Consider the following 55,258-nt stretch of genomic DNA (forward strand, 5'->3'; position numbering starts at 1 on the left):
AGGGCTCGGGCTTCTCGGGACTCCCGCTCACCGGCTCCCTCTCCGGCGCCATCGGCCCGACCGTCGGCATGGACCCGGCGACGCTCGCTGCCGTCGGGCAGATGGGCTCGGTGTGGGCGGGTGGCGGCGTGCTTGTCGCGTGGTCGTCCGTGCTGGTCGTCGCCGGGGTCACCCGGGTGCCCGTCATCGAGTTGGCGCGCAAGTGCTTCGTGCCCGTCGTCGCGGGGCTCGTGATCTCCACGCTCTTCGCCGCGTTGCTGCTCTGACCTGCGGATCCCCTGTTGCAGCACCCTACGCCGACCTGGTGCAGGGTGCTGCAACATTTCGGGACTTGTTGTGCATCATGACCGGATTCCGGGGGTCGATCCGTCCCTACCGTTGATGTCATCAGCCCGGTTCCCACACCTCCTGGAGAGGCCTGATGACTCTCACCGCCGACAGCTCCGCCACCACGGACGGGGCGCCGCTGCTGTCCCGCGACGACTTCCGCGCCGCGCTCGAGAACGCGATCAAGGGCCGGGAGGCGAAGAACGCCTCGTTCAGCCAGGCTTGGGCGGACGGGCTCCTGACCCGCGAGCACTTCGCCCGCTGGGCCGAGAACCACTACCACTACGTCGGCCCTTTCGCGGACTACCTCGGCTACATCTACGGCAACACCCCAGACCGCTTCACCGACGCCAAGGACTTCACCCTCCAGAACATGTACGAGGAGGAGCTGGCCGACATCCGCCACACCGACCTGCTCATCCGGTTCGGCGAGGCGTGCGGCACCACCAAGGAGCGCATCGAGGACCCGAACAACATGAACGCGGTGACCAGGGGCTTGCAGTCCTGGTGCTACGCCGTGGCGATGCGCGAGCACTTCGTCGTGGCGACTGCCGCCCTCGTCGTCGGGCTGGAGTCGCAGGTGCCGGGCATCTACAAGAAGCAGATCGTCCCGCTGCGCGAGGCCTACGGCTTCACCGAGGACGAGATCGAGTTCTTCGACCTCCACATCACGTCCGACGAGGTCCACGGCGAGCGCGGCTACCAGATCGTGCTCGACCACGCCGACACCCCGGAGCTGCAGCAGCGCTGCCTCGACTTCGTGCGGTGGGGCGCGGAGATGCGCTTCTCCTACACGCGGGCGCTCTACGACACCTACGTCGCGCCCACCGTGGCCGGCGCCTGAGCCGTGTCCCGGAGCCACCGCACCCGTCGAACGGAGGGGACATGACCCCGGAATCAGCGACCGTCGAATGGGTCGCGGTGGCTCCACTGGCGGAGCTGCAACGCCGGAAGAAGAAGCAGGTCGAGGTCGCGGGCCGCGCCATCGCGCTGTTCCTCGTCGGGGATCGGGTGTTCGCGTTCGACGACACCTGCGTCCACAAGGGGCGCTCGCTCTCCCGCGGCTCCCTCTGGAAGGGCAAGGTCGTCTGCCCCGGCCACCAGTGGACCTTCGACCCCGAGACGGGCCGGGCGGACGACCAGGACGACTGCCAGCCCGTGCACGACGTGCTCGTGGTGGACGGGGTGGTCCACGTCGACCCCCGCCCCCGCCAGATCAGCTAAACCCCCCTCGAGGAGCGAACGTTGTCCCCAACACCCGCCACCGTCGTCGCGGTAGGCGCAGGCCAGGCGACCGTGTCGGCGGTGCGGATGCTCCGCCGCCGCGGGTTCGGTGGCCGCCTCGTCGTGCTCGGCGAGGAGCGGCACGCCCCGTACCAGCGGCCACCGCTGTCGAAGGAGTACCTGCGCGGCGACGCCGACCTCGACGACGTCACCATCCTCGACGAGTCGTGGTGCGGCACGAACGACGTCGAGCTGCTGCTGGGGACGCGTGCCGAACGGATCTCCGCCGACGGGGCCGGCCACCGCGTGCACCTCGCCGGGGGCGCCGAGCTCGTTGCCGACTCGGTGCTCGTGGCCACCGGGGTGCGCTCCCGGCGGCTGCCGGGCGTCGAGGGCGACCGCATGGTGCACCTGCGCGACCTCGACGACGCCGACCGGCTCCGGACCCTCCTGCCCGGCGCCGAGCGGATCGCGGTGATCGGGGCCGGGCTGATCGGCTCCGAGGTCGCGGCCTCCGCACGGGACCTCGGTGTCGAGGTCACGTGCCTTGAGGCGGCGGACCTGCCACTGCTGCGGCAGCTCGGCCCGGAGATGGCGCAGGTCTACGCCGACCTGCACCGCGAGAACGGCGTCGACCTCCGGTTCGGCCGGCAGGTCGAGTCGGTGGACCAGACGGCGAGCGGGGTGGTCGTGCGCACCGCGAGCGGCGAGGTCGTCGAGGCCGACCTGCTCGTCGTCGCGGTCGGTGCGGTGCCGAACGACGAGTTCGCCCGCGCGTCAGGGCTGCCGATCGACCCGATGGCAGGCGGCGTGCTCGTCGACGCCGAGTGCCGCACCGCCGTCGCGGGGGTGTTCGCGGCGGGGGACATCGCGAGCCGGTTCGACACGGCCACCGGGCGGCACGTCCGCGTCGAGCACTCCGACAACGCCAGCAGGCAGGGCGCGGTGGTGGCGAGAGCGCTGCTGGGGCTCCCGCAGCCCGCCGAGGACCCGGCCTGGTTCTGGTCGGACCAGTACGAGCTCGGGCTGCAGTTCGTCGGGCACGCCGGACCCGACTCGACCGTGGTGGTGCGGGGCAGTGTTGACGACCGCGACTTCACCGCCTTCTACCTGCGTGAAGGCCGCGTGCATGCCGCGTTCGCGATGGACCGCGGCGGCGATGTCACCGCGGCCCGGGAGCTGATCTCCCGCGGCACGCCCGTGGCGGAGGCCGCGCTGGCCGACGAGGACACCGACCTGCTCGACCTGCTCGACACCGTCGACGCCTGACCGGGAGAACACGTGGAGTTCCACAACATCGCGCGCTCTGGACAGATCCCGGAGGGCGTGGTCCGCCGGATGTTCGTCGGGGAGGTGGAGATCGCGCTGTCGCGCAGCGACGGCACGGTCTATGCCACATCGAACTACTGCAGCCACCTCGACTGCCTGCTCTCCAGCGGCAAGGTCACGGACGAGGGACTGCTCTGCTCGTGCCACGGCAGCGTCTTCGACTACGAGAGCGGCGAGCCGCTCTGCCCGCCCGCGACGCGCCCGATCACGGTCTTCCCCGTGAAGGAGACCGACGGGCAGATCTGGGTCGGCGTCGACGAGGAGTTGGCGAAGGCGGCGATGCGGCGCAGGGCCTCCCGTAACCGGCGCACGCCACCGGTTGCACCGGCTGACCGGGGCAACGGGCCCGGCACCGCCTGACCCTCAGCGAAGCGGTGTGCTGCACAGTCCGCCCGGCGATGAGGCTGCGGACCTGAGCCTGTCACGAGGTTGCGCTCCCGAATTCTGGTCGGCGACTACCGACCAAGAGGTCGTTTCAGAATGATCCCGTCGTGGGGTCGACGCCGGGGACAGCATCGGAGTAGCGGTCGCGGAAGGGAGCGCTGGCGGCGGGGCCGGCGGTGAATACGAAGTCGTCGCCGTCAACCCGCCGTCCGGTCCTCCGGTCGACGAGGACGGGTTCCGCCTCTTCCCCGGTCATCGCGTCGACGAGGATCATGCTGCGCTCGGCCGGGTCGAGCCGGGCGTTTCCCCAGGCCGCGAGGGCGACGACCACGGGCCGCAGCGATCGGCCGAGCTCGGTGAGCACATACTCGTGTCGGACGGGGTTGGTCTGGTACGGCTTCTTCTCCAGCAGACCGTTCGCCACCAGGGACTTGAGCCTGCTCGTGAGCATGCTGGTGGAGATCTTCATGTTCTCCTGGAACTGGTCGAAGCGGCTGTAGCCGTCGAAGCAGTCGTGCAGGATCAGCAGCGTCCACCACTCGCCGACGTAGCCCAGGGCCGTCGACAGTGGGCATTCGCGGTCCTCGAGCCGAATCTTGCGCGCCACGCCTTGACTCCTCCTGCGTCGATGCTAATTTAGAAGTCACTCGCTTCGACTTCAGCAGTCAGGACACCGAGTATGACCGACGAGTGCCTGGACGGCAGGCGCGCCCTGGTCACGGGCGGGACGAAGGGTGCAGGCGCGGCTATCGCGGACCGGCTTCGCGCGGCGGGTGCCACGGTGACCGTGACCGCCCGGTCGATGCCCGACCACTACCCGGATCCCGAGCACTTCGTCGCCGCGGACACCTCGACCGTCGAAGGTGCCGAGGCCGTGGTGGACTCGGTGGTGCGCGACGGGGGCGTGGAGATCCTCGTGCACGTCGTCGGCGGTTCGCACGCGCCGTCGGGTGGCTTCGCGGCATTGTCGGACCTGGACTGGGCGGAGGAGCTGAACCTCAATCTGCTCGGCGCCGTACGGCTCGACCGGGGCTTGGTGCCGGGGATGATCGAGCGGGGCAGGGGTGCCGTGGTGCATGTGACCTCGATCCAGCGCACCATGCCGCTCCACGATGCCACCCTCGGCTACGCCGCGGCGAAGGCGGCCCTGGCCACCTACAGCAAGGGCCTGTCCAACGAGGTCGCCCCACGCGGCGTCCGGGTCAACACCGTCTCGCCGGGGTTCATCCGGACCAGCGCCGCCGACGCCCTGGTCGACCGGATCGCCGAGGGCAAGGGCATCGACACCGCCGCGGCCCTGAGGTCCCTGATGGATTCCCTGGGCGGCATCCCGCTGGGCCGCCCGACCGAGCCTGCGGAGGTCGCGGAACTGGTGGCCTTCCTGGTCTCGGACCGGGCCTCGGCCATCACCGGCGCCGAGCACGTCATCGACGGCGGCACCATCCCCACCGTCTGACCTGCCCGACCAGCCCGACACGAACAGGAGAACCGTCATGGCGGCCACCACTGCACCGCAGATCGTCCGGCGCTACTTCGAGCTCGCCCCGTCCCGGGACACCGAGGCCTACTTCGCGTTGTTCGCCAACGACGCGCTCGTCGAGGACGAAGGCAAGGAGTACGCCGGAATCGATGCCATCCGCGCCTGGCGCACCGAGGTTCCCCTTGTCGAGTACGCGATCACCGACATCGAGCCGGTCGGCGATGCGCTGGTCGTGACCTGCACGATCACCGGGGACTTCCCAGGAAGCCCCTTCGCCGGTCTGACGTTCCGTTTCGAGGAATTCGACGAGGACCACGTGAAGGTCCTGCGCATCCGACCCTGAGCCGTGTGGGGGCGGCCCGCGCAACAGGGCGCCGGGCGGGGCGACGGGTCGACGCCTTTGTCTGCCAATGACCTTGCCGGAGATCACTAGAGCCAGTTAGAATCGAACACATGTTCGAGACCGCTGCGCCTCCCCTCCGGGATGAGCTCGCGGATCTGGACCTGCTCACCTGGCCGGAGCCGCCGCCGGACCGGACCTGGGCCGACACCGCCCCGTCCGGGATCGCGGCGCTCGAACTGGACGTGGACACCGGCGACCCGGCGTGCCTGTCGGATGCGCAGTTGATCGATGCGATGGTCGGGTTCGAACGGCAGGCCGCGTGGGCGCAGGCCCGCCAGGCCCGGATCGTCGCGGAGTTCGCTCGGCGCCGCCCGCCGGACGCCAAGGACATGGCCGGCACCGACCGCACCTGCGCGGCCAGCCCGTACGCCCCGGACGAGGTGGGACTGGCGCTGCACCTGTCGCGGTGGTCGGCGACCGGCCGGATCGCACAGTCCCGGGAACTGGTCGAGCGGCTCCCGGAGACCCTGGCCCTGTGGCAGGCCGGGCGGTTGGACGAACGGCGGGTCGCCACGATCTGTGACGCCACCCGCAACCTCCCGGTAGACACCGCGCGGGCGGTGCAGGAGCGGGTGCTGCCCCGGGCCCCCGAACAAACCCTTGGCCAGCTGAAGGCCGCGCTGGCCCGGGCGGTGATCGCGGCCGACCCCGAAGGCGCCGCGCAGCGGCACACGGCCGCCCGCCGGGACCGCCGGGTCGCGGTCAACCCGGAACCGGACGGGATGGCCTCGTTGTGGGCGCTGCTCCCGGCCACCGACGCGGTCGCCGCGTTCGGGTGGCTGACCCGGCTGGCGCGGGGCTGCGGCGCGCAGGACCCGCGTTCCATGGACGCCCGCCGCGCCGACCTGCTCGCCGCGCTGCTGACCGGCCGGCTCACCCCCGCCACCGACCCCGGCGGCGCCGACACCGGGCCGCGGCCGGTGTCCCCCGGGAAACCCCTGGTGCAGGTGGTCATGCCGTTCACCACCCTGCTCGGCGCGGATCAGCAGCCGTGTGAGCTGGTCGGGCACGGCCCGATCACCGCCGAACACGCCCGGGAGATCGCCACCGACGCCACCCTGCACCGGCTGGTCTACGACCCCCGCTCCGGCACCCTGCTCGACTACGGGCGCGCCACCTACCGGCCCCCGGCCGGGCTGGCCGACCACGTCCGCGCCCGCGACGTCCGGTGCCGCCAACCCATCTGCCGCCGCCGCGCGACCGACAGCGAACTCGACCACCTGATCCCCTTCCCCGAGGGGCCGACGAGCGAGGCGAACCTGGCCGCCGGGTGCAGCCACGACCACCACCTGAAGCACAGCCCGGGCTGGCAGGTCCGCGCGCTCCCCGACGGCGTCATCGAGTGGATCACCCCGACCGGGCACCGATACCGCAGTCAGCCCTACGACTACCGGGCCGACCCCGAACCCACCTGGACAGCACGCCCGCCACCCAGCCCTGTGCGACCCGACCCGGCCCGCCTCCCCGAGCGGGACGACGATCCGCCGCCCTTCTGATCTCATGGCGGTCAGCTCTGCCGCTACGGGCCGGGGCAGCCGGTAGCGTGCGCCGGTTACGGGATGTCCTTCGGCGCATCGCCGCGTTCGCCAACTCCTCGTCCGCGCCGACCCAGATCTGTCCGTCGGCTTCCTTGTGCCCGGAAACCCCACGGCGTGCCGCCGAAGTCAGCGATCGACCTGATCACCAGCGAACCGGTCGACCTGCCAGACTCTGGGCAGACGCCGCGGCTCCCGTGCCGGTTGATGCCCAACGGCGGTTCAGCGACTCGTGGCGTCCGGGTCCACGTCGGGGTCGCCCCACAGCTCGTCCGGGCCCGGCGCGTACGGGCGGGCGTGCCGGGCGCAGTAGCCGAGGTGTTCGGGTCGCTGGTCGCAGGCTGGCTCCGAACAGCGAGTGAGCCACGCCCACCATTTCCGGAGTGCGGCGATCGGCTCGCCGCGGCGGCGTCCGCCGGGATCGAGCACCGGCCCGGAGCCGGCTCCCGGAGACTTCGAGATCGTCATCGGGACACGCCCCGCCACGCCCGCATGATCGCTCGACCCCCCGTGGAGCAATAGCTGTTGCCTCACGATAGTCGGCGGGTGTCGGCCCGGCGTTAGCCCGTCTCCGGCCCAGATTGGGCGGGTCGGTTCGAAACGGTCGGTGTGGACTGGAATCCTGACTCCCCGGGGCCGGCCGGGGCCGTTCGCCGGCCGCTGGAGGGAAGGACGAGCCATGACCACCACCACTGACCGCGTCGCCGTCGTGACGGGTGCGGGGCGCGGCATCGGCGCTGCCACGGCACACCGGCTGGCCGCCGACGGGCTGGCCGTCGGGGTGCTGGACCTGGACGAGCCCGCCGCGAAGAGCATCGCGGAGCAGATCACGGCCGCGGGTGGGCGGTCGCTCGCCGTGGCCGTCGACGTATCGGACGCGGGCCAGGTCGAGGCGGCCGTCGACCGCGTGGCGGCCGAGCTCGGGCCGCCGACGGTGCTGGTGAACAACGCCGGCGTCACGCGCGACAACCTGCTGTTCAAGCTCACCGAGGCCGACTGGGACACCGTGATGGGCGTGCATCTGCGCGGTGCGTTCCTCATGGCCCGTGCCGTACAGAAGCACATGGTCGAGGCGGGGTGGGGGCGCATCGTCAACCTGTCGAGCACCTCGGCGCTGGGCAACCGCGGGCAGGCCAACTACTCCACCGCGAAGGCCGGGCTGCAGGGCTTCACGAAGACACTCGCGATCGAGTTGGGCAAGTTCGGGGTCACGGCCAACGCGATCGCGCCCGGGTTCATCGCCACGGAGATGACGAGGGCAACCGCGGAGCGGCTCGGGATGTCGTTTGACGACTTCGTGGCGGCGTCCGCGCAGCAGATCCCCGTCGGGCGCGTCGGGCAGCCCGAGGACATCGCGAACCTGGTGTCGTTCCTCGTGAGCGAGGGAGCGGGCTTCGTCTCCGGCCAGGTCGTGTACGCCGCCGGCGGACCGAAGGCATGACCTACGAGCAGATCACCTACGCCGTCGCCGACGGCGTCCTCACGATCACGCTCGACCGCCCGGACCGGCTCAACGCGTTCACCCGGCAGATGGCGGACGAGTTGGTCGACGCGTTCGACCGGGCGGACGCCGACGACGACGTGCGGGCGGTTGTGGTCACCGGCGCCGGCCGCGGGTTCTGCGCCGGCGCCGACCTGGCAGGCGGTGGCGCCACGTTCGACTACGCCGACGGTCCTGCGCACCGCGACGAGGGCGGCCGGGTCGCCCTGCGCATCTTCGAGTCCGTCAAACCGGTGATCGCGGCGTTCAACGGGCCCGCCGTCGGCATCGGCGTCACGATGATGCTGCCTGCCGACGTCCGGCTGGCGTCGACGACTGCGAGGTTCGGGTTCGTGTTCGCCCGCCGCGGGATCGTGCTGGAGGCGGCATCGAGCTGGTTCCTGCCGCGGATCGTCGGGATCAGCCGCGCGATGGAGTGGGCGGCCACCGGGCGGGTGTTCGGCGCCGACGAGGCATTGGCCGCAGGGCTCGTCCGGTCCGTGCACGAGCCGGAGGAACTCCTGCCCGCCGCATACACGCTGGCCCGTGAGATCGCGGACAACACCTCGCCGGTGTCGGTGGCGCTGACCCGGCAGATGCTGTGGCGGATGCTCGGAGCCGACCATCCGATGGCCGCGCACCGGCTGGACTCACGCGCGATCCAGTCGCGGGGCGAGTCCGAGGACGCGCGGGAGGGTGTCACCGCGTTCCTGCAGAAGCGGCAGGCCCACTTCCCTGGCCGGGTCTCGGCGGACATGCCCGACTTCTACCCGTGGTGGCCCGACCGTCCCTTCAGCCCGCTCGACGGCGACTGACGACGGGTCACACGAGCATCACCGCCAGCATGACCATCACTGCGCTCGACACGAGTGCGGTTGCGAGCCGGCCGACCGGTCCGGTCAGGAACCGTCCGAGCAACGCACCGCCGAAGGCCAGCACGAGTTGCCAGCTGGCGGAGGCCACCAGCACGGCGGCCACGAACACGACCTGTTCGGCGACGGACCCGGCGGCGCCGGCTTGTGATCCGAGCACCAGCGCCGTGAAGTAGACGACGGTGGTGGGGTTGACGACGGTGATCGCCACGAGGCTCGTGTAGGCGCGGAGCACGCCGGGCGGCGCCGGTCGCTGCTGGGTGGGCGCCGGGCCGGCGCGGAAGCCGCGGACTGCGGTCACCGCCGCCCGCGCCGCCACCACGACGAGGACCGCAGCCGACAGCCACCTGAGCGGCACCGCGACCGGCTCGATCAGCTCGACGAGTGCGAGGCCGCCGAGCACCGCGACGAGGGCATAGAGGCCGTCGGCCGTCGCCACTCCCATTGCTGCCGCCGCGCCGACCCGCAGTGATGTCCGGGCGGTGAGAGCGACGAGGTAGGTGGCGACGGCGCCGACCGGCAATGCGATCCCGTACCCGGCCAGCAGGCCGGCGACGAGCGCCCCCGTCATCGGAGCACGCGGAGCGACCCTCCCCAGGACGAGAGCTGCTGCGTGACCGGCGCGGAGACGGCGTCGGTCCGGACGAGCAGCGTGGGGGTCGAGTACATGCCGGGAATCCTTCGATGCCCGCCCGTCGATGGCAACGGGTTTCGGCGGGGCCGGGAATGCCTGGATCGGATCCTCGGTCCGCGTCTCGGGCATGCCGCCGTACGGCCGATGTGGCGACCTGGAACCGGCAGTAGCGTGACGCGCCACGGTTCCGTGACGTCCAAAGTTCTCCGGGTGCAGCCCGGAGAACTGACACTCTGTGCCCACCCTCTGACAGTGGTGGGGAGGGGACCCACGATGACCGTCAACGTCGCGATGATCGACGGCTCGACGAGCCGCCTCGACGACGAGCTGCTGGAAGCGCTGCAGACGCAGTTCCGAGGATCTGTTGTCAGTCCCGCCGACCCCGGTTACGAGCCGGAGCCGCGGCCGAGCTGGAACGCGATGCACGCGGATCGCCCCGGTCTCGTCGCACGATGTTCCGGCACCGCCGACGTGGTGGACGCGGTGAACTTCGCGAGAGCCAACAACCTGCTCACGGCGGTGCGCGGCGGCGGCCACTCGGTGGCCGGCCTGTCGTCGATCAACGACGGCATGCTGATCGACCTCTCCGGGATGCGGGCGGTCCAGGTCGACCCGGAACGCCGGCTGGCGCACGTCCAGGGCGGGGCGGTGCTGGGCGACATGGACCGGGAGACACAGGCGTTCGGGCTCGCCGCGCCGAGTGGACGGGTGTCCGACACCGGCGTGGCCGGGCTGACCCTCGGTGGCGGCTTGGGCTGGCTGAACAACAAGTACGGCCTGGCATGCGACGACCTCGTCGAGGCGCAGGTCGTGGGCGCCGACGGCCAGGTGCGCACGGCGTCCGCCGACGTCAACCCCGATCTCTTCTGGGCCATCCGGGGCGGCGGCGGAAACTTCGGGATCGTCACCTCGTTCACGTTCGGCCTGCACCCGGTCGGGCCGATCGTGGCGTTCGTGGCGACCTTCTACCCGCTGGAGGACGCGGCGGATCTGCTGCGCGGCTGGCGTGACTACGCGCTGGCGGCTCCGGACGAGGTCACCGCGTTCGCCGGGATGATCACGTTCCCGGCGGCTCCCGGCATGCCGGAGGTGATCCACGACCGTCCCGTGATCATCCTCGCCGGGCTCCACTCGGGTGACGCAGAGGAGGGGATGGCCGCGATGCGGCCGCTGCGCGAGATGGGCACGTCACTGTTCGACATGTCCCAGCCCATGCCGTACACGATGGCGCAGAGCGGCCTCGACGGCCTCTTCCCCCGCAACGTTCTGCGTTCGTACTGGAAGTCGCAGTACATGGACGAGTTCAACGACGACGCGGTGTCAGCAGTCGCGCGGCTGGCGCAGGACCGGCCTGCCCCGATGACGATGGTCAACATGTTCCACATCGGCGGCGCCGTCCATGCGGTTGGCCCGGAGGAGACCGCGTTCGCCGAACGGTCCGCGCCCTTCATGGTGTCGGTCGACGGGAACTGGACCGACCCGGCGCAGGACGCGGACAACGTCGCCTGGGTGCGTTCGTCCTGGGACGGCCTGCGCAAGTACGGCAACGGCGGCGTCTACCTGAACTTCGGTGGTCGCTCCGACGAACCGATGCGCGAGGGCGTGGACACCGCGTTCGGGCGCAACCTGCGCCGTCTCGCGGAGATCAAGGCGAAGTACGACCCTAAGAACTTCTTCCAGATCAACAACAACATCGTCCCCTGAGTCGACCGGCCGCGTGGCGACGGGGCGTTCCCCCGCCGCCGTCGCCACGATCGCCGGCCCGCAGCTTGTACTTCGGTCGTGTGGGCACGGCGAGGTCCAGTGGTGGCACCGGGTAGTCCGAGGCCAGCTCGACCTGCTCGGTCGGGACCTTCCGGTCCGGCACCAGGAACGCCACCACCAACAACGCCGCCAGCGCGATCCCGATCCCGATCATCAACGACGCCGTGCTGCCCCCGCTCGACCGGAACGCCCGCACCGCGAAGATCGCCAGAATCCACACCAGACTGGCCGGGACCAGCACCTTCCAACCCAGCCGCATGAACTGGTCATACCGCATCCGGGGCAGCGTGCCGCGCAACCAGATGAACACGAACAAGAACAAGAACGTCTTGATCAGGAACGCCACGAACTGCAACCAGCCGTTGGCGTTGAGGAACGACAACGGCCACGGCCACTGCCCACCCCCCAGGAACAGCGTGGTCGCCATCGCCGAGACCGTGACCATGTTGACGTACTCGGCCAAGAAGAACAGCGCGAACTTCAACGACGAGTACTCCGTGTGGAACCCACCCACCAGCTCCGACTCCGCCTCCGGCAGGTCGAACGGCGCCCGGTTGGTCTCCCCCACCATCGCGATCACGAACACCACGAAACTGGGCAGCAACAACCCCACATACCAGCCACTGGCCTGCGCCGACACGATGTCCGCGGTCGACAGCGACCCGGAGTAAAGGATCACCCCCACGATCGAGAGCCCCAGCGCGATCTCATACGAGATCACCTGCGCCGCACTGCGCAGCGCCGCCAGCAGCGGATAGGGCGAGCCGGACGCCCAACCGCCCAACACGATCCCGTACACCCCGATCGAGGAACACGCCAGCACCACCAGCACCCCGACCGGCAGGTCCACCAACTGCAGCACCGTCGGCTCACCGAAGATCGACACCTCGCCGCCGAACGGGATCACCGAGAACGCCACGAACGCCGGAATCGTGGAGATCACCGGGGCGATGAAAAACACCTTCTTGTCGGCCATCACCGGCATGATGTCTTCCTTGAACGCCAGCTTCAGAGCGTCCGCGAGGCTCTGGAACCAGCCGCCGGGGCCGGTGCGGTTGGGGCCCGGACGCTGCTGCATCCGGCCCACCACCTTCCGCTCGGACACGATCATGAACATCGTGGCGAGCAGGGCGAGCACGAACAGCGCCAGGACCTTCAGGACCACGAGCCAGAGCGGATCGTCGGCGAGCAACTGCTGCACGTGCGTCACCGGGCGCTCCTCGTCGCGCCCTCGAAGATCGCGACGAACTCCCGGGTGCTCGCGTCGACGTCGAGCGCCGGGTCGGCCGCGATCAGCTCGGCCAGTCCGTCGAGGGCGTGCCGGAGGGTGAAGGCCATGAACCGCCGGTCGAAGTCGCGGAACTCGCCGCACGCCTGGCCGGTGCGGGGGGCGCCGCGCGGTCACTCACGCAGCGCGTCGGCCACGCGTACCCCCGCCGGAGCCGGCCGCAGCGGTCCGGTGAGGCGGTGGATCAGGACCTCTGGCTCACGGGTGGGGGTGGTCTCGACCGAGCGCCACTCCGCCCCTGCAGCCGCGAGGAAGTAGTCAGTCAGCGGGCGCCGCGGATCGGCGATCCACGCAGCGCCCTCGTCGCCGACCAGCCGGGGGAGCAGGTCGAGCAGCTCGTCGACGTTCCGCTGCCCGTACAGCACATCGGAGGCGAGTACGAGCCGCCACGGCGCCCGGGCGAGCAGCGGTCCGGGTTCCGACCATGAGCACACGGCCGTCTCGACGGCGGCGCCGTTCTGCTCGGCGTTCACGGCGGCGAACATGATTGCGTCAGCAGAACGGTCGGTGGCGAGCACCCGCGCCCCGGCGAGCCCGGCCGCGATGGCCGGGAGGCCGAGGCCGCACCCGAGTTCCAGCACCGCGGCGCCGTTCCAATCGTGTGCTGACACGGCGTAGGCGAGCTCGACGGCGCTCGGCCACACCTCCGCCCAGTAGGGCGGGTAGGCCTGGTCGGAGGCGACGTCCTCCTCGTACAGCAGCGCGGCGGGGTCGCGCGGGTGCACGAACCGGATGTGCCCGCGGTGCAGGTCGATCGAGTCGGCCACGAGGTCCAGCCGCGGATCGGTGCCCGTCGCCGGCTCCATGGGCGGCGGTGACCGATCCTCCATCGGCACAGTCTGCCGATACGTGGGCGGCGCAGGCCGGGGCGGGGCGCGCGGCGCCCTGGGGCGGATCCCCCGGTCGGCGCACGCGAGGCCAACCTCTGCTCCGCTACCGTTCCCCCGCTCAGGGGGGTCCGATGTGCCGTGCTGTTCCCGAGGCGCTCCGTGTCGTGGGCCTCGCTCTCGTCCTCGTAGTGGGGTTGGCGGGATGCGCCGGTCCGCCGCCGGGCGCCGCTCCCGGCTCGACCCCGACCCTGACCCTGACCCCGACCGCCGGTCCAGGACCGACGGACGACCTGAGCCCCACGCTTGACGGGGGACCCCGTCCTGAGGCCAGCTTCGGTCGGCCCAGCACCGAGCCGACAGTCGTCATGACGACCCGGCGCGACGACGGCGGCACGCTCACCGTCTCCGGCCCGACGCTCAACAACCGGTACCAGGAGGACTTCAACGACTTCTCGCGGATCCCCGACCACTGCGGGTTCCTGGCCAACGAGCCGGAGGACGGGCAGGCGGCGGCGCTCGACGTCCGCGTCGTCGACCTCCGGGTCGCACAGCAGACCCCGCAGGGGCAGCCGGCCTTCCGCTATTACGACCCCGAGCCTGGGGACGACGGCTGCCAGCCCGCGCTGGTCGGCACGGCCGTCGTCGTCCGGCCGTGCGGCGGGGCCGTCCTCCCGCCGGTCGCCGATGCGCCGGACGGTGGCGTCGGCTGCCCGGTCGGGATCGCGTTCAGTGGGAGCCAGGGCACCGACTACACGGCTCGGTTCGTGGTGACGCTGGAGGCGGACTGCGCCTCGCGGGAGCCCCACCCATGCGACGGCATCGAGGGCAGGGAACCGAGCGCGGCCGAGCCGGTGCGGGTGCGCTGGGCGTCGGCCACCGACCTGTACGCATGTCTCGGGCGCACCGGCGGCCCGGGGCACGCGGAGAGCCGCGGGCTCTGCACGCACGACGACATCACGACCGAGGAGACCACCGGGGAGACCACCGCCAGCGGGCCGACCTCGTGACCGGACCCGACGTGGGCGCCCAACCGAAGTCGTGGGGTGACCGGCTCAGGGGCGTCGCGGAGGTCGTCGCACCCCTCACGCTTCTCACCGCGCTTCTGTCCTACTTCGGCTACGTCACCAGCTACGCGCAGTTCGCCTACTTCGGCATCGACCTCACGACGCTCGGCATGTCCACGCAAGACCTCGTGCTGCGCAGCGTCGCCGCGCTCTACGTCCCGCTGCTCGTGCTGCTCGGGGCGGGGCTCGGCGCATACCTGCTGCACGGCGCGCTGCGCGACCTCGTGGCGGCCGGCGCGCGGCGCACGCTCCTCATCTGGGCAGGCCTGCTCACGACCGTCGCAGGCGTGCCGCTCCTCGCCCGCGCCATCTACGGCATCGTCGTGCCCGAAGTCGCCGAGCATGAGGTCACGGCGACCACCCCGCTCTGCCTCGGGCTCGGCGCGCTCTGGTGCGCGTACGGCGGGTACCTGGCGCTGGCGGCGCGGAGGGCCGGCCGGGTGCCGAGCCCGGCGGCCCGCCGCGGAGGCCGTGCGGTGGTCGTTGCGGCGTGCGGGGTCGTCGTGCTCAGCCTGTTCTGGACGACGAACTCGTTCGCCGGCGCCTACGGTCGCGGCCAGGGCGCTGCGGACAGCGCGCGGCTGACCGAGCGTCCGGAGGTCGTGCTGGACACGAAGGAACGCCTGTACCTGCGGTACCCCGGCGTCGAGGAGACCGCGCTCCCCGTCGCCGACGCGCAGGAGTTCCGGTTCCGCTACCGCGGTATGCGCCTGCTGATCGAGGCGAACGGGAAGCTGTTCCTCGTGCCCGAGCAGTGGCGCGAAGGCGGCGCCGTGCTCGTCGTGCCGCACGACGACAGCGCCCGGGCGCAGTTCCAGCCCGGCGTCCGCTGACGCCGATCGATTCGGCGAGTCCGCCCGAAATCGGCGGGAACGCGCGAAATGTTGCCCTCTGCGGGGCGTCCTCAGCGTCGTTTCAGCGACCACTGGATAACTTCTCCACGTGTTCCGACGCCCCGTTGCCGTGATCCCCGGCAGGTTCTCCTGGCCGCAAGTGCAGCGCGCGTCGATGCCCACGGGAATCCCGCACGACCAGTCCGCAGGCACGCCCGTCGACGTATTCGCCCCGGGCCCGGTGTGTGCCCCGCGAGCAATGGGCTCCGGCTCCCCGTGACCGAACACGCCGATGATTCCGCGCTACGCGCGCTCGACGAGTTGCGCCTCGAGGTCGATAACACGATCCGCGATCTCCACGGGGTCAAGGAACGACTCGAGCAGCTGACGAGTGCGCACGCGGCCGGAGCCCCGTGGTCCGAGATCGTCGCGAAGCAGGATCGGCCGCTCGTCGTGGAGATGATCACCTCCGTCCTCTCTCAGCTCGGGGAGACGGGGAGCCGGTTCCGGCGCGAGCAGGCACTCGCGCTGCGTCGGGAGGACCTGAGCATCACCCGCATCAGCGAACTTTTCGGCGTCAGCCGGCAACGGATCTCGACGATCCTGCGCGAACGCCCGCCGCCCGTCGCTGGTGCCGCCCTGGCCGACGGGGGCGCGCTGTGAGGGGAGCGTGCGCACCTCGCCCGGTCTGGGCGGCCGTTATGCGGAGGCCTGCGCGAACTCGAGGAGCGTGACCGAGAAGCGCAGGTTGCGCAGCACCGGTAGGCGCAGCGCAGCAGAGACAACGCGCTCGGGCGGTGACGGCCTGCCAACGGGCTGCTCGAGCCTGGTCGAGGAAGCGATCCCGGGGAAGCGCTCGGGCAGCTTCGCCGCGTCGTGGACGGAAAGCGCGAAGGGCAGCCCGGCCTGAAAGTTGCCCGGACGCCCGGCCTCGCGCCGCGTCTTCTTGCTGAACCACGGCGGGATGTGGTCGAAGATCATGTGCCCGCCCGGGAAGCGGCGCGAGCAGGCGTCGATGAGTCCGAGCGCCTCCTGGGGCTCGAAGTGCATCAGTAGGCCCTGCGAGCTGACGAGCACGTGACCGCTGGTGTCCACCTCGTCCATCCAGGACAGATCGAGAGCGGAGCGGGCGAGGTTGCGCAGGCGGGGATGGGCCGGCAGGTGTTTCTCGCGGAGGGCGATGACCCCGGGCAGGTCCACCGAGAGCCAGCGCACCCGGCCGTCGTCGATCCGCCACAGGCCCGTGTCGAACCCGTCGCCCAAGGACACGACCGTGCCGCCCGGGTGCTCGCCGATGATCCGCCGCATCGCCTGGTCGAAGCAGAGCGCGCGGAGCGCGTGCGACTGCTGGGGCTCGCCATACACCTCCCTCGCGGGGTAGGCGAGCGACCTGAAGAGCTCGATCGCCGTCTTGTCGCTGAGAACGCCGTCCGCACGGCCGGCTTCCGCGGCCCTGTTGTACAACGTCCACAGTGGCGCCGGCTCGACTCCGTCGAGATGCGGCGCGTGGAACTGCTGCAGGTGGGTGCTCTCCATGGGGTTCCTCCTGTCGTGCCTCAGGGTGGACCCGATCGCCGGAGACAGGCTGACGCATGCTTGCCTCGTGGCGGGTGGGGGCTGCTGCCCGAGGGGCGCGCCGCGGCATCTTTTCACCCGGCTGGGTGACCGTTGTGGGGGGGCCTGTCAGGATGCACACCGAGTGACGTTGTTACCTTCCCCGCTGCAACAGCTATTGCGGGGGGACGAACCGTGGTTCGTCAGCAGTCGACCCATGGGCTGCCAGGCCGCCGGCGCGGTCAGTGGCCCATGCCGTGTAAGGGAGCGACCCTTTGGAGGACGTTGTGGTGACTGGCCTGTTCGACCACGTCATCGTGGGCGGTGGTTCGGCCGGCTCCGTCCTGGCCAACAGACTGACCGCCGACCCGACGCGCCGCGTGCTGGTGCTGGAGAGCGGGCGTCCGGACTTCTCCTGGGACGTCTTGACGCGGATGCCGGCCGGTGTCGCGTTCGTCCTCGGTCGTAAGCAGTACGACTGGTGCTATCGCACCGAGCCGGAGCCGGGCCTGCGGGGCCGGCGGGTGGACCTGCCGTCGGGCCGGCTGCTGGGTGGCTCGAGCAACATCAACGGGATGATCTACCAGCGGGGCAACCCGATGGACTACGAGCGCTGGGCTGCGCAACCGGGCATGGAGCACTGGACCTACGCGGACGTGCTGCCCTACTTCAAGCGGATGGAGGACTCCCGCAGCGCCGGCCCGTTCCGGGCTCGCGGCGGGCCGATCACCATCAGCCGCGGACGGGGCGACAACCCGCTGTTCAAGGCATTCCTGCAGGCCGCCGTACAGGCGGGGCACGCCGCCACGGACGACGTCAACGGGTTCCGCCAGGAGGGCTTCGCCCCGCTGGACCACAACATCCGCTCGTCCCGCCGCTGGTCGGCGACCCGGGCGTACCTGGACCCGGCGCGCGAGCGGCCCAACCTCGAGGTCCGCACCGGCACCCACACCACCCGGATCATGTTCGACGGCAAGCGGGCGGTCGGCGTCGAGTACGTCGACGGGCGCGGCCAGGTTCACCACGCGATGGGCGGTGAGGTGATCGTCTCCGCCGGCACGTTCCGGACTCCACAGGTGCTGCAGCTGTCCGGCGTCGGCGACCCCGACCTGCTGCGGTCGGCCGGGATCCCCGTTGTGCACGAGCTGCCCGGGGTGGGTGCGAACCTCCACGACCACACGGCGATCCAGATTCAGCACTCCTGCACGAAGCCGGTGTCGCTGGGTCCGACCGCGCATTTGAAGAATGCGCCGTGGATCGGTGCCCAATGGCTGTTCCTGCGAAGCGGCCCGGGGGCGTCCAACCAGTTCGAGGTGGGCGGATTCGCCCGCAGCAACGAAGAGCTGGAATTCCCGAACCTGATGTACCAGTTCCTGCCCCTGGCGTCGAAGAGTTACCCGAACTCGCCGACGACCGCGCATGGGTACCAGGTCCATGTGGGCCCGATGCGCACGGATTCGCGCGGTTCCGTGCGCATCACGTCGCCGGATTGGCGGCAGGCTCCGGCGATCCGGATGAACTACCTCTCCACGGAGCGGGACCGAAAGGAGTGGATCGAGGCGATCCGGGTGACGCGGGACATCATGGCGCAGCCGGCGTTCGCGCCGTACGACGGCGGGGAGGCTGCTCCGGGTCCTGAGGTGCGCACGGACGAGCAGATCTGGGACTGGGTGGTGACCAACGTGAAGTCCGCGATGCACTACGTGGGTACCTGCCGGATGGGGGTCGGGGAAGGCGCGGTGGTCGATCCCGACTCGATGCGTGTGCACGGGCTCGAAGGGCTCCGGGTGGTGGACGGGTCGGTGATCCCTGAGGTCACGAACGCGAACACCTACGCCCCGGTGATGATGGTCGCGGAGAGGGCGGCGGACATGATCCTCGGCCGCCCGCAGCTCCCGGCCGAGAACATCGCGTTCTACCGGAGCCGGCCCGAGGCCCCGGCCCGGTTGGCTCCTGTGACCGAGCCGGCGTCGATGAACTCGAGCACGGCCGGCGCGCAGTAGGCGGAAGTCGACCGGACCCTCGCACCGCCCGTACCACCGCTACACGCGGGGTGCGGGCGGTGCGCTTTGTCGCTCGTCGACCGGCCGAGGGGTCGAGGGGTCGCGCCAGGCTTCAGTTGGCGGCGCGGCGGCGGGAGCGCAGTCGCGCGAGCAGGATGGCGGCGGCCGCCAGGGTCTGGGCGCCCAGCCACGCGACGCCCGCCCCGGTCACCCCGAGGCTCGGCATCAGGATCGCCGTGCCCACCATGACCGCCACCGCGAGCGTCGCCGGGATCGCGATCTGCAGCGCGCCGCGGCGCTGCACCCGCGCCGCCCACACCGCCGCCTGCGTGATGACGTTCGGGATCGCCGAGAGCGCCAGCAACGCCAGCAGCAACGACCCCGTGGCCGCGTACTCGCTCCCGAACAACGACAACAACAGATACGACCCCGGCGCGATCACCACGACGGCCGGGACCACCAGCGTGAACGACTTCACCACCATGCTGCGCATCGCCGCGCCCAGCCCACTGGGGTCGGCCGACAGGTGCGCCACCAGCGACTGCCCCATCCCGTTGATCACGAGATAGAGCGCGAACGCGATCTGCCACGCGATCCCGTAGGTGGCCGCCGCTTCCGGCCCGGCCAACGCCAGCACCACCAGCGGCAGCCCGAACACCACGACCTGCCAGCACACGTTGCCCGCATAGTCGTACCGGACGAAACCCGCCACATCCCGCAACGACACCGCCGACCCCGCCACCGACCCGGTCGGGGCGCCGGTCGGGGTGGGCGGATGGGCCGGGGGCATCGCCCGCGCCAGCCACAACACCCCACCTACGACGCACAGCACGGTGCCCACGACCCAGGACACCGCGATGCCGCTCTCCGTGCCCATCCCGACCGCGGCCCCGAGCAGGACGATCTTCAACACCGAGAACACCAGGTTCTTCATCGGCACCGCGGTCGCCCGCTTGATCGCGGTCATGATCGAGTCCTGCAGCACGAACAACGTCCACACCGGCGTGCTCACCACGAAGAACACCAGCAGCGCCGGAAACCCGACCGCCGCCAGCAGATCCGGCGCCCACCACCCGGCGCCCAACGCGAACACCAGCCCGATCATCACCGCGGCCAGCGAGGCGATCAGGTTGCACCGCAGGATCAACGCGCGCGCCCCCGAACCGGCCATCGGCACGAACCGCAACATCGCGTTACCCAGGTTCAGATGCGCGGCCGTGCCCAGCAACGTCATCGCCGACACCGCAGCCGAGTTCAACCCGACCGTCGCATGGTCGAACAACCGCGCCGCCACCACCCAATACAACAGCCCGACCCCCGAGGTCAGGCCCGAGCTGATGACCAGCGCCATCCCGTCCCGATGCTGTGGCGCACGCCACCCGCTTAGCAGGCCGGTGCGGCCGCGTGCCGGGGGGACCTGCTGGACCGGGACAGTCGGTGCGTCGAGCGGGACGGGGACCGTCGGCGAGTCGAACGGGTGGATGGCACTCATCCCTTCGGGGCCGCTGAGCGCACGGACCGGAGCCACCGGGACCGCGGCCCGCTCGTTGCGGGGAAGCGGGGTGAATCAGCCGGATGATATCCGGCGGCTCCCGGGGCCCGCGCCCGGCGGCTCGTCAGGTCCCCAGCCGTGCCGACGGCCGGTCCGCCGGTCCACGGTCGGTCTCGGCGGTGCCCGCGCCCCGCCGGCCGGCGAGGTAGGCGCGGGCTCCGGCCGCGAGGGCCAGCGCCTTCCCCGCGCCGGACGCGCAGGGCCCATCGGCGACGGCCTCGCGGGTGCGGATGCGCGCGAGCTGCCGCGCCGCCGCGGGGAGCCTGCGCAGCGCCGCCGCGCGAGCCGTCGGGTCCAGCATGATCTTGGTGAGGAAGCCGCCGAGGCCGAGGCTGTAGCCGTGCATCTGGTTCTCCAGCTCGGCCATCGTCGGCCGGTGGTGGTGCCAGGCGTACGCGGAGGGCTCGTAGGCGAGCGTGTGGCCGGCGAGGACGAGACGGACCATGAAGTCGCAGTCCTCACCGCCGCGGGCCCGCGTACCGGGGCCGAGCGCGATGTCGAAGCCGCCGATCTCCATTGCCGCTTCGGTCCGCACCGCAGTGTTCGCGCCGACGCCGAACAGGCCGGGGGAGAAGGGGAAGATCGCCGACTCGGGCGGGGGCTCAGCGAGGGAGAACCGGCGCCGGGCGAAGTCCTTGCGCCAGCCGAGCGCCTCGTCGGCGGCGATCTGCGCCGGGGTGGCCAGCTCCGCGGCCAGCACCGGCCCCGACACGCAGGCCACACCCGGCTTCGACAGCGCCGCTGCCATGCGGCCGGCCCACGACGGGTCCACCTCCACGTCGTCGTCGACGAAGGCGACGAACTCGGCGCCGCGGGCGGCCGCCTCGGCGAGCCCTCGGTTGCGTGCTGCGGACGTGCCGCGGCGGGCCTCGCTTACGTACGAGAGGCGCTCGTCGCCCATGCTGCGCACGACCTGGGTGGTGCGGTCGTCGTCGGGGTCGTTGTCGACGACGATGACGGTCAGCCGGATGTGCGCGGAGCGCAGGAGGCTGCGCAGGCAGCGGCCGAGGCTGTCGGCCCGCCCGCGGGTCGGCACGACCACCGTGATCGGCGTGGTCACCGCCGGCAGCGGAGCCGCAGCTCGGGCGATCTCGGCACCAAGCTCGGCCATGACGGTGGCGCGAGCGGTGTGGGCGGTGGCGCGGCCGCCGGTCAGCGGCACGACGGCCTGGCCGACGGCCACGCCGTTCACGGTGACGAGCAGCCGGGCGGCGGTGAACTCCGGGCTGACGGTGATGTCCCGGAAGCCCGCGGTGCTGTTGTCGTGGACCTCGACCCGGCCGACCAGAATCGGAGGACGCGCGTCCGCCGCTCGCTGCTCCGGTCGTCCCGCGCCTGCATCTGTGTTTGCGGGGGGAGGGAGGGCGGCGGGCCGGATGAGCGCTGGTCCGTTCATGGCCCCCACTCTGCTGTCAACCCGCTGTGACCACACTGAGTACCTGAGCTGACGCTGAGTGAGACCGCGACGACCTGGGGTTTCGGGGGCACACACCCGCGTTGTGCCCCGGCCGCCCGGGCCGGCTACGCCATGAACTCGGCGGCGAACCGGCGGATCAGCCCGACGTCCGGCGGGTCCTCGAAGCCGAGCCGATCCGATGCCGAACGTGGACTGCGGTTTCGGGCACGCGCCGCCTACCGGCGGCGAGGCGCGGTGACGCCCCCGCTCCCTCAGTGCTGCGCCGGCGTGGACGTGGGCTGCGATCCGTAGGCGGTGAGGAACCGGTCGCGGAAGGAGTCCATCGGCCACACCGGCGCCTGCGGGCTCGGACGCAGCCCGTCCTGCCAGCCCCACCCGGCGATGCGGTCGAGCACCGCCCGGTCGCGGGTGACGATCGTGATCGGCACGTCCCGGCTCGCGGCCGCGCCGGTGACCACGGGCGCCGGCTGGTGGTCGCCGAGGAACACGAACACGAGGTTGTCGTCGCCGTACTTCTCCAGGTAGGAGATGACGCTGCTCAGCGAGTACTCGATGGACTGGCCGTACTCGGAACGCACCAGCGTCGGGTCGCGGGTCCAGATGGCGCTCGGCGGGGCGCCCTCGCCGGACATGGAGGCGAAGATGGAGCCGTCGCCGAGCTCGTCCCAGCCGACGAGCTGCGGGGTGGGCGACCACGGGGCGTGGCTCGACACCAGCGGGATCTCGGCCATCACCGGCGCGCGGTTCGGCGTCGAGCGCTCCAAACGCTGGAACGCGTCCAGGGTGTACTGGTCCGGCGTCGTGGCCCAGCTGAAGCTCGGGCCATGGTAGCCGAGGCCGAAGGCGTCGTGTACGCGGTCGTACCCGAAGAAGCCGGCCTCGGGCCAGGCCCGGGTGGTGCCGGGCATGACGGCGACGGTCGACCAGTTCGCGCTGTGGAAGGCGCTGCTGAGGGTCAGGCGGTCGCCGGAGACGAGGTTGCGGTGGCGCTGCTCGTTGTCGATCGACAGGCCCGAGAAGAACGTGGCGTGCGCGAGCCAGCTGCCACCGCCCGCCACCGGCGAGGTGAGGAAGGCGCTGCGAGAAGAGAACCCGGCCGCCTGGAGCCGACGATTGCCGTCGTCGAGCACCGCGCCGACCCCCGGCGCGAGCGCGGGATCCTCCAGGGCCACGCGCCCGTAGCTCTCGACGAACGTGAACACGACGTCCTTGCCGCGCAGCGCGGTCAGCAGCTGGTCGGGCGGCGTGTCGCGGAAGGCGTCGACGGATGCCTCCGCCGCGAACGCCTGCTGGTCGTGCAGGCCCACCCCCACCAGCTGCGCACGGTTGTAGAGGATCCCGGCTGCGCTCCGCGAGGCGACCGGCACGCCGGGCACGATCTGCGCGCCGAGCACGGCGCAGGCGAGCCACACGACGGTGCCCGCGGCGACCGCGCGGCTCGCGGCGTCCTGGCGCCGGACGGCGAGGCGGGTCAGGCGCAGGGTCGCCAGCATGATGAGGACGAGGATCGCGACGACGAGCAGCACGGCCCCGATCGCCGCGCCGATCGCCGCCGTCGTGCCCGAGGACTCCGCGACGAAGTTGTAGGCGTCGTCGAGCAGGACCCAGTCGAGCACCGGGTCGAAGGGCCGCGCGAGCACCGAGAGGAAGCCCATGTCGAGGACCTTCACCACGGTCAGCAGCCCGAGCGCCACGCCGCCGAGCACCGCCGCCACCGTGCGGGCCCGCGCCGGCAGCGCGAGCAGGAACGCGATCCCGACCAGCGCCTCCAGGGGAAGGCGGACGAACGCGGCAGGGGTGAGGCCGTTGATGTCGTTCGGGGCGACCAGCGCGATGAACACGAGCAGCCCCGCCAATACGGTGGCCGTCACCGCCGCGATGGTTCGCCAGCGTCCACGGTCGCCGTCGGTCATCGGTGAACTCCTTCGGTGGGGTGCACGTCCGGCACCGACACCGGCAAAACGACGCGCGGGCCCGAGCGGTTCAATGGAGCCCGCCCGAGGCGGCCGGGGACCCGCGACGGCTGAGGCCCCCCGGCCCCAGCAGTCGCCGGCAGACGCAGCGAAACTGGAGGTACCGAAGCAGTGAGCGTGCACGTCGACCCGTCCAACGCCGATGCCGCCAAGGGCTGGGACGGGCCCACCGGCGACTTCTGGACCGACAACGCCGACATGTTCGACGCCGGAGTGGCCCGCTACCTGCAGCCGTTCCTCGACACCGCCGCGATCGAGCCGCGCGCGCACGTGCTCGACGTCGGGTGCGGAGCCGGCCAGACCACCCGCGAGGCCGCCCGGCTCGCCACCGCGGGCAGCGCCACCGGCGTCGATCTGTCGGCGCGCCTACTCGACCTGGCGCGTCGCCGCGCCGATCAGGCGGGCCTGTCGAACGTCCGGTTCGTGCAGGCCGACGCGCAGGTCGCCGACCTGGGCACGGACCGCTACGACCGGGTGATCAGCCGCACCGGCGCGATGTTCTTCGGAGACCCGGTCGCGGCGTTCGCCAACCTCGCGAAGGCGCTGAAGCCCGACGGGCGGCTGGTGCTGCTGGTCTGGCAGCCCTTCACGGAGAACGAGTGGCTCGGCGCGTTCCTCGGCGCGGTCGCCGCGGGGCGAGACCTCCCGCCCCCACCGCCCGACCGCCCCGGCCCGTTCTCGATGGGCGACCCCGACCGGGTGCGAACCGTGCTGACGGCGGCCGGCTTCGGCGAACCGCGCCTCGCCGGGCTGCGGGAACCGATGTTCTACGGACCCGACATCTCGACGGCCGAGCGGATGGTCCTCGGCATCGTCGGCGGAAGGCTCGACGACCTCGACGCTGCGGCCCGCGCGAGCGCGGAGGCCGCCTTGCGGGCGACGCTGGAGGAGCACCTCGGCTCCGACGGCGTGACGTACCGCTCGGCAATGTGGCTGGTCACGGCCGCCCTGGGCTGACGGTCGGGATCTGCGCGCCCGCCTCCATCGCCCCGTCGATCATCCGGCCTTGTGGTCGACGCGGCGCAATGTAGAGACCGCGCCGCGAGCTCCGTCCTCTGCTGCGAGGCGCCACCCGGGTGCCGCAGAGGGGACCGAGCATGGGACAGCCCGTCGTGCACTTCGAGATCGTCGGCACCGACCCGGCGAAGCTTCGCGACTACTACGGTGAGCTCTTCGGATGGCAGTACCAGGTGGGCCACGCCTCCGCCGAGGCGGTCTCCCGGCCGGGGCAGTACGGCTTCGTGGACGCCGGCGCGTCCGGCAGCGGCATCAACGGGGGCGTGGCGGGCGGCGCCGGCTTCGACCCCCGCGTCCTGTTCTACGTCGGCGTGCCCGACGTCGGGGCCGCGCTCCGGCAGGCCGAGAGCCTCGGCGGGACCCGCGTGATGGGTCCCGAGCCTGCGAACGCCGCGCCGGGTGACCTCGTGGTCGGGCACTTCACCGACCCGGAGGGCAACCTGATCGGCGTGGCCGGCACCGCCTGAACTGGAGGGATGAGCGAATGAAGTACCTGCTGCTGATCTACAGCAACAGCCCGGAGCGGTGGGAGCACCCGATCTTCCTGCGCACCCCGGAGTTCCAGGCGATGCCGGAGGACGAGCGGGCGGAGCTGGTCGAGCGGGCCGAGGCGCTGCACCGGGAGATCGTCGAGTCGGGCGAGTTCGTCGTCGGGACGGCGCTCGCCGACCCGGCGCTGACAAGGACCGCGCGGCCGCGTGACGGCGTTCCGGCGATCACGGACGGGCCCTACGTCGAGGCGAAGGAGCAGCTGGCCGGGTACTTTGTGATCGACTGCGACAGCCCGGAACGGGCGGCGGAGATCGCGGCGGGGTTCCCCGACGCACGGCTCGGCGCGGTGGAGATCCGGCCGGTCATGGATGTGTCCGGCCAGGAGATGTGAACCCCGGCCCCGAGATCGAAGACCTGCTGCGCCGGGTGGCGCCGCAGGTCCTCGCCGCGCTCGTGCGCCAGCGTGGGGACTTCGAGGCCGCCGAGGATGCCGTGCAGGAGGCGCTGCTCGCCGCCGCGACGCTGTGGCCGGAGCACGGGGTGCCCGACCGCCCGGAGGGCTGGCTGATCACGGTGGCCTCCCGGCGGATGACCGACCGGTTCCGCAGCGACCATGCGAGCAGGCAGCGGGAGGAGCGGCTCGCCGCCCGGACACCGCCGGACGAGCTCGCCGCGCCCGCCGCCGACGCCGCCGCGGTGCGCCCGGACGACACCCTCACCCTGCTGCTCCTCTGCTGCCACCCGAGCCTCACCCCGCCGTCGCAGATCGCGCTGACGCTGCGCGCCGTCGGCGGGCTGACCACGGCGGAGATCGCCAGGTCGTTCCTCGTGCCCGAGGCGACCATGGCCCAGCGGATCAGCCGCGCCAAGCAGCGCATCAGGATGGCGGGCGCCCGGTTCCACCTGCCCCCGGAGGACGAGCGCGCCGATCGGCTCCGGTCCGTGCTGCACGTGCTCTACCTCGTCTTCAACGAGGGCTACACCGCGACCTCCGGCCCGGACCTGCACCGCAGCGACCTCACGCGCGAGGCCATCCGGCTCACCCGCATCGTCCGGGCGCTGCTGCCCGACGACGGCGAGGTCGCCGGGCTCCTTGCGCTGATGCTGCTCACCGACGCGCGCCGCCCGGCCCGCACCCGTCCCGACGGCAGCCTGGTCCCGCTGGCCGAGCAGGACCGCAGCCTGTGGCGCAGGGAGCCAGTCGAGGAGGGCATCGAGCTGCTCACCCGCTCCCTGGCCACCTCGCCGCTCGGCCCCTACCAGGTGCAGGCGGCCATCGCCGCCGTGCACGCCGAGGCCGACCGGGCCGATGACACCGACTGGGCGCAGATCGTCGGGCTCTACCGGCTGCTCGAGGACCTGGACCCCAGTCCCGTCGTCACGCTCAACCACGCCGTCGCGGTCGCGATGGTGCACGGGCCACGGGCCGGGCTCGCCGTCATCGAGCCGCTCGACGGCGACGACCGCATGAGCGGCCACCACCGGCTCCATGCCGTGCGGGCACATCTGCTGGAGATGGCGGGTGACCACGAGGGCGCCCGGTCCGGCTACCTGCGCGCCGCGCGGCTCACCACCAGCATCCCGGAGCGGCGGTACCTGCAGGGCCGCGCGGCCCGGCTCGACGACCACCGGTAGCCCGGCGGGCGAGTCTCGAGCTGCTGCTGCCGATCGCTCTCGCCCACCAGGTGCCGCTGGACGATCTGATCGGCGCCCTGCGCGTTGCGGACCCCCGGGTACAGACCGATCCGCGCCGGGTCGCCGGCCGCACCGTGCCGCTGACCCGCCAGCCCGGACCGCTGCAGGCCTTCAAGATCACGATCCCGGCGACGAAGATCCGGCCGGAGCCGCGCACAAATGGCGGCTACGGCGGGTGCTCGGCGACCGCCGCCACGGCCTCGCGACCCTCAGTCCTGGCGACTAGGGCGTGTCCGCCGGAGACGCCCTAGCTCCCGAGTGGACCCGGAGGTGGGCGCGTTCGCCCTGCGTGCCGAACAGGATGAGCAGCTCGACGGGGCCAGGCCCGGCGCTGCCCATCCAGTGCGGCACGTGGGTGTCGAACTCGGCGGCCTCCCCGGGCTTCATGACGAACTCGCGGTCGCCGAGCAGGAGCCGCAGCCGGCCGTCGAGGACGTAGAGCCACTCGTAGCCCTCGTGCGTCTGCGGCTCGGGATCGCTGTCCTTGGCGCGGGGTGGGATGACCATCTTGTAGGCCTGCATGCCCCCCGCCCGCCTGCTCAGCGGGATGAAGGTCGTGTCGCAGCGGTAGACGGGGCGGATGTGGACGCGGGGTCGCCGGTCTGCGGCGCGCCGACGAGCTCGTCGAGCGGCACGCCGTGGGCCCGCGCCAGCGGCAGCAGCAGTTCGAGGTTGGGCCTGCGCCCACCGCTCTCCAGGCGCGACAGCGTGCTCTCGGAGATGCCGGTGGTCGCTGCGAGGTCGGCGAGCGTCAGGCCACGGCGCCTGCGCAGCGCCCGCAGCCGCGGGCCGACCGCATTCAGCACACCTTCCAGCGCGTCATCCACGAGTCCGAGCTTGCCGGAACGGCAGGAAAGATTTCAACGTCCGCCGATGCTCGACCTCGCCCGCTGGGCGCCGGCCAGCACCCGCTCGCTGGAGAGCCGGTCCGGGATCCGCACCACCGACTCGTACAGGAGGCCGAAGAACAGGTGCGCCTGCCCGGTCTGGGCGATCGTCAGGAGGGCACGGGTGCTCCGGCTCACGAGTACGCGCCGGGACGGACGATCATGAGCACCACGACGACCGCCCACAGCAGGTTGTAGATCCCGGCGAGCATGGCCAGGGAGCGCAGCCGCTTGCCGTCGTCCGGCTCGGCGAGGGCGTCGCGCTGCCCGGGGTAGATGAGGAAGGCGAGCAGCGCGCCGGCGATCGCGGTGAGCACCATCGCGATGTTGATCCACACCTCGCCCATCCGGCCCTGGACGACCGCGAGCGCGATGCCGACCACGGGGACGACCACGCCGAAGATCCCGTAGACCCGCGTGATGCGGTGCAGCGCGACCGCAACGGCGCGGCTGCGCTCGCCCTCGGCGTCCGGTGCCGGGGTGGCGGCGTCGGCGGGGCCGACCGCGACCGCGACGGCCACCGGGGCGTAGCGGGGGAACAGGCTCGCCGCGACGGCCGAGCCGCCCACGAAGACGATGCCGGCGAGCACGTGCACCGACAGCAAGAGACCTTCCACGGGCCCTCCCGTTGACCAACCTTCAGCTTGACTGAAGCATAGCGAATGCTTCAGGCCGCCTGAAAGCGGCCTGTCACGGACGGGTGCCGTCTCCGAACGCCGCGCTCACGGCCTCTCCGACCTGCCGCTGCACCGGGTCCGCGTCCGGGCCGAAGAGCAGCGCGTCCACCGTGGCGACCGCGCCCATCGCCTTCTGCAATAGCCCCTGGCCCTGCGCGGTCAGCTCGATCGCGGAGGCCGACCCGGCCCGCGCCGTCGTGTCCCGCACGAGCCCGGTGGCCGCCAGGGCCTTCACCCCCGCGTGGACGCTTTGGACGGTCACGCCCGACATCCGCGCCAGGTCGCTGAACGACGCACCCGGCACCCCGGCGATGTGCCCCAGCAGGCCGAGCCTGCTGACCGTCAGGCCGAGGGGTGCGAGGGCGGCGCCCAGTTCGGACTCGACGCGGTGGGCCAGGGTGAGCAGCACGATCGACGGGCTGGCCGCCGGTGGGTCCGGTCGACCGGTCTCGGTGGTCACGTGCGCAGTTTCCCTCACGGCAGGCCCCGGCAGCCGCCTGTCGACCTGCGGCAGCGGCGCGACCGTCACCTCAGACGTCGGTCGGTTGGTTCGGCAGCACGAGAACCTTGCGGACGCCGGGCTCGCGGCTCGCGGCGAGGGCGTACGCCGCGGCCGCGTCGGCGAGCCCGAAGCGGTGGCTGACCAGCACGGACGGCCGGACCTGGCCATTGGCCACGAGCGCGACCACCTCGGGCCAGACCCCGGGGCTCCCGAGGCTGCCCTGGACGGTCAGGTCGCGCACGACCACCCGGTCGAGGTCGACCGGCGTGGCGGGAGCCCCGGTGAGCCCCATGAGCACCACCGAGCCGCCGTCGAGGCACGTCTCCAGCGCCGCCGCGATCCCGCCCGCCGCGCCGGACGCCTCGACGACCCGCGGCACCCGCTCGTCGAGCGCAGCGGAGACGTGGAGCCCGAGCTCTGCGGCGAACCGGCGGCGGTCGGGATCGACCTCCACCAGCCGGACGTCGGCGATGCCGAGTGCCTGGGCGGTCAGTGCGGCGAGCATCCCGATCGTGCCTGCGCCGACGACGGCCAGCGGCTCCCCGGGCTGCACGCCCGCCCGGGCGACGCCGCGGTAGGCGACGGAGAGCGGTTCGACGAGGGCGGCGTCGGCCGCGTCGATGCCGTCGGGCAGCAGGTGCGCCGACGCGGCCGGGAACACCAGGGTGCTGGCCATCGCACCGGGCCTGCCCGCGATGCCGGTCTCGGTGCGGTTCGGGCACACGTGGTAGCGCCCGGAGGTGCACTGTGCGCAGCTGCCGCACCCGATGGGAACCTCGCCGACCACCCGGTCGCCGACGGCGAACCCGGTGACCTCGGCCCCGGTGGCGGCGACCAGCCCGGTCCACTCGTGACCCGGCACGATCGGGTAGCCGGCCAGCCCACTGGCCAGATAGGTCATCGACCCGCCGAGCAGTTCGAGGTCGGTGCCGCAGATGCCGACGGCATCCGGGCGGATGACGAGGTCGTGCGGTCCCGGGGCCGGAGCGGGCGCCGCCCGGACCTCCAGGGCTCCCGGCCCGGTGAGGACGGCGTGTCGATCGGCGGTGATGAGCACAGCCGGATCCTGACACGTCCGGGGAGACCGGTAGCCGGGCTCAGTCGCCGAAGTCCTGCACCCAGTCGCCGCCCTCGGCCGCGCTCGGGTAGCCGGCCGCGATGGGGCCCTGAGTGAGGTCATCGCTACAGCTTGTTCTGGATCCGGCCCGGTTGCGTGGCCCCACCGGCGGAGCGGACGCCCGGAAGGCGCGACAGCCGCCAGAACTGCCGAGTCTTGTCATCGCGCACCACGACGCCGAGCCGGGCCAGCTCCTCGCGAAGCTCCCGCACGTCGTCGGCCGCGTCCTTGTCGTCCAGCGCCTCCCGGCGGGCCTGCAGCAGCGCGTTCGCCTCCGGCGGCAGGGCCGTGGTGCCCGGCACCCAGCGCCGGAACTCGCCCGCGTACGGGTCACCGTCCAGCCAGTGGTAGCCGTGCCGGCCGAAAGCCTCGGCGAGGCGCTGTTCCCGCAGGTCGCAGGGCTCCCGGGCGAGCTCCTCGGCGTACCGGCCGAGCACGACGAGCTGCTTGCCCTCGCAGAACGCACCCTGGACGGCCGCGCCCTCCAGCACCTGTGACGAGCCGATGCGGGTCAGCACCACCTTCTCCAGGGAAACGGTGACGGTGAGGCTCTCGTGCAGCCCGACGAACGTCACCACCAGCCCGCCGAGCGCGCCGACCGCGAGCGCACCGATCGTCACCCACGGCTCCGGCAGCGCCGCCGCGATCCGGACGGGCGCAGGCACCGGCATGCCTGGCACCGTCACCAGCCAGTTCGCCACGAGCCGCAGCAGCCAGGAGGTGCCTGCCACCGCCCCGGCCCCGGCCAGCACGAACCCGGCGCCCATGAGCGCGGCCGCCCACATCGGCTCCCGCACGACCTGCTCCCGAGTCATCGGAGCGCCTCCCGAGGGCCGTAGGTGAGCCGCCGCAGCAGCGTCTCGGCGGGTCCGCGGCGCCCGGCCCGCCCGAGGGCGTCGGCCACAACCACCGTCACAACCCAGGTGCCGATGCCGATGGCCGCCGCTGCCGCCACCCCCAGCCGGCCGGTGAGGTCGAGCATGTACGGCTCGATCGTCACGAACCACACCACCGACTGCGCGAGATAGCAGGTCAGCGAGCGCTGCCCGCACGCGGCGAGCGCCGTGACGAGAGGGCCGCGCCGCTCGCGCAGCCGCACCACCACGAGCGCGACGATCGCCGCGTACCCGAGCCCGCCCGCGTAGCCGGTAAGGGTGTGCAGGAACCCGACGGCGAGCCCGGCGTCCGGCGACCCCGGCGTCCACACGCCGACCGCCTGCAGGGTCAGCGGAAGCGCGCCGGCGACGGTGACGGCCACCCCGCCCACCGCGACGCAGCGCAGCAGCGGCAGGTGGCGGGCGGGTTCTTCCAGGATGCGCCGCCGGGCCGCCCAGATGCCGATCAGCACCGGTGTCGCCGTCAGCACCACGCCCGTCGGGGCGAGGATAGCGAGGACGGCCGCGCGGAAGGCCGCGCCGCTCAGCGGGTCGGCAGGCAGCTCATCGACCGGAGCGGCCCCGATCTGGACCTGCATCCAGCCGAACAGCAGCGCGCCCGCGATGGCGAACAGCCCTGCGACGACCCACAACCTGCGATCCGACCAGCGCAAGGCGCCGACGAACAGCAGCGCGAGGAAGCCGTAAGCCGCGAGGATGTCGCCTGCGTACAGCAGCACGGCGTGCGCGAGCCCGAAGACGACGAGCCACATGGCCCGGCGCCGGAGCAGCCTGCGGGTGTCCGCCCAGTCGACTCCGTTCTCCGCGCGGCGGCGCGCGAGCTGCACCAGCCCGTATCCGAACAGCAGTGCGAACATCGGACGCGCCCGGCTGTCGACGAACAGCGTGAGCACCGCCTGCACGGCCGTGTCGAGCGGCGTGCTTGCCACCACGGCGCCCAGTGCGTAACCGGCGCCGTGCAGGTCCCGGGAGTGGGCGAGGGCGATCAGCAGCAGCATCACGCCCCGGGCGAGGTCGGGAGCGAGCACCCGCTCCGAGATCGGCGCCGCGAAAGCTCGGGTCGAGGTCACGGCGCGGGCACCCGCTCGGCGACGACGATCACCACAACGCCGATCACGGCCACCATCAGGTTCGCGTACAGCTCGTAGCCCGACAGGACCTCGACGCTGGGGAAGACGTAGCGGTTGAAGGCGTTGAGGAACGGGCCGAGGATCGGCTGGAGGAACAGGTGGTCGATGGTTCCGCTGATGCCCATGAGCACGAGCACGAGCCCCACGGTCTGAACCGGTCTGCGCATGCGGCGAACGCTAGGAACCGGCCCCCGGCCTGCGGATCGATCATCGGGGTCGGGAGCCCCGACCGAAGCACCCGATGTCGCGGCCGTGGCCGACGGAAGTAGCGAGCCGCCCGACTTCGGTACCGATCCCCGTTCGATACGGACCGGATACGTCCGTCCCGCCCTACGCTCCGGCTGGGATGAGCGGATCGATGACGAAAACGGTGCCCCGGCGCGGGCTGCGCCAGTGGCTTGTGGACACCGGCATGTTCCTGTTCGCGGCCATCTTCGGGCTGATGCTGGCGGCCGACCGCCTCGACTCGCCACCGCTGACGGTGCCGATGTGGCTGTTCGGCCTCGACCAGATCCTCGGTGTCCTCGCGTGTGTCGCGCTGTTCTGGCGCCGTCGTCGTCCGGTGGAGCTGGCCATTGCGCTGATCGTGCTGTCGACCTTCGCCGAGCTAGTTGCCGGTGCGCTGCTGGTGGCGTTGTTCACGGTGGCGGTGCACCGCCCGCTGCGCACCGTGATGGCCGTGTTCGTGCTGGGCGTGCTCAGCACGGTGGTCTACGCGCAGCTGCGCCCCGAGCCCGACGTGCCTGCCCTCGTGCTGCTCCTGCTGGGACTCGCCCTGTACGCCGCGGCCATCGGCTGGGGGCTGGTGGTGCAGAACCGCAGGCAGCTCGTGGCCTCGCTGGAGGACCGGGCTGCGCGGGCCGAGACCGAGGCCCGGCTCCGCGCCGAGCAGGCCCAGCACGCGGCGCGGGACGCGCTCGCGCGGGAGATCCACGACGTGCTGGGGCACCGGCTGTCGCTGCTGAGCGTCCACGCGGGCGCGTTGCAGTACAACCCCGACGCATCCGCGCAGGACGTCGCGCGGGCGGCCGAGGTGATCCGGGAGAGCGCCCATCAGGCGCTGCAGGACCTGCGTGAGGTGATCGGCGTGCTCCGCGCCCCGGTGGGTGAGCTGCCCCAGCCGACCCTCGCAGGCGTCGGGGAGCTGGTGGCCGAGTCCCGGCGGGCCGGGATGGACGTCGACCTGGTGGAGGAGGTCGGTGGCACCGCGCCGGAGACCGCAGGGCGCACCGCGTACCGGGTGGTGCAGGAGGGGCTGACCAACGCCCGCAAGCACGCCCCCGGCGCCGCGGTGGCGGTATGCGTGTCCGGGGCGCCCGGGCGCGGGCTCGCCGCCGAGGTCACGAACACGGCCCCGCCGGCGCCGCCCGCGCCCGTGGAGCCCGGACTTGGGGAGCCCGGACTTGGGGAGCCCGGACAGGGCCTGCTCGGTCTGGCCGAGCGGGCCGCGCTGACCGGCGGCCGCCTGGAGCACGGACCGACCACCGAGGGCGGCTGGCGGCTCGCGGCCTGGTTACCGTGGCCCCCGTGACCCCGGACATGATCGACGTGCTCGTCGTCGACGACGACCCGGTCGTGCGGTTCGGGCTGGTGATGATGCTCCGCGGCGCCCCTGACATCCGAGTGGTGGCCGAGGCGGGCAACGGCACGGAGGTCCTGCCGCTGGTGGATCGGCACGCCCCCGACGTCGTGCTGATGGACATCCGCATGCCCGTGATGGACGGGCTCGCCGCCACCGAGGCGCTGCGGGCCCGGCCGCGGTCGCCGCAGGTCATCGTGCTGACCACGTTCGACGCCGACAGTCACGTGCTGCGCGCGCTGCGCGCCGGGGCCGCCGGTTTCCTGCTCAAGGACACCCCGCCCGACGAGATCGTCACGGCGGTGCGCCAGGTCGCCTGCGGCCGTCCCGTGCTCTCCCCGGACGTGACGCGCCGGCTCATCGCGCGGGTCGCGGAGTCCGACAAGGACCGGCGCCGCGACGCCGCCAGGGCCCGGCTCGCGCTCCTCGGGGAGCGCGAGCGCGAGATCGCGGTGGAGGTCGGTCGCGGCAGCGCCAACGCCGAGATCGCGGCCGCCCTGTACGTCAGCGTGCCGACGGTGAAGACCCACGTCTCCGCGATCCTCACGAAGCTCGGCCTGAACAACCGGGTGCAGATCGCGCTGCTCGCGCACGACGCGGGTCTGCTGGACGACCCCGGCTGACGCCCGGGTCGTCCGACGGAGTCACTCGGCGTTCGGGAGCTGCACCGGGGTCCACGTCCGAGGCAGCGGCTCCGGCCCGTCGTAGAGACGGCACGAGCAGGGGTCCAGCGTGTGTACTCCGTTGCGCTTTGCCGCGTCGACGCCGTGACAGCGCTTCTCGTCCTCGTGCGTGCCATAGCCGTGCCCGCACGAACAGATCAACTCGGACGTCGGGCCCTGCCGCCGGGCGGTCTGGTTGCGTCCGGAGATACGTCCGGCGACCCAGCCGATCCAGCCGGAGACCGCGACCAGACCGGCGCCGACCAGCATCGACGTTGCGTTGGGGTCGAAGACCGCGAGGGTGCTCGCGTGTGTCGACATCATCTCGGTGGCGCTCCCATCGGAGATAGTGGTCAGACTGGAGGAGCGCCCTGAACAACTCCGCCCGTCGCGCAGTACGGGCGGAGTTGTTCAGGATCGCTAGCCGCGCTCGGGGAGGCGCTCGTAGAGCTTGCGCGCCCAGAGGTAGCCCGCGAGCGCGATGGCCGCCGACCAGCCGACGGCGAGCCAGAGCGTCGCCGCGGCGACCGGGGTGCCCATGAGCAGGCCGCGCGCCGTCTCGATCACGGGGGTGAACGGCTGGTACTCGGCGAACCACCGCAGGCCGGTGGGCAGGGAGTCGGTGGGGACGAACCCGCTGCTCAGGAACGGCAGCAGCGTCAGGGGCATCGGCACGTTGCTGGCCGTCTCGACGGTGTCGGACACCATGCCGAGGGCGACGCAGAGCCAGACGATCGCGAACGTGACCATCGCGAGCACCCCGAGGGCGCCGAGCCAGCCCAGCGGACTGCCGCCCGGCCGGAAGCCCAGGAGGAGCGCGGTCCCCAGCACGACGGCCAGGGCGAGCACCGTCTGGATCAGGCTCCCGACGACGTGCCCCGTCAGTACCGAGACGCGAGCGATGGCCATCGTGCGGAAGCGCGCGATGACACCTTCGGTCATGTCCATGGCGACGCTGATCGCCGTGCCCTGCGCCGCGGCGGCGATGGTCAGCATGAGGACGCCGGGGACGACGTACTCGAGGTACTCGGCCCGGCCACCGGTGGGTGCGCCCGCCGCCTGGCCGAGCCCGGCGCCCAGAATCCCGCCGAAGACGAAGACGAACAGCAGCAGGAAGACGATCGGCATCCCGACGAGGAGCAGCGTCATGGACGGGTAGCGGATCATGTGCTTGATGCTGCGCCGCACCATCGTCGCGGAGTCGGCCACGGTGTGGGCGAGGGTGTTGGCGGGAGCCGCCGCTGCGAGGGTTGTCATGATGCTCGGGCCTCTTCCTTCTCGGTGCGGATGTCGGTGAGGGCGAGGAACACGTCGTCGAGGTCGGGTGTGTGCACCGTCAGCGCGTCGACGTCGAGGGCGGCGTCGTCGAGCCGGTCGAGCAGCCCCTTCAGCGCGCGCGGGCTGCCGTCGTGCGGGATCTGCAGCGTGAGCGCCTCGTCGTCGCGCGCCCCGCCGCTCAGCACGGTGACGGCGGAGTCGAGACCGGGCAGGTCCGCGAACCGCAGCCGCACGTGGCCGCCGGGGACGCGCCGCTTCAGCTCGGCCGGGGTGCCTTCGGCGACCAGCCGCCCGCCGTCGAGCACCCCGACGCGGTCGGCGAGCTGGTCGGCCTCCTCGAGGTACTGGCTGGTGAGCAGGATCGTCACGCCCCCCGTGACGAGGTCGCGGATGATCTGCCACATCGTGCGGCGGCTGCGCGGGTCGAGCCCGGTGGTCGGCTCGTCGAGGAAGATCACCCGCGGGTCGCCGACCAGCGTCATGGCGAGGTCCAGCCGCCGTCGCATCCCGCCGGAGAAGGTGCTCGCCGGCTTGCGCGCGGCGTCCACGAGGTCGAACTGCTCCAACAGCTCGCGGGTGCGGCGGCGGCCCTCCCGGCGGCCGAGATGGCGCAGGTCTGCCATCAGCAGGAGGTTCTCCTCGCCGGTGAGCAGGGCGTCGACCGCGGCGAACTGGCCGGTCAGGCCGATCGCGGACCGGACCCCGTCGGGGTCGCGGGCAACGTCGTGGCCCGCGACCGCGGCCTCGCCGGCATCGGCCCGGATGAGTGTGGACAGGATGTGCACGGTGGTCGTCTTGCCTGCCCCGTTGGGGCCGAGCAGGGCGTAGACGCTGCCTTGCGGGATGCGCAGGTCGATCCCGTCGAGCACCACGTGCTCGCCGTAGGCCTTGCGCAGGCCCGTGGCGGTGATGGCTGGTCTGATGTCGGGCACAGCTCTTCCCCCTCAGATGTGTGGTGGTGGTGTTCAGGCCCGGCGCAGGACGATGTCGCCGTCCCGGGTGCGGGCGTGGATCTCGACCGTCTCGGCGAACCCGTCCGGGTCGTCGCGGGCTTCGAGGTGGTTGTGCAGCTCGCCGGTGGAGGAGCTCACGTCGAGCCAGGCGGCGGTGCCGTGCCGGACACCGACCTCGAGCTCCCCAGAAGTCGTGGTGAGCGTGGTGACGCCGCGGGTCACCTGGCCGATCCGGACGTTGCCGTACGCGGTCCTGGCCTCGACGCCCGCGGCGGCGCGGTCGACGTCCATGTCGCCGTGCGAGCCGCTCAACCGCAGGTCGCCGGTGATGTGGCCGACGTGGATCTCCCCGTGCTCGTTGCTGATCACGGCGGTGCCGTCGACGTCGCGGACCCGGATGTCGCCGGAGCTCGTGCTGATCTCGGCGTGGCCGTCGACGCGGTCCACGACGATCTCGCCGCTCGACGTCCGCAGGTCGACCGAGCCGGTGTGGCCGAGCCGGATGTCGCCGTAGTCGGTGCGCAACCGGCACTCCCCGAGCCGCCCCTCGGCCTGGAACCCGCCGAAGGACGTCTCGCCGTGCACCCGCGAGCCGCTCGGCAGCGCGATCTCCACCTCCGCAGCGGCCCCGCTCCAGCCCAGACCGAGGAAGCCCAGTCCCCACTTCGCGCCCCACCCGCGCAGCGCGGCCCCCTTGATCAGGAGCTGCCTGTTCACCATCTCCACCCGGGTGGCGGCGACCGCGGACTCGTCGCCGCCGTCGCCAGGGCGGATCTCGACCACGGTGTCGGCGCGGTCGGACGCGACGATCCGGGCCTCGCCGACGGGCAGGTCGATCGTGACGGAGATGGGTTCGGGCGTCTCGAACGTGGGCATGACAGATCTCCTCCACGGGATCGGGCGATCCCGCTGCGGGTGTGGGCGAAGGGTGGGGCCGGGCTCAGCCGGCCCAGCCCGTGAACCGCGCTGTGCCGGAGCCGGACCGGCGGCTCTCGGAGCGACGCGCGGCGGGATCCAGTGCGGCCGAGGCCGCCCGCACCAGCCACGCGTTGACCGACAGGCCCTCCTGCGCGGCGGCCTCGTCGATCCTGGCTTTCAGGTGCTCCGGCGGCCGGAAGTTGATCCGGGCGACGGGGCCGTCGTGCGCCTCCGCGTCCTTGGCTTCGGCGCCCGCGGGCGGCACCGGGCGGTCGTCGGCGGGCGCGTCCGCGGGTGGTGGCGTCACGACGAAGGCCGGGTCGCGGCCGCGCAGCCGCAGGTGGACCGATCCCGGAGCGAGGTCGCGGGTGATCGCATCTGCGGCCGCGGCCAGGGCTTCCAGCAGCACGAGCCGCACCGCCGAGTCGAGCGGCGCCACCAGCCGCTCGGCGAGAGCGCGGGCCTCCTCTCCACCGGTCTCGGCCACCGCTGCGAGCTCGTTGCGGAGCCTGTCGATGTACGGACCGAGCTGCATGGAGTCATCATGGCGCCAAAGTGGCGCCATTGCAAGCCCCATGGCGCCAATGCGGCGCCACGGGGCTCGCTCGAGAGCGTGCGGCGGCGCACGAGGTCGGCGGAGTTCAGTCGGCCATTGCAGCGATGGTGGCCTGCAGCGGTGTGCGGTCGGGAGTGCCGGTGGCGGGCTCCTCCCAGAGCATCCAGGGCCGCATCCCGGACTGGTACGCGGTTTCCAACGCCGCGCGCTCCTTGACGGTGTCGGCCGCCTGCCAGAACCCGTGGTGCCGGTAGGCCAGCATGCGGCCCTCCTTGGCGAGGGGCAGGCAGGCGTCTGTGATCAGATCGCCGGTCACCGGAAGGCGGTCGAAGATCTCCGGCCGGAGCACGAAGTAGCCGCCGTTCTCCCACAGCGGCATCTCCTGCAGCGTCGTGATCGCTGAGACGCGGTTGTCGTCACCGACATCCACGCAATGGAAGGCGGCTTTCGGCGGTACGGCGAGCAGTGCGCCGGTGGCGTCTGGGCAATGGCCATTGCCCCCGTTCACACCAGGAGAGACGTTCGAGTCGCGGCAAGGTTACCCGGGAGCCGACGGTCGTCAGCGGTGCCGGACTACGGAGGAGGGTCGGTAGCGTACGCACATGACGCCTCACCCCTCGGACGCCGGCGACCCGACGGTGCGGGCGATCGAGGAGCTGAGCGCCCAGATCCGGCGCAGCATCGCGGATCTTCAGGCCGCCGACGAGCGGCTCGCCCATCTGGCCGAGCTCCGTGCCCGCGGCCAGTCGTGGCTCGACATCGTCTCGAACGAGAGCAGGCCGCTCGTCGTGGAGACGATCACTCACGTCCTCGAGAACCTCGGCGAGACCGGCGGTCGCTTCCGGCGCGAGGAGGCGCTCGCGCTGCAGCGCGAGAACGTGAGCACGTACCGGATCGGCCAGCTGTTCGGCGTCAGCAGGCAGCGCATCTCCGCGCTCGTTCGCGTCCGCGACTCGTCACCGGACCGTGGTGTTTAAACCTGCCCTGCCTTCGCCGACCCTTGCGTAAGGCCCAGCGAGTGGCCGGCGAATGACTGAGGACGGAGTCGATCGATGACCAGCCCGAACGTCGACCCAGCGGCGGTGCCCAACCGCCCGATCGCCGCCGGCACCCCGGCGGCGCAGGCCCAGGAGCACCCACCGGTGTGGGACGCGCGCGGCAAGCAGTGGGACTACGTGCCCGAGATGGGCGGGTGGGTCTGCGAGAACGACCCCGAGTCGCTGAGCTGCGACGTGGGCGCCATCCCGGCAGCGTTCCAGCCGACCTACGGCTACCCACCGCCACACCCCCCGCGGCTGCCGGACTCCGCGATCTGACCCGTCGGCTATCGGCGGCTCGCCAGGCGGCGGAGGACCGCAGCGGAAGCGGACAGGAACTGGCCGCAGCGGTCCATACCGTTGTAGCCATGACCGACAGCGCCCCCCGCCCCTTCCGTATCGACATACCGCAGGCCGAGCTCGACGAGCTGAACTCCCGCATCGCCGCCGCCCGCTGGCCCGACGAGCTGCCGGACGTCGGCTGGAGCTACGGGATGCCGGTCTCGTACCTGAAGGGGCTCGCTGAGTACTGGCGCACGGGATTCGACTGGCGGACCCAGGAGGCCGCGCTCAACGAGCACCCCCAGTTCCTCGCCGACGTCGACGGGCAGCAGGTGCATTTCCTGCACGTCCGCTCGCCGGAGCCGGGCGCGCTGCCGCTCGTGATGACCCACGGCTGGCCGGTGTCGTTCGTCGAGTTCCTGGAGGTGATCGGGCCGCTGACCGACCCCCGCGCCCACGGTGGCGATCCCGCCGACGCCTTCCACCTCGTCATCCCGTCGATGCCCGGGTTCGGCTTTTCGGGGCCGACCCGGCGCGCGGGGGACAGCAGCACCGAGAAGTACACCCACGTCGTGGCCGGGCTGATGGAGCTCCTCGGCTACGACCGGTACGGCGCGCAGGGCGGCGACGTCGGCTCGTTCGTCTCCCCGGGGCTGGGCAGGCTTGTGCCGGAGCGGGTGGTCGGCGTGCACATGAACGGGCCGATCACGCTCCCCTCCTGGGAGTACGGCGGGGAGTACGAGAAGGAGGGAGACGACTTCGGTGACGCCGACCGCGAGCGGTACGCGGCGATGACGGGGGAGGGGATGACCGAGCGCCTCGGGTATGCGTCGATCCAGTCGACCCGCCCGCAGACGCTCGCGTTCGGGCTGCACGACTCGCCCGTCGGGTTGCTCGCCTGGATCGCCGACCTGTTCCACCAGTGGAGCAACCCGGCCGTCGAGCTGCCGGAGGACGCCGTGGACCGCGACGCGCTGCTCACCAACGTCACCATCTACTGGTTGACGCAGACGCTCGCGTCCTCCGCTCGGCTCTACAAGGAGTCGCAGGAGTGGGGCGCGGAGCTGCCGGTCTCCGGCGTGCCCACGGGCATCGCGCTGTTCCCCGGCGACCACACGGTGCGCGCGATCGCGGAGCGGCGCCACAAGGTCGTGCACTGGTCGGAGTTCGATCGCGGCGGCCATTTCGCCGCGATGGAGGCGCCGGACCTGCTGGTGGCCGACGTCCGCGACTTCTTCCGCAAGATCCGCTGACTAGGCCCTAGGCCCCACGCCGGCCGGGCGCGAACGTGGTGCCCTCGCGCGTGCTGAATACCCGGCGGCCGACCGCAGAGAAGTGCGGCTCCTGCCAGGGAGCTGACGTCAGGGGCGGCGCCGCCAGCGGGCGAGCCGGAGGCTGTTGCTCACCACGAACACCGAGCTGGCGGCCATCGTCGCCCCGGCGAGCATCGGGTGCAGCATGCCCGCGGCCGCCACGGGCAGGGCGACCACGTTGTAGCCGAACGCCCAGACGAGGTTGCCCTTGATCACCGCGAGCGTGCGGCGGGACAGCCGCACGGCGTCCACGGCCGCGGTCAGGTCGGCGCGGACGAGCGTGATGTCGGCGGCGGAGATCGCGATCTGCGTGCCGGTGCCCATCGCCATGCCGAGGTCGGCCTGCGCGAGCGCGGCGGCGTCGTTCACGCCGTCGCCGACCATCGCGACGACCTTGCCCTCGGCCTGCAGCCGTGCGACCACCTCGACCTTCTCGGTCGGGAGCGCGTCCGCCACGACCGTGGTGATCCCGACCGCGTCGGCCACGGCGCGCGCGGCACCCGGCCCGTCGCCGGTGACGAGCACGGGTTCGAGACCGAGCCCGCGCAGCTCGGCCACGGCGGCGGCGCTCGTGGGCCGCACGGTGTCGGCGACGACGGCCACCGCGCGGGCGCGTCCGCCCCAGGCCAGCGCCACGCCGCTCCGGCCCGCCGCGGCGGCCTCGGCGAGCGCCGCGGCCAGTTCCTCGGGCAGCTCGATGCCGCGCTCCTGCAGCAGGCGGGAGCTGCCGAGCAGCACCTCTCCGTCGGTTGTCCGGCCCTGCACACCCAGCCCGTCGAGGGCGACGACATCGTGCATGGCGACGTCGTGCACGGCGACGGCGCTGCGTCCGGCGTGCCGGGCCACAGCCTGGGCCACCGGGTGGGTCGAGGTGTCGGCAAGCGCTCCGGCCACCGCGAGCAGCGCGTCGAGGGACTCTCCCGCGGCCGGCACGACGTCGACCACTGACATCTCGCCGGTGGTGACCGTGCCGGTCTTGTCGAGCACCACGGTGTCGACCCGCCGCGTCGACTCGAGTACGGCGGGGCCGGTGACCAGCACCCCGAGCTGCGCGGCCCGGCCGGTGCCGACGAGCAGGGCGGTCGGCGTCGCGAGGCCGAGCGCGCACGGGCAGGCGACGATCAGCACCGCGGTCGCGGCGGCGAACGCGGTGCCCGCCCCGGCGCCAGCGCCGGACCAGAAGCCCCAGGTCGCCGCGGCGAGCATCAGGACCACGGGCACGAACTCGCCGCACACGCGATCGGCGAGGCGCTGGACAGCGGCCTTCCCGTTCTGTGCCTGCTCGACGAGAGCGGCCGTGCGGGCGAGCTGCGTGTCGGCGCCGACCCGGGTGGCGCGCACGACCAGCCGCCCGTCCAGCGCGATGCACCCACCCACGAGGTCCGTGCCGGGCTTGACGTCGACGGGAACCGGCTCGCCGGTGAGCGCGGCCGTATCGACCGCCGCCGAACCCTCCACGATCACGCCGTCGGTGGCGATCCTCTCGCCCGGCCGCACCACGAACACGTCGCCGACGGCGAGCCGGTCGGTAGGCACCCGGTGCTCACGCCCGTCGCGCAGCACCCGGGCGTCGGCGGCGGCGAGCGCGAGCAGCCCGCGCAGGGCCGCCCCGGAGCGGCGCCGCGCCCGTGCCTCGAGGAACCGCCCGGCCAGTACGAACGTCGTGACGCCTGCGGCGACCTCGAGGTAGACCTGCCCGGCGCCGTCGGTCGGCGCGACCGTCAGCTCGAAGGCGTGCGTGTAACCCGGACCGCCCGCCGTGCCGAGCACCATCGCGTACACCGACCACACGAATGCGGCGAGTGTCCCGACCGACACGAGCGTGTCCATCGTCGCGGCCCCGTGCCGGAGGTTGGCCAGGGCCGCCCGGTGGAACGGCAGCGCGCCCCACACCGCGACGGGTGCTGTGAGCCCCAGCGCCGTCCACTGCCAGAGCGGGAACTGCAGCGCGGGCGCCATTGACAGCACGATCACCGGCACGCTCAGCGCAGCGCACACCGCGAGCCGCTGCAGGAGCGCGGCCTGTTCGCGGTTGTGGTCGGCGTCCTCCTCGGCCGTGTCCGGCTCGGGCGGCCGGGCGGTGTAGCCGGCACGTTCGATGACGGCGACGAGCTCGTCCCGGCGCATGCCTGCCGGGTGCGTGACCGCGGCTCGTCCGGTGGCGTAGTTGACGCTCGCCTGCACACCGTCGACCTTGCGGAGGGCGCGTTCCACGCGGTTCGCGCACGCCCCGCAGGTCATGCCGTCGACGATCAGCTCGGTGCCGCTCGACCCGACCTCCGGGGCGACGGCCGTCATCGAGTGGCTCCCGGGTGGTCGTGGGTGATCGCGGGGACGGGCAGCGGCGGTTCGAGCCAGCTCCCGACCTGCCAGCCCGCCGCAGCGGTGAGCGCGAGCACAGCGATGAACGCGGCAACGCGGCCGGCGGTGGCCCGCGCGGTCGGGCCGGGTGCCGGCCGCTGCTCGACGGGGGATGCGTTCACGGATCGAAACCTAGGGACGCGGGGCGGGTGGAGGTTGTGAACCTGAGAGGCGTTCCCGCCGTACGTGATCACGCGCGCGACGAACGGCGTGTCGTTAGGCCGTTGGAGTGTACGTCCCGCCGTCCGCGCCGGCCTCGGTCTTCAGGTGAGGTGACTGAACTGTCGGGTGGACCAGAACCATGCCGCAGTTGCTGGAACCGCGGGGCGGCTGATCACGGCGCTGGCGCCGTCTGCTGACCCTGGGCGGCCGGTGGGCGCTCGTCGCACGGACCGTTCCCGCCACCGAGACGATCCAGGCTCGGCTCGGTGCCGTCGTCGCGCTGACGAGTCCGGAGCCGAGCGGGTCGCCCGGTCTCGGACATGGCTGACCGGCGCGTCGAGTTTGCGACCGGGGAGCCGGCGCACCGGTCGCAGGACGTGCCGACCGAGGCGTCAGGCCGCCGCGACCTCCACCGCCTCGACCTTGGGACGGCGCCCGACCAGCAGGGTGAGCGGGAGCGCGATGGTGGCGATGATCGCCGCCGTCATGAACGCGGCGCGGGCGCCGTCGACGTCGGTGCCCGCCGTCGCGTCGGAGGACGCGAGGGTCATCACCGTGATGAACAGCGCGGTGCCCGCCGCACCCGCCACCTGCTGCAGGGTGGCGACGATCGCGCTGCCGTGCGAGTCGACCTCACGCGGGAGCTGCCCCAGCGCATCGGTCATCAGCGGGGTGAACATCAGCGAGATGCCGACGACCAGCACGACGTGCATCGCGATGATCTCCCACAGCGGCGACGTCGCGCCGAGCATCGTGAACGCCCACAGGGCGACGGTGAGCACGGCCGCGCCGGGGATCACCAGCTTGCGCGCACCTATGCGGTCGTACAGGCGGCCGACCACCGGCCCGAGCAGACCCATCGCGAGCCCGCCCGGCAGCACGGCGAGCCCGGTGACGAACGGGTCGACGTGCAGCACCTCCTGCAGGTAGAGCGGCAGCAGGATCAGCACGCCGAACAGCGACATCATGCTGAGTACGACGAGCACCATCGCGATCGCGAACGGCCGGTGGGCCAGCGGCCGCAGGTCGAGTAGTGCGCCGCCGGTGCGCTGCAGCCGCAGCTGGCGGGCCACGAACACGGCCAGCGCCACGACGCCGACGGCGGTGGGCAGCCACGGCGGGAGCAGCGACTCACCCCGGGTGGCCTCACCGACGCTGCTGAGACCGAACACGAGCCCGCCGAACCCTAGCGCGGACAGCAGCACCGACACGACGTCGAGCGGGACGGCGCGGGTCTCGGCGTCGACCCGCAGCCGCAGCAGCCCGGAGGTGAGCGCGATGACGGCGATCGGCAGCACGATCCAGAACATCCACCGCCAGCCCAGTGCGGTGAGGATCACGCCCGAGAGGGTCGGGCCGATAGCCGGAGCGACCGCGATGACGATCGTGATCGTGCCCATCGTGGCGCCCCGGCGGGAGACCGGAACCAGCCGCATCACCGTGGTCATCAGGAGCGGCACCATCACGGCTGTGCCCGCCGCCTGCACCACGCGGCCGGTCATCAGGATCGGGAAACCCGGTGCCAGCGCGGAGATCAGCGTGCCCGCGGTGAAGAGCGTCATCGACGCCACGTAGATCCGGCGCGGCGGGAAGCGCTGCAGCAGGAACCCGGTGATCGGGATGACCACGGCCATCGTCAGCAGGAACCCGCTGGTCAGCCACTGCGCGGTGCCGACGGTGATTCCGAGGTCGGCGATGAGCGCTGGAAGCGCTACGCTCATGATCGTCTCGTTGAGGATCATGACGAACGCGGAGCCCACCAGCAGCCAGATCACCAGCGATGCGCCCTCCGGTGGAGGCGGCTCGGTGGTGGGCACGGCCCCCTCGGCGGGGTGCGTGCTGTCGGTAGTGGGCCTGGTCATCGATTTCCCCCTGAAGTAAGCGTGCGATTCAACGCTACCGAGGGTCGCCGGAGCGGGGCGACCGAGTTCGCTCAGGGGAGTGCCGGGGCCACTCCGGAGTGCAGAGTCGCTGACGACCCCCCGAGCGTTCGCGCTTGCCGTCGCGCGTGGCCATACCGTGATGACGAACGCTGTCGCGCCTCAGGAGGAGCCCATGACCGTCCGACTTCTCGCGGCCGAGGCGAGCAGCCCACTCGGCTACGACCCTCTGGAGGTCGTCGTCGGGACCGTCGCCTTCCTGGTGCTGTTCCTCGTGCTGCGCCGCACCGTGTTCCCGGTGTTCGAGCGGATCTACGCCGAACGCACCGACCGGATCGACGGCGGCCTGCAGCGGGCCGAGGAGATGCGGAAGCAGGCGGCCGGGCTCCGGCGGGAGTACGACGAGCAGGTGGCCGTCCTGCGCGCCGATGCCGCTCGCATCCGCGACGAAGCCCGCGCCGAGGCGCAGCGGATCAGGGTCGAGCTGCGGGAGCGCGCCGAGGCGGAGGTGGCGCGCATCCGGCAGGAGGGGGAGGCGCAGCTCGCGGAGGCGCGGGAGCAGGCCCTGCGCGAACTACGCGGCGACCTGGGTGAGCTGTCGACGGACCTGGCCGAGCGGATCCTCGGCGGTTCCCTCGCGGTCGATCCGGAACCCGCCGCCCTCGTGGACGCGTTCCTCGCCGAGATCGAGGGCCGGTCGCCAGGGGACCCCGCGCGCCCGCGCGGGTGAGCTGCCCGTCCTGGCGCTGCATCTCGCACGACCGGTGGCCGGAACGGGGTGGCGGGTCCGGACGGGTGTTACTGGCGGGTTGGGGGAGCGTTCGGGCGCACGTCGCGCGCAGGATTCGGTAGCGGCGGCGACGGAGCGAGGTGCGATGTGCTGATGCGAGTGCTTCGCAGGTACCGGCTGGTGCTACTGGCCGGGGTGGGCGCGCTCCTGCTCGGGGCGGCCGCGCTCCCGGCGCCGACGGGCGCGGTGCCGTCCTGTGCGCAGCCGGCAGGGCCGGCGCAGATGCGGGCGGTGTGGATCGCCGGCGTGGACAACGTCGACTGGCCGAGCAGGCCTGGTCTGAGCGTCGCCGACCAGCAGCAGGAGTACCGCACGATCCTCGACGACGCGCAGCGGCGGCGCCTCAACACCGTGATGGTGCAGGTACGCCCGACGGCCGACGCGTTCTGGCCGTCGCCGTTCGAGCCCTGGTCGCAGTGGCTCACCGGCACGCAGGGCCAGGACCCCGGCTACGACCCGCTCGCCTTCCTCGTGCAGGAGACGCACAACCGAGGGCTCGCCTTCCACGCCTGGTTCAACCCGTTCCGCATCAGCAAGCAGGCGGATGTGGGGCGGCTCACGGCGAACCACCCCGCGCGCCTGCACCCGGACTGGGTGCTCACCTACGGCGGCCGGCTCTACTACGACCCCGGGAAACCCGAGGTCCGCGAGTTCGTGATGAACGCCATGATGGACGCCGTGCGGCGCTACGACGTCGACGCCGTGCACTTCGACGACTACTTCTACCCCTATCCCGACGGCTCCGCGCCGATCCCGGACGCCGCGACGTTCACCGCGCACGGCGGCGGCTTCACGGACGTCGCGGACTGGCGGCGGGACAACGTGAACCAGCTCGTCCGGGGCATGTCCGAGCGGATCCGCGCCGCCAAGCCCGGCGTCGAGTTCGGCATCAGCCCGTTCGGCATCTGGCGCAACGCGAGCGAGGACCCGCGTGGATCCGCCACCAGCGGGCTCTCGTCCTACAGCGCGATCTACGCCGACACCCTGACCTGGATCGACAACCGCTGGATCAACTACGTCGTCCCGCAGATCTACTGGGAGATCGGCAACCCACGGGCCGACTACGCGACGCTCATGCCCTGGTGGGCGCGCGCGGTGGCCGGCAAGCGCGTCGACCTGTACGTCGGGCAGGCCGCGTACAAGGTCGGCAGCTCGTCGGCGTGGGGTGACGGCCAGCTGGCCGAGCACCTCGCGCTGAACCGGGCGCATCCCGAGGTGCTCGGCGACGTGTACTTCAGCGCGGCCTCACTCAGGTCGAACGCCGCGGCGGCGATCGACCAGGTGGCGGCCGAGTACTACCGCGCTACCGCCCGGTCGCCCGGCTGCTAGCCGCACTAGTCCAGTGCCCCGCGCGATCCGCGACCTGGGGACCGATGACTTCCGGGCGCGTCGCGAGTCGACCCGTCGGGCCCGCTGCCCGCAGGGGGTGGCGCGTCGGTGCTGGCGGCGGAGCATGACTGTGGACGTACGGGCGGCGGTCGCGGCGGAGCGGCGGGAGCAGGCGGAACTGCTGGCCGGGTTCACCCCTGCGCTCCTCGTCGTGGACTGGTCGCTTCGGGGCACCGCGCCGGACGGCACGTCCGTCGACATGAGCGGCACCGCGGCCGACGTGGTGCGGCGCGACCCGGACGGCACCTGGCGCTACCTCGTCGACAACCCCTTCGGCACCACATGAACACGGCCGCACTCAGCGGGGTGTGGGTGCGCGCGAGTCGGGGTCTGGGTGCACGCGAGTCGGGGTCTTGCCCCTGAGGGAGCCTGGCCCCGGCACGTTTCCGTTGGTGTTACGGCGTTGTGCCGGTGACCACCGTCGGGGCCGCCCCCGCGCGGGCCCGCCGGTCCCGGGGTCGGGAGGTCGCGAGGACCGAGCCGCCGAGGATGAGCACGAACGACACCAGGATCGCCGCGGTGAGCGGCTCACCGAGCACGGTCACCCCGGCTGCGACGGCCACGGCCGGGTTGACGTAGGTGAAGACGAGCGCCCGCGACGGCCCCACCTCGCGGATGAGCGCGAAGAACACGAGGAAGGCCAGCGCGGTGCAGACGAGCGCGAGGCCGGCGAGCGCGACGAGCACCTCGGTGGCGGGCAGCGCGGCCGGCCAGGTGAGCACCGCGGGCGGGGCGTAGACGAGGGCGGCGCCGGTGAGGCACACGGCGGTCATCGGCAGGGCCGGAACGTCGTTGAGCTTCCGTGCGGCGATGATCGGAGCGGTGGCGTAGCAGACCGCCACCAGCAGCACCTCGACGATCGCCCACGGCTCGCCGCTGCGCAGTTCGGGCGCGGCCAGCACCGCGACCCCGGCGAGCCCGGCCGCGAGCCCCGCGATGCGGGCGGGGCCGAGGCGCTCGGCGTCGCCCGTGAGCCGGCCGACCACCGCCGCGACGATGGGTGACGCTGCGATGAGCAGCCCGGTCATGGAGCTGGTGAGGTGGCGCTCGGCGTCCGACAGGAGCCACCACGGCACCATGATCTCGATCGCCGCGAACGCCGCGAGCGGCCGCCAGTGCCTGCGCAGCCCGGCGAACTGCCCGCCGCCCCGGCGGGCCTGGTACAGCGCGAGCGGCAGCAGCACCGCGGCGCCGACCGCCGTGCGCGCGAACACCAGCACCGGGACGGACACGCCCTCCACGGCCACCTTGATCATTAGGTACGGGACGCCCCAGATGACGCTCATCAGTGCGAAAAGGACCCAACCGCGCCTGCTCACCCGCGGCCACCCCCCAACATCCCGGTCCCGGCCGGACCGACGCGCGTCACGCTACGAGCGCGATTGGCTGTGTGAAAGGTCCAATCCCACCCCGATTGACGAGGCCATTGCGGAGCCGCTCGTGACGGTGCCCGGTGGTGCCGGCGTCGGTCGTCCGACCTGGGAAGACATGATCGATCGTCCGTTCTGGGTAGCTCAGCGGCCCGCTTGGGGTACGCGACCGTTGTGTGCCACGTCACCTCAGGCGAGGATTTCTTCACCTCGTGGTGGCTGGTGGACCGGTCTGGCGGATGGTGAAATGGACAAAGCACCGCAGGGGAGTATCCCGATCGCGGTGGCGTCGTCAGCACGGAGCCCGCCCGTCCGGGGGGTCCCGGCGCCACCGGTCTGCCTTTGGCGTCACGCCGTCGGCCGATGGGAGAGACCTCGGGCCACCGACTGTTGCCCGAGACCCCTGGAGGTCCCTGCTTTGAACGTGCCTACCTGGCTCTGGTTCGCCACGATCGGCGGGCTGGTCGCCATCATCCTGGCCGACCTGTTCCTGGTCGACCACAAGCCGCACGCCGTCACCATCCGCGAGGCCACCCGCTGGGTGCTCTTCTACGTGGCGCTCGCGGTGCTGTTCGGGATCGGCCTCTGGCTCTTCGCCGGCGGCGCGTACGCCGGTCAGTTCTTCGCCGGCTACATCACCGAGTACTCGCTGTCGGTCGACAACCTGTTCGTCTTCGTCGTGATCATGGGGGCGTTCAGCGTGCCCGCGGTCCACCAGCACCGCGTGCTGCTCGTCGGCATCGTGATCGCGCTGATCATGCGAGGCATCTTCATCGCCATCGGCGCCGCTGCCATCGCGGCGTTCAGCTGGGTTTTCTACCTGTTCGCGGTGATCCTCGTCGTCACGGCGGTCAACCTGGCCCGCCAGGGCACCGACCACGAGGACGAGGGCGAGCCCGCCCCGGTGCGCCTGCTGCGCAAGTACCTCCCCGTCACCGAGCAGTTCGAGGGCACGAAGCTCCTCACCCGCATCAACGGCAAGCGCATGGTCACGCCCATGCTCATGGTGATGCTGGCGATCGGCTTCACCGACCTGCTGTTCGCGCTCGACTCGATCCCCGCGATCTTCGGCCTCACCCAGGAGCCCTTCCTGGTCTTCACGGCCAACGCGTTCGCACTCATGGGTCTGCGCCAGCTGTACTTCCTGCTCGGTGGGCTGCTCAGCAAGCTCGTCTACCTGTCCTACGGCCTGTCGATCATCCTCGCGTTCATCGGTGTCAAGCTGGTGCTCGAGGCGCTGCACGAGAACAACCTGCCGTTCATCAACGGCGGCGAGCCGGTGCCGGTGCCGACCGTCGGCATCGGGCTCTCGCTCAGCGTGATCGTCGGGGTCCTCGCCATCACCACGATCCTGAGCCTGATCAAGGTTCGGCGCGACCCGTCAGCCGCGCACGCGCCTTCGGCCGCGCCCGTCGTCGGCGACGACCGGCCCGGGCACGACGAAGCGGCCCACGAGCCCGCGGTCACGCCTGAGCGTGACCGCACCACCGCCGGGGACTGATCGCTCCGGACGATCCATCAGCCACCCCATGGTGCCCGCCCCAGCGGCGAGCGTCGTGGGGTGGCTGCATTCTGCCGGTCGGATGCGGCGCCGGTCACAGTTCTAGACTCATCAGATGTGAGTGAGGTGTGACCGGCGTCCTCGACGGGTTCGTCGTCATCGGAGTCGTCGTCGCCGTCGGTTACCTCGTCGGGCGAGCCGGCGTCCTCGGCCCGGCCGCCACCACCGTCCTGTCGCGCACCGCGTTCTTCGTCGCCTCGCCCGCGCTGTTGTTCGTCACGGTATCCCGCGCGGACGTGAGCGCCGTGTTCTCCGAAAGCCTCGTCGTCACGGCCATGACCAGCACGGTCGCGTGCGCGCTGTACGTCCCGGTCGGGCTGCTGCGCCGCAGGCCGGTGGGCGAGACCGTCGTTGGCGCGATGGCCAGCGGGTACGTCAACGCCGGGAACCTCGGGCTGCCGATCGCCACCTACGCGCTGGGCAACGCGGCGGAGATGGCGCCCGTGCTGCTCTTCCAGCTGGCCGTGCTCACCCCGTTCTTCACGAGCCTGCTCGACCTGCTCTCCGAGCGCACCGACGGAAACCGCCCGTCGGTGCTGCGCACCGTCACTGCGCCGCTGCGCAACCCGATCGCGCTGGCCACGGGCGCGGGGCTCGTCGTGTCCGCCACGGGACTGCGGCCACCGGCCCCGTTGCTGGCCCCGATCGAGCTCATCGCCGACCTCGCCGTGCCGGGGATGCTGCTCGCGTTCGGGATCTCGCTCTGCGGGGCCGCCCGGCCGGGCTCGGGGCCGCATGGCCCGCTGCTCGGCGCGGTGCTGCTGCTCAAGAACGTCGTGCACCCGGTGCTGGCGCTGCTCCTCGGCATGGCGCTGGGCCTGTCCGGGCACGCGCTGCTGGCTGTGGTCGTCTGCGCGGCCCTGCCCACCGCCCAGAACGTCTTCACCTACGCGGTGCGGTTCGAGAAGGGGGTGAACCTCGCCCGGGACGCGGCCCTCGTCACGACCATCGTCAGTGTGCCGGTGCTGTTCGCCGTGGTCGCCCTGCTCACATGACTCCGAGCGCGTCGAACCGCGCGCCCGACGGTCGGGTTCCGCGTGTGGGGTTTGACACGTTCACGTAAAGTTACCGCTCGTCTCGCATGGATGTCATCCGTCGAACGATCCGTCCGCACGGAGGCCTCGCCGCTTTACGCTCCCCGGGTTTCGTCACGATGAGGTGGACACGCGATGGCAGGTCATCAGCCGGCTGCCGGCAGGCCCGAACGTGTTCTCGTGGATCTCTTGGGCCTGCTCGCCATAGCCGACCACGTGATCGCCCTGCAGGCGCAGTCGGAAGCGGTGCTGTGTCCGTGCGGGTCCTCCGACGAGGCGCTCACCCGCAAGGCCGAGGGGCTGGCGGAGGAGTACTACGCGCTGTGGTCGCGCTCGCTGTCGTTCGCGCCGCACGCGGGCCCCGGGTCGCTGGAGCGCATGCTGTCGGCTCTGGTCGAGCGGCATTACCAGTTGCTGCAGGTGACGCTGCGGCTCGGGTTGCCCGCCAGCCAGACGGCACGCTCCGACCAGCGACTCGCAGAGCTGCGGTCGGCGGCGGCCGAGCTGCGCCCGCTGCGCGACGAGCTGAACCTATGGATCTTGGCGCGCACGCCTGCCGGCTAGCGGGCCTTGCCTCACGCCCGGATGCCCCGCAGCATCACGTCGAGGTAGGAGTCGGCCAGCTCCTCGGGGGAGAGGGCACCGTCCGGCTCGAACCACAGGTAGGTGTAGTTGAGCATCCCGAGGATGCCCTTCACGAGTAGCTCGGGCGTCGCACGCAGCACCCCGGCCGCCACGCCCCGATCAAGCGCCTGCCGCCAGTAGCCCTCGTAGCGCTCGCGGGCGGCGATCACGTGGTCGCGTCGCTCGCCCGTCAGCGCGGAGTAGTCACTGAAGAACACCGCCCACTCGGCGCGGTGTTCGGCGATGTTGCGAACCAGCCCGCGCGCCATCTCGTGCAGCAGCTCCTCCGGCGCGTAACCAGCGCGCAGCGTCGTCTCTGCGTGCGCGTTCATCCGGTCGACCTGCGTGCGGCTGATCGCGTAGAGCAGGGCTTCCTTGCTCTCGATGTAGTGGTAGAGCGCGCCCCGGCCGAGGCCAACGGCCTTCGCGAGCTCGGCGATGCCCGTGCCGTGGTAGCCGTGGCGGGCGAAGACCTCGGCAGCGACGGCCACCATGCGCTCGCGGTTCAGCTCGATCGTGCCCGTCGCCATGGGCGTGGAGGTTAGTGGAGCTGGTGAGGGACCCCTGTGAGACACGAACGGCACCTTCGTCCGGACAGCGGCATCAGGTACTGCGTCCGGTCACGGGCAGGTCGTCAGGTTGCCGGGCCCTCGCGCAGGACGCCGCGCACGGAGTCCTCGGACACCGCTCCCCACGGGAACTCGACCATCCACCAGGTCGCGCCCGCGCTGATGTAAGGCGCGGGATCGGTGCCGGGCGGCAGGGCAACCGCGACATCGTACGGCGCCGCAGGGTCCTGCCCTTCAGCCGCGCGCAGTCCTGTGACGCTGTCCACCATCTCCGCGAATTGGTCGGGATCGCTGACGCCCACAGGGAAGAAGCCGTCGTGACGGGCGGCGCGCCGCAACGGTCCGGCGTTGCCCGGCAGTGCCGCGGTCCACACGGGGATTCCCGGTCGCTGCACGGGCCTGGGGAGGAGCCTGAGGCCGTCGACCGTGTAGTGCTCGCCCCCGTGGTGCACGGGTTCGCCGGACCATGCGGCCGCCAGCACGGTGAGGGACTCGTCGAGCATCCGGCCCCGCACTCGGTCGTCCAGTTCCTCCCCGGTCGTCGACAGTTCAAGGCCGAAGCGGTCGCTGCCGAGGCCGACGCCGAGGGTCAGGCGGCCATTGCTGAGCTGGTCGAGTGTCACGGTCTCCTTGGCCAGCTTTACAGGCCTGCGGCGGGGGAGCGGAGTGACCATTGGCCCGATACGCACGCGCTCGGTGGCGGTGGCGATCGCCGCCAGCGTGATCCACGGGTCCGCCACCTCCTCGACGGGCTCGCCCCAGCGCAGGTGGTCCCACACGAACACCCCGTGCCATCCGGCTTCCTCGGCCTCGGCGGCCAGGCGGGCGACGACGAGCGGGTCGGCGAGATCGTCGAAGAGCGGCAACCACAGCGCCGAGCGGATGCCATGCTGGGCGGGTTTGGGTGAAGGCGTGCTGGTCTTTGTCCTACTCCCCAGGTCGAACAGCCGGTTCTCCACGCATCGCCGCAGGTAGGGCACGCCCTCGGTGTAGCCCGAGCCGTGCGCGGAACCGAGCATCGCGGCCGCCAGCGAGCAATGGGTCGTCTTCCACCGCTGATGGTCGGCCTCCAGCTGTTCGACGGTACGGGCGAGCTCGGCGGCCGCCGGTCCGCGCGCGCCCAGGTCCTGCCAGGCGCGCGAGAAGTTGTCCAAGCTCGGCGCCTCGGCCCGCACCGCCGGCACGTTCTCGAACGCCTCGGAGAGCAGCCGCTGCGCGCTCGGTGTCCCGCACGCCAGCTCGAAGCGCTTGTACGCCTCGGACTGGATCGCGCTCGCCCCCTCGGTGTACTGCCGGAACGCGTGGAACGCCGCCGGGCGCATCGTCGCGACCAGCCTGAACAGCATCGCGGCCCGGTCGAACACGTCGACGGCCCGCCGCATCCGCGCTGTCGCGATCGTGAGGTCGCCCAGGCGCAGCGCCTGCGTCGCCGCCCGCAGCTCGTCGGTCAGCGTCGTGAAGACCATCTCGTGGGCCTGCAGCGCACGGATGAAGAAGTACTCGTCGTGCTCGAGCGACACCGGCAGCGCCGTCAGCCCGAACCATTGCTCGACGACGGCATCGGCGCGGTCGCCCGGCAGCCAATTGACGTCCAGCACTGGGTGGACGTCCGCGACGAAGCGCGTGGCGTGACGGACCCGGGTGTCGCGCGTGCGGGTGTCGAGCCCCGTCGCCTGGCGCTCGTGCCGCACGACGTCTGCCATGAGCAGCGCGGACATCCGCTCGGCATCGACGCCGAGATCGGCCCGGACCAGCTCGACGAGCGGGAGCGCGAGGTAGGTCTGGTTGCGGAAGCGGTCACGGCGGCGGGCGAGCACAGCGTCGAGGAACGTGTCGAGGAACGCGTCGCGGCCGCAGTGCCGACGGTGGAGGGCGTCGAGGGCGTCTAGCAGGCCGTCTGCGAGGTGATGCCGGCCGGTCCGGCGCACCTCGTCCGTGACGAGGTGGGCCAGCCGGAGAGCCTCAGGCTCTGAGTGACGCCACCGCTCGATCTCTCCGAGGAGCCGGACGTTGCCGGTCTGCCGGTCGGTGCGGACGGTGGATGTGGTGCTCATGGAACTCCTGGGCTTGAGGCGGACGGCCTTGCGGACGGCATCAAGGCTCTGGTCCCCCCGGGCTCGGCACAATCGGGTGGACCCGTGTCTCAGGCGAGGCGATCCCTCGGGTCGAAGTAGGGCTGTCCCCTGAGCGGGGCCGAGGCGCGGGCCGAATTCACCGGCGGGGGCTGCGCCTGGCCACCGTCACCAAGGTGTGCTTCGTCTCGATTTGACAGGTCCGGACGAAGGTGCCGCTGGTCCCGGCGTTCGGGCGCTGCGGCGCATCGGCGGGAGCGCCGCGGCGACCAGCAGGGTGCCGGCGATGCATCCGGTGGTCACCGGGCCGGCCGGCTACCCCGCGGGCGGTACGAGCGGCTGCTCGAGCGCCGCGGGCAGCCGGGCGTGCACGTGGAACCCGCCGCCCGCGCGCGGACCGGCGGAGAGCGAGCCGCCGAGGGCGAGCGCTCGCTCTCGCATGCCGGGCAGGCCATTGCCGCCCCCCTGCATGTCCGCGGCACCGTTACCGGCGGACGGGCCGCTTCCGT

Annotated in this window: 60 protein-coding genes and 1 pseudogene (2 of these 61 only partly in view); 30 read left to right on the forward strand and 31 right to left on the reverse strand. The window is 72.0% G+C overall.

Translation table 11 applies throughout. The features are described from left to right. The 5 genes from ABD143_RS33195 to ABD143_RS33215 form a co-directional block, all read left to right on the forward strand. Positions 1-266 carry the end of a hypothetical protein gene (locus tag ABD143_RS33195; RefSeq protein WP_343986023.1) on the forward strand. The gene continues 1,420 nt to the left of window position 1, outside the view, so only the last 266 of its 1,686 coding nucleotides appear in the window; its start codon lies off the left edge, out of view; it ends in the stop codon at positions 264-266. Positions 267-421: 155 nt separating this feature from the next. Continuing rightward, positions 422-1,171 carry an iron-containing redox enzyme family protein gene (locus ABD143_RS33200; RefSeq protein ID WP_343986026.1) on the forward strand — a complete coding sequence of 250 codons (750 nt, stop codon included), beginning with the start codon at positions 422-424 and terminating at the stop codon, positions 1,169-1,171. 41 nt (positions 1,172-1,212) lie between these two features. Next, a complete protein-coding gene (locus ABD143_RS33205; protein WP_343986029.1) occupies positions 1,213-1,551 on the forward strand; it encodes a Rieske (2Fe-2S) protein in 339 nt (112 codons plus the stop codon). A gap of 21 nt (positions 1,552-1,572) precedes the next feature. Next, the gene (locus ABD143_RS33210; RefSeq protein ID WP_343986032.1) at positions 1,573-2,820 is read left to right on the forward strand and encodes an NAD(P)/FAD-dependent oxidoreductase; all 1,248 of its coding nucleotides are present in this window, start codon (positions 1,573-1,575) and stop codon (positions 2,818-2,820) included. A gap of 12 nt (positions 2,821-2,832) precedes the next feature. Further along, positions 2,833-3,240, forward strand: coding sequence for a Rieske (2Fe-2S) protein (locus tag ABD143_RS33215; protein ID WP_343986035.1), 408 nt, complete (start codon positions 2,833-2,835; stop codon positions 3,238-3,240). A 115-nt stretch (positions 3,241-3,355) separates the two neighbouring features. Here the strand turns inward: ABD143_RS33215 and ABD143_RS33220 are convergent, their stop codons facing one another. Continuing rightward, complete coding sequence (locus ABD143_RS33220) at positions 3,356-3,871, reverse strand: winged helix-turn-helix transcriptional regulator (protein WP_343986038.1); 516 nt, start codon at positions 3,869-3,871, stop codon at positions 3,356-3,358. 72 nt (positions 3,872-3,943) lie between these two features. Here ABD143_RS33220 and ABD143_RS33225 point away from each other — a divergent pair, with 72 nt between their 5' ends. The 3 genes from ABD143_RS33225 to ABD143_RS33235 all read left to right on the forward strand — a co-directional run bounded on the left by ABD143_RS33225 (position 3,944) and on the right by ABD143_RS33235 (position 6,643). After that, the gene (locus tag ABD143_RS33225) at positions 3,944-4,720 is read left to right on the forward strand and encodes an SDR family oxidoreductase (RefSeq protein WP_343986040.1); all 777 of its coding nucleotides are present in this window, start codon (positions 3,944-3,946) and stop codon (positions 4,718-4,720) included. Positions 4,721-4,757: 37 nt separating this feature from the next. Continuing rightward, positions 4,758-5,087 carry a nuclear transport factor 2 family protein gene (locus ABD143_RS33230; RefSeq protein ID WP_343986043.1) on the forward strand — a complete coding sequence of 110 codons (330 nt, stop codon included), beginning with the start codon at positions 4,758-4,760 and terminating at the stop codon, positions 5,085-5,087. 110 nt (positions 5,088-5,197) lie between these two features. Then, positions 5,198-6,643, forward strand: a complete 1,446-nt coding sequence (locus ABD143_RS33235; protein ID WP_343986045.1) for an HNH endonuclease signature motif containing protein — start codon at positions 5,198-5,200, stop codon at positions 6,641-6,643. A 261-nt stretch (positions 6,644-6,904) separates the two neighbouring features. Here the strand turns inward: ABD143_RS33235 and ABD143_RS33240 are convergent, their stop codons facing one another. Further along, on the reverse strand, positions 6,905-7,168 hold the full coding sequence (locus ABD143_RS33240; RefSeq protein ID WP_343986048.1) for a hypothetical protein: 264 nt from the start codon (positions 7,166-7,168) through the stop codon (positions 6,905-6,907). 193 nt (positions 7,169-7,361) lie between these two features. Between ABD143_RS33240 and fabG the strand changes: the two genes are divergently transcribed. Together fabG and ABD143_RS33250 are read left to right on the forward strand one after the other, a co-directional pair. Then, positions 7,362-8,123, forward strand: a complete 762-nt coding sequence (gene fabG, locus ABD143_RS33245; protein WP_343986051.1) for a 3-oxoacyl-ACP reductase FabG — start codon at positions 7,362-7,364, stop codon at positions 8,121-8,123. After that, positions 8,120-8,977, forward strand: coding sequence for a crotonase/enoyl-CoA hydratase family protein (locus ABD143_RS33250; protein WP_343986054.1), 858 nt, complete (start codon positions 8,120-8,122; stop codon positions 8,975-8,977). Before fabG ends, ABD143_RS33250 begins: the two co-directional genes overlap by 4 nt. Positions 8,978-8,984: 7 nt before the next feature. Here ABD143_RS33250 and ABD143_RS33255 read toward each other — a convergent pair whose 3' ends face one another. Beyond that, positions 8,985-9,605, reverse strand: coding sequence for a LysE family transporter (locus ABD143_RS33255; RefSeq protein ID WP_343986057.1), 621 nt, complete (start codon positions 9,603-9,605; stop codon positions 8,985-8,987). A 336-nt stretch (positions 9,606-9,941) separates the two neighbouring features. Here ABD143_RS33255 and ABD143_RS33260 point away from each other — a divergent pair, with 336 nt between their 5' ends. After that, the gene (locus ABD143_RS33260; protein ID WP_343986060.1) at positions 9,942-11,372 is read left to right on the forward strand and encodes an FAD-binding oxidoreductase; all 1,431 of its coding nucleotides are present in this window, start codon (positions 9,942-9,944) and stop codon (positions 11,370-11,372) included. On the opposite strand, the gene nuoH is transcribed toward ABD143_RS33260, so the two are convergent. The 3 genes from nuoH to ABD143_RS33275 all read right to left on the reverse strand — a co-directional run bounded on the left by nuoH (position 11,350) and on the right by ABD143_RS33275 (position 13,550). Then, a complete protein-coding gene (gene nuoH, locus ABD143_RS33265) occupies positions 11,350-12,642 on the reverse strand; it encodes an NADH-quinone oxidoreductase subunit NuoH (protein WP_343986063.1) in 1,293 nt (430 codons plus the stop codon). The genes ABD143_RS33260 and nuoH overlap by 23 nt on opposite strands. After that, positions 12,639-12,770, reverse strand: coding sequence for a hypothetical protein (locus tag ABD143_RS33270; RefSeq protein WP_343986066.1), 132 nt, complete (start codon positions 12,768-12,770; stop codon positions 12,639-12,641). Before ABD143_RS33270 ends, nuoH begins: the two co-directional genes overlap by 4 nt. A 63-nt stretch (positions 12,771-12,833) precedes the next feature. Next, entirely contained in the window at positions 12,834-13,550 is a 717-nt protein-coding gene (locus ABD143_RS33275) for a class I SAM-dependent methyltransferase (RefSeq protein WP_343986069.1), read from the reverse strand. Between the two features lie 365 nt (positions 13,551-13,915). Here ABD143_RS33275 and ABD143_RS33280 point away from each other — a divergent pair, with 365 nt between their 5' ends. The 3 genes from ABD143_RS33280 (at position 13,916) to ABD143_RS33290 (ending at position 16,110) form a co-directional block, all read left to right on the forward strand. Continuing rightward, positions 13,916-14,557 (forward strand): hypothetical protein, encoded by a 642-nt coding sequence (locus ABD143_RS33280; protein ID WP_343986073.1) that lies wholly within the window; start codon positions 13,916-13,918, stop codon positions 14,555-14,557. Between the two features lie 11 nt (positions 14,558-14,568). Then, positions 14,569-15,447 carry a hypothetical protein gene (locus ABD143_RS33285; protein ID WP_343986076.1) on the forward strand — a complete coding sequence of 293 codons (879 nt, stop codon included), beginning with the start codon at positions 14,569-14,571 and terminating at the stop codon, positions 15,445-15,447. Between the two features lie 276 nt (positions 15,448-15,723). Then, entirely contained in the window at positions 15,724-16,110 is a 387-nt protein-coding gene (locus ABD143_RS33290) for a hypothetical protein (RefSeq protein WP_343986079.1), read from the forward strand. A 36-nt stretch (positions 16,111-16,146) separates the two neighbouring features. Here ABD143_RS33290 and ABD143_RS33295 read toward each other — a convergent pair whose 3' ends face one another. Then, positions 16,147-16,983, reverse strand: a complete 837-nt coding sequence (locus tag ABD143_RS33295; protein WP_343986082.1) for a class I SAM-dependent methyltransferase — start codon at positions 16,981-16,983, stop codon at positions 16,147-16,149. Between the two features lie 305 nt (positions 16,984-17,288). Here ABD143_RS33295 and ABD143_RS33300 point away from each other — a divergent pair, with 305 nt between their 5' ends. Next, entirely contained in the window at positions 17,289-19,004 is a 1,716-nt protein-coding gene (locus tag ABD143_RS33300; RefSeq protein WP_343986085.1) for a choline dehydrogenase, read from the forward strand. A gap of 112 nt (positions 19,005-19,116) precedes the next feature. Here the strand turns inward: ABD143_RS33300 and ABD143_RS33305 are convergent, their stop codons facing one another. The 3 genes from ABD143_RS33305 to ABD143_RS33315 form a co-directional block, all read right to left on the reverse strand. Further along, complete coding sequence (locus ABD143_RS33305) at positions 19,117-20,355, reverse strand: lipopolysaccharide biosynthesis protein (protein WP_343986088.1); 1,239 nt, start codon at positions 20,353-20,355, stop codon at positions 19,117-19,119. A 265-nt stretch (positions 20,356-20,620) separates the two neighbouring features. After that, complete coding sequence (locus ABD143_RS33310) at positions 20,621-21,952, reverse strand: glycosyltransferase family 2 protein (RefSeq protein ID WP_343986090.1); 1,332 nt, start codon at positions 21,950-21,952, stop codon at positions 20,621-20,623. A 272-nt stretch (positions 21,953-22,224) separates the two neighbouring features. Next, the gene (locus ABD143_RS33315; RefSeq protein ID WP_343986092.1) at positions 22,225-23,886 is read right to left on the reverse strand and encodes an LTA synthase family protein; all 1,662 of its coding nucleotides are present in this window, start codon (positions 23,884-23,886) and stop codon (positions 22,225-22,227) included. Between the two features lie 171 nt (positions 23,887-24,057). Here ABD143_RS33315 and ABD143_RS33320 point away from each other — a divergent pair, with 171 nt between their 5' ends. The 4 genes from ABD143_RS33320 (at position 24,058) to ABD143_RS33335 (ending at position 27,090) form a co-directional block, all read left to right on the forward strand. Then, on the forward strand, positions 24,058-24,903 hold the full coding sequence (locus ABD143_RS33320; protein ID WP_343986095.1) for a class I SAM-dependent methyltransferase: 846 nt from the start codon (positions 24,058-24,060) through the stop codon (positions 24,901-24,903). 140 nt (positions 24,904-25,043) lie between these two features. Next, positions 25,044-25,430, forward strand: coding sequence for a VOC family protein (locus tag ABD143_RS33325; RefSeq protein ID WP_343986098.1), 387 nt, complete (start codon positions 25,044-25,046; stop codon positions 25,428-25,430). Between the two features lie 17 nt (positions 25,431-25,447). Continuing rightward, complete coding sequence (locus ABD143_RS33330) at positions 25,448-25,846, forward strand: YciI family protein (RefSeq protein ID WP_343986101.1); 399 nt, start codon at positions 25,448-25,450, stop codon at positions 25,844-25,846. Further along, positions 25,843-27,090, forward strand: a complete 1,248-nt coding sequence (locus tag ABD143_RS33335; RefSeq protein ID WP_343986104.1) for an RNA polymerase sigma factor — start codon at positions 25,843-25,845, stop codon at positions 27,088-27,090. The genes ABD143_RS33330 and ABD143_RS33335 overlap by 4 nt, the downstream gene beginning before the upstream one ends. A gap of 282 nt (positions 27,091-27,372) precedes the next feature. Here the strand turns inward: ABD143_RS33335 and ABD143_RS33340 are convergent. The 8 genes and pseudogenes from ABD143_RS33340 to ABD143_RS33375 form a co-directional block, all read right to left on the reverse strand. After that, positions 27,373-27,977: pseudogene (locus ABD143_RS33340) on the reverse strand (XRE family transcriptional regulator). 33 nt (positions 27,978-28,010) lie between these two features. After that, positions 28,011-28,175 carry a hypothetical protein gene (locus tag ABD143_RS33345; protein WP_343986107.1) on the reverse strand — a complete coding sequence of 55 codons (165 nt, stop codon included), beginning with the start codon at positions 28,173-28,175 and terminating at the stop codon, positions 28,011-28,013. Beyond that, complete coding sequence (locus ABD143_RS33350) at positions 28,172-28,654, reverse strand: hypothetical protein (protein WP_343986110.1); 483 nt, start codon at positions 28,652-28,654, stop codon at positions 28,172-28,174. The genes ABD143_RS33345 and ABD143_RS33350 overlap by 4 nt, the downstream gene beginning before the upstream one ends. A gap of 73 nt (positions 28,655-28,727) precedes the next feature. Next, on the reverse strand, positions 28,728-29,174 hold the full coding sequence (locus ABD143_RS33355) for a MarR family winged helix-turn-helix transcriptional regulator (RefSeq protein WP_343986112.1): 447 nt from the start codon (positions 29,172-29,174) through the stop codon (positions 28,728-28,730). A 70-nt stretch (positions 29,175-29,244) separates the two neighbouring features. Further along, a complete protein-coding gene (locus ABD143_RS33360) occupies positions 29,245-30,273 on the reverse strand; it encodes a zinc-dependent alcohol dehydrogenase (RefSeq protein ID WP_343986114.1) in 1,029 nt (342 codons plus the stop codon). Between the two features lie 125 nt (positions 30,274-30,398). Further along, positions 30,399-31,148, reverse strand: coding sequence for a YqeB family protein (locus ABD143_RS33365; protein WP_343986117.1), 750 nt, complete (start codon positions 31,146-31,148; stop codon positions 30,399-30,401). Beyond that, positions 31,145-32,299 (reverse strand): DUF418 domain-containing protein, encoded by a 1,155-nt coding sequence (locus ABD143_RS33370; RefSeq protein WP_343986119.1) that lies wholly within the window; start codon positions 32,297-32,299, stop codon positions 31,145-31,147. Before ABD143_RS33370 ends, ABD143_RS33365 begins: the two co-directional genes overlap by 4 nt. Beyond that, entirely contained in the window at positions 32,296-32,526 is a 231-nt protein-coding gene (locus ABD143_RS33375; protein WP_343986121.1) for a hypothetical protein, read from the reverse strand. Before ABD143_RS33375 ends, ABD143_RS33370 begins: the two co-directional genes overlap by 4 nt. Before the next feature lie 191 nt (positions 32,527-32,717). Between ABD143_RS33375 and ABD143_RS33380 the strand changes: the two genes are divergently transcribed. Further along, positions 32,718-33,890: a sensor histidine kinase gene (locus ABD143_RS33380; protein ID WP_343986123.1), complete on the forward strand. Its 1,173-nt coding sequence runs from the start codon at positions 32,718-32,720 to the stop codon at positions 33,888-33,890. Between the two features lie 8 nt (positions 33,891-33,898). Next, positions 33,899-34,561, forward strand: coding sequence for a response regulator (locus ABD143_RS33385; RefSeq protein ID WP_343987167.1), 663 nt, complete (start codon positions 33,899-33,901; stop codon positions 34,559-34,561). Positions 34,562-34,582: 21 nt separating this feature from the next. Here ABD143_RS33385 and ABD143_RS33390 read toward each other — a convergent pair whose 3' ends face one another. The 6 genes from ABD143_RS33390 to ABD143_RS33415 all read right to left on the reverse strand — a co-directional run bounded on the left by ABD143_RS33390 (position 34,583) and on the right by ABD143_RS33415 (position 38,735). Further along, positions 34,583-34,924: a hypothetical protein gene (locus ABD143_RS33390; RefSeq protein ID WP_343986126.1), complete on the reverse strand. Its 342-nt coding sequence runs from the start codon at positions 34,922-34,924 to the stop codon at positions 34,583-34,585. Positions 34,925-35,020: 96 nt separating this feature from the next. After that, on the reverse strand, positions 35,021-35,857 hold the full coding sequence (locus ABD143_RS33395; RefSeq protein ID WP_343986128.1) for an ABC transporter permease: 837 nt from the start codon (positions 35,855-35,857) through the stop codon (positions 35,021-35,023). Continuing rightward, positions 35,854-36,810, reverse strand: a complete 957-nt coding sequence (locus ABD143_RS33400; protein ID WP_379659907.1) for an ATP-binding cassette domain-containing protein — start codon at positions 36,808-36,810, stop codon at positions 35,854-35,856. Before ABD143_RS33400 ends, ABD143_RS33395 begins: the two co-directional genes overlap by 4 nt. Positions 36,811-36,843: 33 nt before the next feature. Further along, complete coding sequence (locus ABD143_RS33405; protein WP_343986131.1) at positions 36,844-37,707, reverse strand: DUF4097 family beta strand repeat-containing protein; 864 nt, start codon at positions 37,705-37,707, stop codon at positions 36,844-36,846. Between the two features lie 64 nt (positions 37,708-37,771). Beyond that, positions 37,772-38,284: a hypothetical protein gene (locus ABD143_RS33410; RefSeq protein WP_343986134.1), complete on the reverse strand. Its 513-nt coding sequence runs from the start codon at positions 38,282-38,284 to the stop codon at positions 37,772-37,774. Between the two features lie 106 nt (positions 38,285-38,390). Then, positions 38,391-38,735 (reverse strand): glycosyltransferase family protein, encoded by a 345-nt coding sequence (locus ABD143_RS33415; protein WP_343986137.1) that lies wholly within the window; start codon positions 38,733-38,735, stop codon positions 38,391-38,393. Positions 38,736-38,907: 172 nt separating this feature from the next. Here ABD143_RS33415 and ABD143_RS33420 point away from each other — a divergent pair, with 172 nt between their 5' ends. From ABD143_RS33420 to ABD143_RS33430, 3 genes are all read left to right on the forward strand, one after another. After that, complete coding sequence (locus tag ABD143_RS33420) at positions 38,908-39,282, forward strand: hypothetical protein (protein ID WP_343986139.1); 375 nt, start codon at positions 38,908-38,910, stop codon at positions 39,280-39,282. A gap of 75 nt (positions 39,283-39,357) precedes the next feature. Then, complete coding sequence (locus tag ABD143_RS33425; protein ID WP_343986142.1) at positions 39,358-39,621, forward strand: hypothetical protein; 264 nt, start codon at positions 39,358-39,360, stop codon at positions 39,619-39,621. Positions 39,622-39,710: 89 nt separating this feature from the next. Next, positions 39,711-40,877, forward strand: a complete 1,167-nt coding sequence (locus ABD143_RS33430) for an epoxide hydrolase family protein (RefSeq protein WP_343986145.1) — start codon at positions 39,711-39,713, stop codon at positions 40,875-40,877. 108 nt (positions 40,878-40,985) lie between these two features. Here ABD143_RS33430 and ABD143_RS33435 read toward each other — a convergent pair whose 3' ends face one another. The 3 genes from ABD143_RS33435 to ABD143_RS33445 all read right to left on the reverse strand — a co-directional run bounded on the left by ABD143_RS33435 (position 40,986) and on the right by ABD143_RS33445 (position 45,322). Then, complete coding sequence (locus tag ABD143_RS33435) at positions 40,986-43,235, reverse strand: heavy metal translocating P-type ATPase (protein WP_343986148.1); 2,250 nt, start codon at positions 43,233-43,235, stop codon at positions 40,986-40,988. Then, the gene (locus tag ABD143_RS33440; protein WP_343986151.1) at positions 43,232-43,420 is read right to left on the reverse strand and encodes a hypothetical protein; all 189 of its coding nucleotides are present in this window, start codon (positions 43,418-43,420) and stop codon (positions 43,232-43,234) included. The genes ABD143_RS33435 and ABD143_RS33440 overlap by 4 nt, the downstream gene beginning before the upstream one ends. Before the next feature lie 432 nt (positions 43,421-43,852). After that, a complete protein-coding gene (locus ABD143_RS33445) occupies positions 43,853-45,322 on the reverse strand; it encodes a DHA2 family efflux MFS transporter permease subunit (RefSeq protein ID WP_343986154.1) in 1,470 nt (489 codons plus the stop codon). A 193-nt stretch (positions 45,323-45,515) separates the two neighbouring features. Here ABD143_RS33445 and atpF point away from each other — a divergent pair, with 193 nt between their 5' ends. The 3 genes from atpF (at position 45,516) to ABD143_RS33460 (ending at position 47,805) form a co-directional block, all read left to right on the forward strand. Next, positions 45,516-46,070, forward strand: coding sequence for a F0F1 ATP synthase subunit B (atpF, locus tag ABD143_RS33450; protein ID WP_343986156.1), 555 nt, complete (start codon positions 45,516-45,518; stop codon positions 46,068-46,070). A 153-nt stretch (positions 46,071-46,223) separates the two neighbouring features. After that, positions 46,224-47,459, forward strand: coding sequence for a glycoside hydrolase family 10-like protein (locus ABD143_RS33455; RefSeq protein ID WP_343986158.1), 1,236 nt, complete (start codon positions 46,224-46,226; stop codon positions 47,457-47,459). 124 nt (positions 47,460-47,583) lie between these two features. Beyond that, positions 47,584-47,805, forward strand: a complete 222-nt coding sequence (locus ABD143_RS33460; RefSeq protein WP_343986160.1) for a Cif family virulence factor — start codon at positions 47,584-47,586, stop codon at positions 47,803-47,805. 109 nt (positions 47,806-47,914) lie between these two features. Here the strand turns inward: ABD143_RS33460 and ABD143_RS33465 are convergent, their stop codons facing one another. Continuing rightward, positions 47,915-48,838 (reverse strand): DMT family transporter, encoded by a 924-nt coding sequence (locus tag ABD143_RS33465; RefSeq protein WP_343986162.1) that lies wholly within the window; start codon positions 48,836-48,838, stop codon positions 47,915-47,917. Positions 48,839-49,307: 469 nt separating this feature from the next. Here ABD143_RS33465 and ABD143_RS33470 point away from each other — a divergent pair, with 469 nt between their 5' ends. The 3 genes from ABD143_RS33470 to ABD143_RS33480 all read left to right on the forward strand — a co-directional run bounded on the left by ABD143_RS33470 (position 49,308) and on the right by ABD143_RS33480 (position 52,048). Next, positions 49,308-50,390: a TerC family protein gene (locus ABD143_RS33470; protein ID WP_343986165.1), complete on the forward strand. Its 1,083-nt coding sequence runs from the start codon at positions 49,308-49,310 to the stop codon at positions 50,388-50,390. 128 nt (positions 50,391-50,518) lie between these two features. Further along, positions 50,519-51,445: an AEC family transporter gene (locus ABD143_RS33475; protein ID WP_343986168.1), complete on the forward strand. Its 927-nt coding sequence runs from the start codon at positions 50,519-50,521 to the stop codon at positions 51,443-51,445. A 219-nt stretch (positions 51,446-51,664) separates the two neighbouring features. Next, positions 51,665-52,048, forward strand: coding sequence for a hypothetical protein (locus ABD143_RS33480; RefSeq protein WP_343986171.1), 384 nt, complete (start codon positions 51,665-51,667; stop codon positions 52,046-52,048). 11 nt (positions 52,049-52,059) lie between these two features. Here the strand turns inward: ABD143_RS33480 and ABD143_RS33485 are convergent, their stop codons facing one another. From ABD143_RS33485 to ABD143_RS33495, 3 genes are all read right to left on the reverse strand, one after another. Beyond that, entirely contained in the window at positions 52,060-52,638 is a 579-nt protein-coding gene (locus ABD143_RS33485) for a TetR-type transcription factor C-terminal domain-containing protein (RefSeq protein ID WP_343986174.1), read from the reverse strand. A 104-nt stretch (positions 52,639-52,742) separates the two neighbouring features. After that, positions 52,743-54,731: an LLM class flavin-dependent oxidoreductase gene (locus tag ABD143_RS33490; RefSeq protein ID WP_343986177.1), complete on the reverse strand. Its 1,989-nt coding sequence runs from the start codon at positions 54,729-54,731 to the stop codon at positions 52,743-52,745. Positions 54,732-55,064: 333 nt separating this feature from the next. Continuing rightward, on the reverse strand, positions 55,065-55,258 hold the 3' end of the coding sequence (locus ABD143_RS33495) for a sensor histidine kinase (RefSeq protein WP_343986180.1). It continues 994 nt past the right edge of the window; 194 of the gene's 1,188 nt are visible here — the last part of the coding sequence; its start codon lies off the right edge, out of view — the gene reads right to left on this strand; the stop codon is at positions 55,065-55,067.

Origin of the sequence: Pseudonocardia aurantiaca, from assembly GCF_039526725.1 — a bacterium.
GTDB classification, from domain to species: domain Bacteria; phylum Actinomycetota; class Actinomycetes; order Mycobacteriales; family Pseudonocardiaceae; genus Pseudonocardia; species Pseudonocardia aurantiaca.

Coding starts and splice junctions, on each gene's coding strand:
- ABD143_RS33460 (WP_343986160.1), top strand. CDS start 47,584: ATGACTGTGGACGTACGGGCGGCGGTCGCGGCGGAGCGGCGGGAGCAG.
- ABD143_RS33395 (WP_343986128.1), bottom strand. CDS start 35,857: ATGACAACCCTCGCAGCGGCGGCTCCCGCCAACACCCTCGCCCACACC.
- ABD143_RS33310 (WP_343986090.1), bottom strand. CDS start 21,952: ATGAACGGACCAGCGCTCATCCGGCCCGCCGCCCTCCCTCCCCCCGCA.
- ABD143_RS33205 (WP_343986029.1), top strand. CDS start 1,213: ATGACCCCGGAATCAGCGACCGTCGAATGGGTCGCGGTGGCTCCACTG.
- ABD143_RS33410 (WP_343986134.1), bottom strand. CDS start 38,284: ATGCAGCTCGGTCCGTACATCGACAGGCTCCGCAACGAGCTCGCAGCG.
- ABD143_RS33375 (WP_343986121.1), bottom strand. CDS start 32,526: ATGCGCAGACCGGTTCAGACCGTGGGGCTCGTGCTCGTGCTCATGGGC.
- ABD143_RS33425 (WP_343986142.1), top strand. CDS start 39,358: ATGACCAGCCCGAACGTCGACCCAGCGGCGGTGCCCAACCGCCCGATC.
- ABD143_RS33255 (WP_343986057.1), bottom strand. CDS start 9,605: ATGACGGGGGCGCTCGTCGCCGGCCTGCTGGCCGGGTACGGGATCGCA.
- atpF (WP_343986156.1), top strand. CDS start 45,516: ATGACCGTCCGACTTCTCGCGGCCGAGGCGAGCAGCCCACTCGGCTAC.
- ABD143_RS33250 (WP_343986054.1), top strand. CDS start 8,120: ATGACCTACGAGCAGATCACCTACGCCGTCGCCGACGGCGTCCTCACG.
- ABD143_RS33270 (WP_343986066.1), bottom strand. CDS start 12,770: ATGGCCTTCACCCTCCGGCACGCCCTCGACGGACTGGCCGAGCTGATC.
- ABD143_RS33455 (WP_343986158.1), top strand. CDS start 46,224: ATGCGAGTGCTTCGCAGGTACCGGCTGGTGCTACTGGCCGGGGTGGGC.
- ABD143_RS33490 (WP_343986177.1), bottom strand. CDS start 54,731: ATGAGCACCACATCCACCGTCCGCACCGACCGGCAGACCGGCAACGTC.
- ABD143_RS33305 (WP_343986088.1), bottom strand. CDS start 20,355: ATGGCGCTGGTCATCAGCTCGGGCCTGACCTCGGGGGTCGGGCTGTTG.
- ABD143_RS33315 (WP_343986092.1), bottom strand. CDS start 23,886: ATGACCGACGGCGACCGTGGACGCTGGCGAACCATCGCGGCGGTGACG.
- ABD143_RS33230 (WP_343986043.1), top strand. CDS start 4,758: ATGGCGGCCACCACTGCACCGCAGATCGTCCGGCGCTACTTCGAGCTC.
- ABD143_RS33225 (WP_343986040.1), top strand. CDS start 3,944: ATGACCGACGAGTGCCTGGACGGCAGGCGCGCCCTGGTCACGGGCGGG.
- ABD143_RS33235 (WP_343986045.1), top strand. CDS start 5,198: ATGTTCGAGACCGCTGCGCCTCCCCTCCGGGATGAGCTCGCGGATCTG.
- ABD143_RS33260 (WP_343986060.1), top strand. CDS start 9,942: ATGACCGTCAACGTCGCGATGATCGACGGCTCGACGAGCCGCCTCGAC.
- ABD143_RS33430 (WP_343986145.1), top strand. CDS start 39,711: ATGACCGACAGCGCCCCCCGCCCCTTCCGTATCGACATACCGCAGGCC.
- ABD143_RS33445 (WP_343986154.1), bottom strand. CDS start 45,322: ATGACCAGGCCCACTACCGACAGCACGCACCCCGCCGAGGGGGCCGTG.
- ABD143_RS33380 (WP_343986123.1), top strand. CDS start 32,718: ATGACGAAAACGGTGCCCCGGCGCGGGCTGCGCCAGTGGCTTGTGGAC.
- ABD143_RS33435 (WP_343986148.1), bottom strand. CDS start 43,235: ATGACGGCCGTCGCCCCGGAGGTCGGGTCGAGCGGCACCGAGCTGATC.
- ABD143_RS33325 (WP_343986098.1), top strand. CDS start 25,044: ATGGGACAGCCCGTCGTGCACTTCGAGATCGTCGGCACCGACCCGGCG.
- ABD143_RS33330 (WP_343986101.1), top strand. CDS start 25,448: ATGAAGTACCTGCTGCTGATCTACAGCAACAGCCCGGAGCGGTGGGAG.
- fabG (WP_343986051.1), top strand. CDS start 7,362: ATGACCACCACCACTGACCGCGTCGCCGTCGTGACGGGTGCGGGGCGC.
- ABD143_RS33295 (WP_343986082.1), bottom strand. CDS start 16,983: ATGGAGAGCACCCACCTGCAGCAGTTCCACGCGCCGCATCTCGACGGA.
- ABD143_RS33485 (WP_343986174.1), bottom strand. CDS start 52,638: ATGGCGACGGGCACGATCGAGCTGAACCGCGAGCGCATGGTGGCCGTC.
- ABD143_RS33365 (WP_343986117.1), bottom strand. CDS start 31,148: ATGACTCGGGAGCAGGTCGTGCGGGAGCCGATGTGGGCGGCCGCGCTC.
- ABD143_RS33390 (WP_343986126.1), bottom strand. CDS start 34,924: ATGATGTCGACACACGCGAGCACCCTCGCGGTCTTCGACCCCAACGCA.
- ABD143_RS33420 (WP_343986139.1), top strand. CDS start 38,908: ATGACGCCTCACCCCTCGGACGCCGGCGACCCGACGGTGCGGGCGATC.
- ABD143_RS33275 (WP_343986069.1), bottom strand. CDS start 13,550: ATGGAGGATCGGTCACCGCCGCCCATGGAGCCGGCGACGGGCACCGAT.
- ABD143_RS33405 (WP_343986131.1), bottom strand. CDS start 37,707: ATGCCCACGTTCGAGACGCCCGAACCCATCTCCGTCACGATCGACCTG.
- ABD143_RS33200 (WP_343986026.1), top strand. CDS start 422: ATGACTCTCACCGCCGACAGCTCCGCCACCACGGACGGGGCGCCGCTG.
- ABD143_RS33280 (WP_343986073.1), top strand. CDS start 13,916: ATGACGACCCGGCGCGACGACGGCGGCACGCTCACCGTCTCCGGCCCG.
- ABD143_RS33385 (WP_343987167.1), top strand. CDS start 33,899: ATGATCGACGTGCTCGTCGTCGACGACGACCCGGTCGTGCGGTTCGGG.